Here is a 57,671-nt window from a genome sequence, read left to right as displayed (position 1 = left end):
TCATCTAAATTTATATCACTAATTCCTTTATCTGTTTTAGAAACAATTACTTCAAATATATCTTTTACTTTATAAATTTGCGGATGATGTTTACCGTGTACTCTTGCTACAATTGGAACATACATGCCCAATTTAGCTAAATATAGATCTAAATCATTTCTAAATTCGTTATTTATTTTCATATTTTATATCCTCTTTTCTTTATTGTACCTTCATTATATATGTTTAAGAATAATTAAAAATTGATTTAAATCAATAAAATCAATATCATAATGGACTATTTATATAGATTATAGAAATATATCAATAATTTATTCTTCCTTTATTGCGTTTATAATAAACTTACGGCTTCTAAAAGCCATCATTATATATATGATATAATAGTCTATATAATTTTAATAAGGCAGGTAAATATATGAAATGTATAAGTTGTGGATTTGAATATACTTACGAAGATAATGGAAAAATAGTATGTAGTGCATGTCAATTTGAGTGGGATCCAAATGAAATTGAAAAAGATTCAACCGAACTTGTTCTAGATAGTAATAATAACGAATTAAAAGATGGTGATGATGTTTTTGTTATTAATGATTTAAAGGTTAAAGGTTCTAGTCAAGTTATTAAGCAAGGCACGAAGGTATCAAACATTCGATTGGTACTTAATGCAAGTGATGGTCATAATATCGATTGTAAAATTAAAGATTTTGGCCAGATGAAATTAAAATCTGAATTTGTTAAAAAAGCTAATCAATAAAAAAAATCGTAAGAAGAATAAAACTTCTACTTACGATTTTTTTATAGTCTTATTTAGAAAAATGTGCATTAATTTCAGCTAAATAATTAATTCTTGATTCTTCAATGTGAACAGTAGGGCAATGTAACCATGTAACATTTGTCACACCAATTGTTTTTAAAATACCATTAGCTAAAACATTTTGAATTGGATCACCTAAATATGAAAAGATTGTTTTATCAATGTTTGCTGTTGTAAGTATAGTTGCTTTATTCACACCTAATACACCAACTAATTTTCTATCTTTTTCTTTATATGTGTGTCCTTTTAAGAATACTTTTTCATAAAATCCTTTTAAGATTGCAGGTTCACCATACCACCAAATAGGGAATATAAACACCAGTTCATCTGCTCCTTTTAATCTTGCAGCATAATGTCCTGCTAATTTATCAGCGTATTCTCCTTTAGCAAATTCCTTTAAATCTTCTTGACGCATTACCGGATTAAATCCATCTTTGTTTAAATCGATAATATCAACCTCATGACCTTTTTCTTCTAGCAACTTAGTAGTTGTTTCTAAAACATGATGGTTAAAACTTTTTTCCCATGGGTGGGCATAAATAATAAGTGTTCTCATTATTTTTCTCCTTTTATTTTCATTTTTTTATAAAAGACACATAAAAATATACGTACTAATAATAAACTGGATAAACTACCTGATTTTAAGCGTATGAAATGTATCCTTATATAATAAGTTTACTTCAATATACTCATATTTGAAAGTAACCTGCACTCATAGTTATGATTATGTAAATTATGCAATAATGCAATTATTAAGTATTTTTTTTTACATAGTTTTATAATTAAATTGTAATAATTTTTATATAAAGGGGGAGAGTCTTTTGAAAAAATTATACGTTGGTTTAGGAGTTTTTATTGTACTAGTTATTTTTGTATCAGTTTTATGGATTAGCGCTTATAACGGGCTAATTAGAAAAGAAAATGATTTAATAGAAAAACGTGGTACTGTGCTTGCTGTACTTTCATCTCGCTACGAAAAAATGGGTATGATGATTGATGCAATTGAGGGTGCAAATCAAACTGTACAAGGTTATTTAGATACAATCATTTCTGCTCGTATTGCTTTTGCTAATGCATTAGCAGAAAATGATCAAAACACCATTGATGAAACCATAGAAACAATTGATCAAACTTTTATTACTTTAATGAGTTATATGGAAGATAATCCATCTTCATATAACACAGTTAATTTATATCAAAATGCAATCTCAGAATTTAATGCCTCAACAAATATGGTTTTAAATTCAATTGTAGTTTTTAACACTTCAGTCACATCTTATAATAACCATATTAAAACTTTTCCAAACAATATTTTTGTAGGTAACCAAACTAAAATGGTGCCTTATGAAGTAAGTCATTATAATACACCACTACCTACATTTAACTAATATGAAAAACATATACATACTTATACGTTATAGTTTGCTTTTATTATTAACTATAAGTTTAGTTATATTAAGTTCTTGTATAGAAAAATCAAACACCTTGGAACCATCTGAGCTTTTTTATGTTTATGATGAAGAAAACATTTTACTAAATGCAACAAGTTGGTCAATTTTTAACTATAGTTATGAACTGTATAGTGATTCTAATAATACCGATATTCCATCTAACATTCGTGGTGCTCAAGTTGTAATTATGACGCATATTGAGGATAGTTTTAATTTAAATTCCACTCAAATATTTAACGATTGGGAAATTGGTAAAAATAATATGGGCATTCTAATTATATTTATTTTTGAAAAAGTTGATGATAATTATATTTATAAGGATTTAATATTTGAAATTGGTCAGCAAATGATGGGATATTTATCAGCTTTTGAGGCATCAAATTTAGTTACTACTTACTTTGATGATGCTACAATCTCAAATAGTGATTATGATATGAAGATTATGTCACTTTATTATGGATTACTTTCTTATATATATTTAAATATTTACGATTATGATTCTTATGACTTTGAATCTTTTATGGATGAATATAGAGCTATTCAATTTGATTATATAGATCCGATACCAAGAAATAATGATTCATTTAAGTTAGATTCATTTTGGTTTTGGTTAATTATTATTTCTACTATTTTATTTGGCGGTTCTTTTACATATTTATTACCAATTTTCTTCCTTGGTTCTTCTAGCAGAATCAAAGGTGGAGGCGGTAAATCTTTAGGTTACTTTTTTAGAAGATAATGTTATTTTTATCACAATTGGCACTCACCACTTTACAGTGCTAATTTTATTTGATATACTATTATTGGATTAGGAGTCCTGATCTAATAATAAATAAGGAAGTGAGTTTTATGTTCAATCTATCTAGACAAAATAGAGGGTTCTTTGATGACTTCTTTGAAGATTTTAAATTATTAAATCCAGGTTTATCATCAAATTTGATGAAAACCGATATTAAAGAGACAGACAAGTCTTACGAATTGTCCGTTGAACTTCCTGGATTTGATAAAAATGATGTGAAGGTTAGTCTTGATAATGGATATCTAATCATTGAGGCAACCACAGATAAAACTACTGAAGATAATGCTAAGGATGGTAGATTCATCAAAAGAGAAAGACATTATGGATCTATGCAACGCAGTTACTATGTAGGTAATCTAACACTTGATGATATCAAGGGTGAGTTTAAAAATGGCATTCTTCATTTAGATATTCCAAAAGAAAATAAAAAAGAACCTGAAAAACGTTACTTAGAGATTAAGTAACAAGAATTTTTTGAGAACCAAGAATAATTTTTTGGTTCTCTTTTTTTGTTTATATGAGGTAATAAAACTATTTTCATGTATAATATATAAATAGATTTGATATTCAAAATAATTTTAGGAGATGATTTTAAAAATGATAATTAAACCTTCAGTTAGAAGCAATTTTTTTACAAACGCACATCCACTGGGTGTTCAAAAAATGATTAAAAACTATATTAAAGATGTTAAAAATTTAGAACCTTTTAAGGGACCAAAAAATGTATTAATCATCGGTGGTTCTTCTGGATATGGTCTTGCCTCAAGAATAAGTTTAGCATTCGGTGCAAATGCTCATACTATTAACGTTTCATTTGAAAGTCAACCAAAGGGATCAAAAACAGGTTCTGCAGGTTTTTGGAATAATTTATTTTTCCAAGATGAGGTTAAAAATTTAAATACTAAACATATAGATTTTAATGCTGATGCATTCTTACTAGAAACCAAGCAGACAATACTAGAAACAATTAAAAAGGAATTTGGTCAGATAGACTTACTCATTTATTCACTAGCTTCCGGTGTAAGAAAAAATATTGATACAGGTGATATGGTTCGTTCTTCCATTAAACCTTTAGGTAGTCCTGCAGTTGGTCGTACAATCGATATAAAATCGATGCAAGTTGAACCTTTAACTGTTGAACCTGCAACAGAATCTGAAACAAATGATACTGTTTTTGTTATGGGAGGTGGTGATTGGTATGATTGGGTAACCTTCCTTGAAAAAAATGGTGCATTAGCACAAAACTTTAAAACAATTTCTTATACTTATATTGGTGGTAAGAATACTGATGCAATTTACCGTTCTGGTACTTTAGGTAAGGCTAAAGAAGACTTAGAATTGAAGTCAGAGATTATGAATAAAATGCTTAAAGAAAAGTATCAAGGGGAATCTTTGATATCATCTAGTAAAGCAATTGTTTCAAAAGCATCTGTTTTTATTCCTCAAATGCCAATTTACGTTTCATATTTATTTGATGAAATGCTTAAAAATAAAACTCATGAAACAACTTTAGAACATAAACATCGCTTGTTTAAAGATATGGTTTACGGTAATCAAAGAATATTAGATGATTTAGGTCGTATTCGTCTTGATCATATGGAAATGAAAGAACCAATACAAAATGATATCCATGAACTTATGCATAAAGATATCACACCTGAATTCTTAAAACTAGAAGGTACAAAACTATTTATAAAGGAATTTTACAATATTAACGGTTTTTCAGTTGATGGAATTAATGAAGAATTAGATGTTGATTTAGAAAAACTTATTGAAAACTATAAAACAAACAATTATATTAACCTTGTAACCTCTTAATTTTTAAGAGGTTTTTTATTTATTTACATAATATTATAGTTTTGTAATATAATACGCATAGATACTTAGTATATATTTGGAGTTAAAAATGCCAAAAAACTATAAAAAAAGAATATTAATTACAACACTTATCTTATTCCTTATTATTGGTCTTTTACTATATTTATTTTTAAAATATGATCTTTATACATATATTAATGATGTTGAACTCATTAAGGCATATATATTACTTAATGAAAATTTAAGTAAGTTCATTTATATTGCAATTAATTTTCTACAAACAACAATCATACCCATTACAAATATACCTACCATCATGGCAGGAAGTTACATTTTCGGTCCATTTGAAGCATCAAATCTTGCAATCATTGGTGTTTTAATTGGTAGTTTATTAAGTTTTTATGTAGGACGCATTTTTGGTAAAAAACTATTTTATTTTTTAATTGGAAAAGAAAGATTAGAAAAACAACTAGAACAATTAAATGGTCGTGAAAATGTTGTATTTTTCTTAATGATGCTACTACCAGGCTTTCCTGATGATGTATTATGCATGATTTCTGGTATCACACCAATGCGTACAAGCTTTTTTATCATTACTCTTTTAATTACTCGCACTATCCCAATTTATTTAACTGCCTATGGTACAATATTAATTCCTTTAAATACAGTTTGGGGAATTATTATTTGGATAGCTATTTATCTATTAATCATTTTTATTGGTCAATATATTTTAAGACATTGGGATAGTTTCATTGATAAAATAAACAAAAAAAATGGTTCTAATAAAAATTAGAACCATTTTAATTATTCGAGTTCAAAAGCTCCTGTGAAGAGTTCAAAATATACCCCTTTAAGATCAATTAAATCTTCGTGATTTCCACGTTCTTTCACATAACCATTTTCTAACAGTATAATTGCTTTTGAATTTCTAATTGTTGATAATCTATGAGCAATTACAAATACTGTTCGACCATCCATTAGTTTATCCATTCCATCTTGGATTAATTTTTCTGTATATGTATCAATTGAAGAGGTTGCCTCATCAAGTATTAATACAGGTGGATTTGAAATTGCTGCACGAGCAATTGAGAGTAATTGTCTTTGTCCTTGACTTAAGTTACTACCATCATCAGTAATTAATGTATCATAACCATTAGGTAGTTTCATAATAAATTCGTGTGCATTTGCAAGTTTAGCTGCAGCAATAACCTCTTCATCTGTAGCATCAAGTTTTCCATATCGAATATTTTCTTTAACTGTAGTCTGAAATAAATGCGTATCTTGTAATACAATAGCTAGTGCACTTCGTAAAGCTGATTTTTTGATTGTTTTAATATCAACACCATCAAATGTTATGACACCCTCATCAATTTCATAAAAACGGTTAATAAGATTTGTAATTGTTGTTTTACCGGCTCCTGTTGATCCTACAAAAGCAATTTTTTGTCCTGGTTTTGCAAATACTGAAATATTTTTTAAAACTTTTTTGTTTTTTGTGTATCCAAAATCTACATTTTCTAACCTGACATCACCTTTTAAAAGTATGAGTCCATCCTTTGTTTTCCAAGCTTGTTTGTTCGTTTTTTCATTTGTTTCAATCAATTTTTTATTATCATCTTCTTTGACATAAACTAGTGTTGTAGTACCTAAATCTACTTCTTTTTCCATATCAAGGACTTCAAATACGCGTGATGCACCAGCTAATGCCATTTGTACAAAGTTAAATTGTTGACCAATTTGATTTAAAGGACCCATAAATTGTCTTGTGAAAATAAGATATAAAACTAAACTTGACACACCTAATTGATTGTTTAATACAAGAATTCCACCTAGAATTGCTATGATTGCAAATCCTAAGAAACCAAGATTAATTGAAATTGGAATTAACATACCACTTCGAGACATAGAAATTCTTGCAGAGTTTTTAACGTCATTATTAATTTTACTAAATCCTTCTACAACTTCTTTTTCATGTCTAAATACTTTAATAACTTTTTGTCCTTCAATCATCTCTTCAATATAACCATTTAATCTACCTACATTTTGTTGCTGTTCAATAAAATATCTTCTACTTTTTTTGATTATTTTTTTAGTAGTATATAGAAGTATCATTGTAAATATTAGTGTAAATATTGAAAGTATCCAAGATGTATAAACCATTGCAATAAAATATCCAATTAATAATAATCCTGCCGCTAACATTTGAGGTAGACTTTGTGCAATCATTTGTCTTGTTGCATCAATATCATTTGTATAGCGACTCATAATGTCACCATGCTTATTTGTATCAAAGTAACTTAATGGTAAATCTATCATATGATTAAATAAGGTTGTTCTTAAATTTACTAGACTATCCTGACTAATATTGACCATCATTCTTAATTGAATAAAAGTAAATGTAATATTCGTTACATAATAAAAAGCCATTAATAATAAAAGTTTTGTAACACCACTAAAGTCTGGACTACCACTTTCAAATAAAGATAATGATTCATCTAATACATTTTGTAGACTTGATAATCCCATTACATTGGCAAATGTAGCAATCATCATAAATATAACTACTAGTACTATTTTAAATTTATTTGGTATAAAAACCATTTTTAGTAATCTTTTTAATGTTTCCGATCTTTTCATTTTAGGTTTTATATTCATTATTGATCCACCGCCTTTGATTCCATTTGAGCCTTATAAATCGAACGATACATCTCATTTTTTTCAAGTAATTCATTATGTGTACCTATTGAATTTATACCTTTATCATCCATTAAAATAATCATATCTGCATGTTCAATGGATGATAATCTTTGACTAATAACTACTTTAGTCATATCTGGTGTTTCTTTATCTAAAGCATCATTTATTAGTGCATCTGTTTTAGTATCTACAGCTGATGTTGAATCATCTAAAATCAATATTTTAGGATTAGCAATAAGTGCACGAGCAATTGTTAATCTTTGGCGCTGTCCACCACTTAAGTTGATACCACCTTGTTCAATATAACTATCTAATCCTTTATCCATATGACTGACAAAATCATAAGCTTGAGCTTTTTTAAGTGCTGAAATGACCTCATCATCTGTAGCATCCTTTTTTCCCCATTTAATATTTTCTTTTACAGTACCACTAAATAATACATTCTTTTGTAGGACTAAAATAACTTCTTGTCTAAGTGTGTCTAAATCATATGACTTAATATTTTTATTGGATACATAAATTGAACCTTCTGTCACATCATATAATCTTGCAAGTAGCTGAACAAGCGTTGATTTACCTGTTCCTGTTGAACCAAATATTCCAATAAAAGATCCAGACTTAACTTCTAAATTTACATCTTGAAGTACATGTTTTTTATTATCCTTACCATATTTAAATGAAACATTTTCAAATTTAAATGATCCGTCTTCAATTTCATATATTGGATTTTCAGGATTATTTAAATATGGTTTTTCATTCAGTACTTCATTAATACGGTCAATTGATGCACGTGACATTGCAAACATTAAAAATATTTGGCTAATCATCATTAGACTGAATAAAACTTGATTAACATATGTAATTGTATTAGCAAACTGACCTTCAGTTAATCCGCCTACACTTATCATACGTGATCCAAAAAAGCCTATAAGTATAAAACTTAATCCAATTGAAAATTGCATTAATGGTCTATTAAATATAATAATTTTTTCAGCTCTTATTGATACATCTTTAACATTTAATGTGGCTTTTTCAAATCTTTTCGACTCATAATCTTCTCTAACAAATGATTTTACTGTTCGTATAGCTATTAAATCTTCTTGGATTGTTAAGTTTAGATTATCTAATCTATCAAACATTTGTACGAAATATTTATGTGCTCTGGTCAAAATAAAATAAAATCCTATAATTAATATTGGTATTACTAAAACAAATATTGCTGCTAAATTAGAAGCAAATAAGGCAATACTTAAAACTGAAAACACGATGAGTGCTGGTGATCTTAAAGCTACTCTTAGCGTCATATTTAATGTTTGTTGAATCATATTTACATCCATTGTCATGCGCGTAATTAAACTAGATGTTTTAAAATTATCTATATTTTCAAATGAATATGTTTGGATTTTTTCAAACTGTGCTTGTCGTAGGTTATGTCCAATCTCGGTTGATGCTTTTGCTGCTGTTTTCGTCACTAAAATACCGAAAAATAGTGCAATAATTGCAGAAATAATCATTAACCCTCCATAAGTAAATATAAGTTCTTTATTTGGTATAACTACTCCAAATTCATTTGTTGCATTGATACCCTCATCAATTAGTTTACTCATGAATACCGGGATTAATATTTCAAATAATACCTCAATGATAATTAATATAGGAATTAATATTAATTCTTTTTTAACAGTATTAAAATATTTAAATAGTCTTTTCATTATTTTCCTCCATATCTATCCATAAGTTGATTTTATGAAATACATTTTTAATTGTCTCAATTTCTTCTAAATTAAGTATTGAAGAAAGTTTAGATTCCATAATCTGGTTTGTTTTTATTGATTTTTTTGCAATTTCAATACCTTTTTGAGTTAAAATGACTTCTTTTTTTCTTTTATCTTCATTAGATTCGGTACGCTTGATTAACTCATCTCTTTCTAAGGTATCGATCATACCTGTGACTGTACCACCACGAATTTGAAATACTTCTTCTAGTTGTTTTTGGTATATCTGTTTTTCTTTTTCTTTATATAAATAAATTAGGACTCTTGCTTGCCCTGTACGTATGTCATTTACTTGATATGTTTTATCAAGTAATCTTTTTAATTTATTATTTAATATGAATAAGTCTTTAATAATCATATTTTGCATAAATTTCACTTCCTTTAATTAGTTAGGTACCTAACTATTATACGTATTTTTAAGCATTTGTAAACATTTGAAAAAAATATTTATATGTAAGCGTTTTATGTGTTAAAGTATACAAAATTATCACACAATTAAAAATGGATTAAGAGTTTTTTTAAAGAATGCTCTTAATCCATTAGTTCTATATTTGTTATATTTTCTAGTAAAATTTTTATACCATTATCTAAGATAATATTTTTATAAATAATATCAAGTTTTCTAATGAAGCCAAATATATTTTTAATATATCCATCTTCATAATATTTTATTTCTATTTCTTTATATTCTAAAACTGCATCTTTTAAAATCATATCCATTTGTTCTAATTTATCTTCTAATAAGATGGGCTTTTCAATCTTGTTTTTTTGATATTTATAGTTTGAAATTGCTTCATGAAAGCCATTTAAAGCATCAAATGGTGCCCATTTAATAATACCTCTATCATTATACATGATGACCACCTATTTGTTTGTTTCTTTGTTTTGCTGTGGCATGTTTTTGTTCTGATGCGAGTCTTATTACTGAGTTTTTACCAAATTTATCTTTGATTTTATCAATTGTTGAATGTAGTTTATATTCTCTTTGAATTTCATCATAGTCTTCAAATAAGTTGTATTGATAATTTTTATGATCTTCTAGTTTAGATAAGTGTATACCTACAGTCCTTATAGAATATGGTTCATAGTACATATCAAAAAGTTCAATGCATGTTTGATATATTCTTTTTTCCGAACTTGTTGCTTGTTCAAGTGTAACTTGTCTTGAAAATCCTCCACCTACTGTTTTAGTATATCCAATAGTTAAACTAATTGTTTTACATCTTTTCTTAGATAACCTTAAGCGCCTAGTTACATCATCAACCATTTCTAAGATAATTGTTAAAATTTCTTCAGCATGATAGTTTCTAAACAATACTTGTGATATACCAAAAGATTTTGGATTTTTTCGTAATTTATCTTTTTCTTGAATAAGACTCATATCAATGCCATGGGTGTGATACCATAACTCTTCGCCTAAAATCCCAAATTCTTTTTTTAGTTTCTCTTTAGGATATTTTGCAATATCACCAATTGTAAACAATCCTTTTTTATTTAAATGATGCATCATTCGGTGTCCAATCCCCCACATTTTATCAATTGGGGTTACTGGCCAAAGTTCATTTTCTATATCCTCATAGTTCCATTTAGCAATATTGTCTGGATTTTTTTTAGCCTTAATATCCATCGCTAGTTTGGCAACAAGCATATTGGGGCCAATACCACAAGTGGCTGTAAGGCCTAGTTTTTTAAGTATTTTAGTAAGTATTTCTTCAGCAAGTTCTTGATCAGTTTTATTATAGTATTTTAAGTAATTAGTAACATCTAAAAACGCCTCATCTATAGAATATACATATAGGTCATCTTCACTTACAAAGTCAAGGTACACACCAATTACTTGAGCAGAATACTCTAAATAGGTTTGCATCTGAGGTTTTGCAAAAATAATTTCGCTATTCTTTGGTAGCTCATGTATTCTTAACCTAGAAGGAATACCTTTATTTTTTAAATATGGTGATACAGCTAAGATAATTGAACCATTACCTCGAGACTTATCAGCCACAACTAAAGGTGTATTAAAAGGATCCAACCCTCTTAATACGCATTCTACAGATGCATAAAAACTCTTAAGATCAATACATAAAATATTTCTATGAAGTTGATATTTTTTTAATTCATCCATATGTTTTACTCCTTTGGTTTCTCTATTATATATAACCAAATTGATGAAAGCAAGTTGAAAACACAGTGCATTTTGTTACCATTTTTTACCACTTACCAAGTAATTGCTTGGTAGTGATGTTTACCTATTTTTAATCAATTTTATATTTTCATTTATCATAATTTCATAATAAAAAAGATTCTACACATTTAATAAATTTATGGTAGAATCTGACTTATTTAATGTTTTATATAATTAGAATTTATGAGTATATTGTAAAATTACCTTTGCCTTTTGTCTTTGATTGGTACATCATTTCATCCCCTAAATTTAAAAGTGTATGATAATCTTTAACATCATCTGTAATTTTAACAATACCTACTGAAATACTTATAGCTAACTCCTTTGTAATATCGTTTAAATTCTCAATATCATGGACTAATTGTTTTGCACGCATTTTAATGGATTCTTCACTGTGATCATAGCAATAAACAGCAAACTCATCACCACCTAAACGGTAGTATAGTACATTATATTCCCATTTACTAATAAAGAAGTTTGCAATATCAACCAAAAATTTATCGCCTGCCTGGTGACCATATTTGTCATTAATGGCTTTAAATCCATCAATATCTAAATACATAAAATATGAATTTCTTGTATTCTTCAAGTAATCCATATGCATTTTTAAAGTCTCGCGGCTAAATAATCTAGTTAGACTATCTTGATATGTTTTTTGATAGTGTATGATATTTGTAGGGGTTTCATTATACACTCTAACGACTTGTCCTAAAACAATTTGTTGTTCTTGAAACCTTTTTAATCTAACATAAAGCCAAAGTGGACTAGCCTCTTTTTTTATTGGTACATACAAATAAAGCTCATCATCAAAAGTATTAAACTTATTAACAATGTTTTCAATAAAATTGTTTTTACCTTCAACTTCTGCTAACAAATTATTCGGCTCAATAAAATCAAGTAATTTTCTTGCCTCTATAATATTGATCTGACTTATACCAAGTATTTTTAAATCACCATGAATCCGTTGACACATCAGTGGTTTTTGTTTCAAATCAAACATAAAATAAACTTGCCTGTTATCTGCAAATATCAAATCATTTAATACATCTAGTTTATACCTTGACTCTATTTCCTTAAGTAGCTCCTTATTTACCATATACTTACCCTCTATTTAAAAATAAAAAACCATTAGCATATAAATATTAAAAAAATCGATTGATTACTTTAACTTTATCATATTTATAATGGTTTTTCAATCTTTACTTAAATAGCATCTTTATAAAACGAAAGATAAACTAATTAATGCAACAAGTATAGTAGGTATAGCAATAATTAAGCCATACTTAATAAACCTTAAAAAGGATAATTCAATGCCTTCTTGTTTAAGTTGACGCATCCACATAAGCCCTGCTAAAGCACCAATAGGTGTTAAATATGCTCCTATATTGGAACCAATTATTGAACTATAAATCGCTTTGTTTAAATAATTAAAATCACTTATTGAAATATATTTTAAAATTTCAGAAAAAAGTACAGACATTGGTATATTATTAACTAAGTTTGAGGCAAAAAAACTTGATAATCCATAACCATATAAAGGATCTAAAAAATTTAAATAAACTGATATTTGCTCAGTAATATTTGACTTATTTAAACCCATTACCAAGATAAACATTGAAATAACAAAAGGCATTAGATTCCATGGTATCCTTTTAAATGTTAGAGACAGTACACTGTCTTTTAATTTTCTCACCTTTTGGTAAACAAATATAAATATAACTGCACTTAAAAAAAACATTAAACATATTAAATACATTTCAATATTTATATAAGATGAAATTGTGAGTAATATTGTACATAAGATTAGGTGAGTAAGTGTTGATATAACTAAAAACTTATGATGAAAGTAAACATCTTCTATATTTTGATGTTCAATTTTCTTTAATAAAGATTTTCTAAAAATTATGAATAATAACAAAAATGTAAACAATCCTGTAATAAGTGTTGGTATAAACATGACATTTAAATATTCGGTAAAACTAATATTAAATTGTGATGCCAAATAAATATTTGTGGGGTTACCAATCATTAGCATCAGGCTCCAAGTGTTTGCTGCAACAAATTCTGTAATTAATAGTGGCAAAGGATTAATTTTAGCATGTTTGGCAAAGTAACAAATAATCGGTGTAAATGTTAAAACTATAATATCATTAGAGGTAAAAATTGTAAGTATAGATACCGTAATGTATAAATACATAAATATCTTGATTTGACTATCTCCTGCTTTTTTTAAAACATAGTTTGAAATAACCTTAAAAAAACCTAATACATCTAAAATAATAGATAGTCCACTCATTGATAAAAATATAACTAAAAGCTTAATCGGATTCATACCCTCATTATTTGTAAGATCTACATAAATTTCTTTAGGTGTAATCAAACCAAATAATATAAGTAAAAAAGCACCAATTAATGCTATTATCCAAAATGATTCTACACGAATTTTTTTTATATTTACTACGGGTTTATATATTACAAATAGAATTAATGCAAATATTGTAAGCATTGAAATAATTAGAGTAAGCACCATAAATTGATATCCTTTATAATAAAAGTTGATAAAAAATCATCAACTTAAATTATACTATGAACGAGCCTTTTTAGATACATTATTTCAATCAAATAAAAACAACTATTTTCTGTTTCCTTTTGAATCAAAATGTTTTCTCAAAGCAATTTCTACTGGAATGATTGAAATAATAAGTATAAGCGTTTGAACAAGTAGAGTTGATACTAAAATGATTGCTATCACTTCTTGATTTTTATTATATATAAAAGGAATTGGTATAAGTGAAAAAGCAAGTACAACAAAAGATAATCTAAACCACAATATTCCCATAAATTTATTAGCAAATGTCCAAGTATCTTGATTTAATTTAGAATATTTTGTTCGATACCCTATATAGTCACTTATTTCTTTAGGTGGACTTTTATGAAAATACAGACCAAAAATAAACATCATTAACGGAATTAGATTAATTGTAATTACAAAAAATATAATCATCCACATAAGAATACCTCCCAACTATATTATAATCATTAATCTATATTTTTATTAAATTTTCTAATCAATATACTATATCTTATATTAAAGCTGTATCAGTTTGAAAAACATATTGTATTTTCTTGCATAAAATATATAAAATACGTGTTTTTCTTGATAAAGTTTATGAAATGTGATAATCTAGTTTCATAAACTAGATAGAGGCATGTAATGGATATAGAAATAAAAACTTGGATTGATAAAATCAATGAAATAAAACTTCCAAGATGGAATGATCTTCCTAATATAGAACTTTACTCTGAGCAAGTAATCACATATGTAAACAGCCATTTAAATACAATTTTTATTAATCATGATAACCAAAAAGACACATTAGTTACCGCATCCATGATTAATAATTATGTAAAACAAAAAATAATGTCCCCACCAGAGAATAAAAAATACCGTAAATCACATCTTGCATTTATTATTACAATAACTGTTTTAAAGCAAGTTGGAAACTTAAATGATGTAAAAAAAGGTATTATGAATTTAACAACCACTTTAGGAAAGATTGAAGCCTATGATACATTCATAGATTTTTTAGAAAGATCACTTAAATCTTCAATGAATGAATTGCTACAAACACCAGATCAAAGTTATTATATGATGCCTGTAACAATTGATTTATTACCACTTAAGACAGCAACATTAGCATTTACATCTGTAATGTTATCAAGATACTTATTTTCAAAAATAGAAATTTAAAATAAAAAGGAGCCCCCACTAATGAAAGAAAAAATCGCAATCTTAGCAGATTCAGGATCTGATTTAAATAATGTAGATCCTAATATGCCACTTTATGTACTACCACTTAGAATCATAATAGATGGTAAAGAATATATAGATAAAAAAGAAATATCCTTAAAAGAAGTTTTAAGTCATATTGATCATAAAAAAGTAACAACTTCTCTACCAAGTCCTAAAGATATTGAATCTACGTTTGATCAAATAAAAAATGATGGATTTACGCATGTTATTTGTATACCAATATCAAAAGGCTTAAGTGGAACAATGAATATTATTCGTCAAATTGCAGAAGATTATCAAGGCTTAACAATTGAACTTATAGATACTAAAAATATTAGTATGGCAAGTGGTTTTAGCTCACTTGAGGCACTAAAAATGATTGAAGATGGAACTGATTTTAAAAAAATCGTACAAAATATTAATGATCGTTTAACACTTAAAAAAGTATTTTTCACTGTTGATAAACTTGTATATTTAAAAAAAGGAGGTAGAATTGGTTTAGTTTCAGCAACAGTTGCAGACTTACTTAAAATCAAACCCGTAATCACTTGTAATGATGAAGGTATTTATTATACAATTAAAAAACAAAGAGGCTACCTTCAGGCTGTTATGCAACTTATAACTCAAACAAAGGAATTTGTTAAGGATAGTTTAAGTTATGATATTGCTCTTATGAATAGTGATTCTAAACTTGATTTAAAAGAACTTACAAAAAAGATTAAAGAAAACTTACCAAATATAAGAAACTTTAGTATCTTGCCAATTACACCAGCACTAGCAATTCATACCGGACCAGAAGCTTTAGGTATAGCTGTATCAGTTAATCAATTATAAAAATAAGGTAATTAGACATATGTTTTTACAAATTAGTCTAATTACCTTTTTAATTTTAACTTTTAATAGCTACTCTTAATTTTGCAGATCTTGCACGCGGGTTTTGATAAACCTCATCTTTTGAAGGGATAATTGGCCCATCAATCATTTTAAATACGCCTTCATTATAAAATTGTTTAAATGCCTTTTTAACTAATCTATCTTCACCTGAGTGAAATGTAATAATTGCTACCCTTCCATTTTCATTTAAATATAAAGGTAATTTTTCTAGTAATTCATATAATACTTCATATTCACTATTTACATCTATTCTTAAAGCCTGAAATGTTCTGGCGGTTGCTTTTTTTAATTGTTCTTCATAAATACCTTTGGGAAGATTTTTTAATGCATTTGATATAACTTGATAAAGTCCTTTGGTTGTATCAATAAAATTACCTTTTTGTTTTTCAATTGTAATCTCACTAGATATTTCTTTAGCATATATTTCATCTGAGTTTTCAATTAACATCCCTTCAATTTCTTTCTGACTTAGTTCAAGTAAACGAACGGATGCTGGAACGCCAATATTTGGATTCATTCTTAAATCTAAAGGACCATCTTCTCTGAATGAAAAACCTCTTTTGGGATCATCTATTTGCATGGATGAAACACCCAAATCGGCAAGTATAAAATCATATTTATGATTACCTATCTTGTCTAAGTCTTTAAAATTTATATTATGCAGGCTAAAATCTTTATCACTATAACCTAAAGCAGTTAATCGTTCATTTGTTTTAGGTAGTTCTAATGAATCTTGATCTATACCATAAATATGACCTGTATGATTAAGTTTATCTAACATCTCTTTAGTATGACCACCAAAACCTACAGTTAAATCTAAGCCAATCTCATTTGGCTTAATATTAAAAAAATCAATAATTTCATCAACCATAATACTTCTATGCATTCCTGCAGGTGTATTACCTTTTTTGATAACTTTTTCTACTGTTTCTTGGTATTTATCCGGATTCATTTCTTTGTATTTTTCGCTAAATCTTTTGGGGTATTTACCTTTATATCTTTTACGTCTAACATGTTTTTTTTCTTCCATGATGGTATCTCCTTTACATTTAAAGATAAATACGTGCCATTATATATTGACACGTATTTATGATTTAATTATTCAGTTTTATGTACAACTACTTGAGGTAAACCAAATTTAATATGATTATCATCAAGTAATTCTTTAATGCGTTTTCTTAGTGCTCTTTCAACACCGAAATGTTGTAAGTTAAGTGTTTTTGCAGTTACTCTAATATTTATACTTGAACCAGATAATTCTACAACACCTGTTACACTTGGTGTTTCTATTATTTCAGGCATTTGACTTTGTAATTTTGGTAATTCTTCATTTAATATATTAAAAACTTTTTGAAGATCTTCACTATATGCAATACCAAACTCAACAAGTGCTAACGATGGCAATTTTGAATGGTTAATTAAAGTAGTGACATCACCATTAGCAATAATTTTAACTTCACCTTTAAAATTCTTTAATTTAGTCGTTTTTAGTCCGATTTCAGTAACCTCTCCACGAAATCCACCTGCTTCTATCGTATCACCTACATCATAATGATGTTCAAAAACAATAAAGAATCCACTAATTAGGTCATTAATAAACTTTTGAGCTCCCAATCCAATAACCAGACCGGCAATACCTAAACCTGCTAATGCTGGTACAACGTTGACACCCCAAATAGCTAAAATAATTAATATTGATAGTATAGATAATAAATAGCGAATTGTACTTAAAGTTAATTTTGCAATTGTTCTTTTTCTTCTTTGGTTTGCACTTGACTTTAAGCCGACTCTATTTAATGATGTTTTAGCTACTTTTAAAATAAATAATAATATAAATATAACTACTAAACTTGAAATGATATGTCCGATGGAACTTTCAATAAAGGTGAGTGTATCTAAAGACATTTCTTTAAAATAGGTAGATAAATCAAAATTCCAAATAACTAAGATACCACCAAAAGCTACAATTAATACGGAAAATAAGACAAAATATACTATAAGTAATAAAAACTTATTCATATTTTCTTCATACTTTTTAACCAGTAATTTCTCAATTATCCAAAATACAATAACACCTACAATAACAAGTATTGTATAAACAATATTTAATTGAACCGACGCTGTAAGAGTTGGTAACATTTTTTTCACTCCTTGATGTATATTTTATGTAATTATAACATTATTACTTATTTTTATAAAGTGTTGTCTATAGGTCAACACTAAATAAATTTATCCTATAATGTAAATTTGTTAGTTTTTACATAATGAGGCTCTTTTAGGTTCTATTTAGACTATTTTGATTAATTTGTTTATAATATAAATACTAAAAAATATGTGCCAATTTCATTAAAGGAAGAGTTATTTAAAATGAAACTTTTTTCAAAATACTTAAAGTCTTTTATTAGAGCTACAGCAATCATACTAATCGGTATCAACTTATTTCGTTTATTTGATGTACTTGATTATTTCAACTTCTTACAGCCACCATTAATTGCCTTATTTAACGCTATTATACTGCTTTTTTATAGCTACCTAGATGAACTATTAGCCTTATTTAATATTAAAATGAGTTACTTATTTTATATGATGTTATCATTATCTATTGTCACTACTTTTATTGGTGGTTTAATCTTAGGACTCTATCAACTCATACCAGGTTACGATTCATTTGCACACTTTTTTAATGGTGGTTTATTAGTTTTTATAGGATTATTTGTTATTAGTATTTTTATATCAGGTGACAAACTAAATGATCTACCTTTTGTATTTTTAATATTTATAGCCTTTTGCTTTGGACAAACCATTGGTGTAGTTTGGGAAATATATGAATTTGCAGTTGATGGTTTAATTGGAACAAATATGCAAAGATTTCAGGAATTAAATACTCATATTGATTTCATTGGAAGATTTGCTTTAAAAGATACAATGAAAGACTTTATTTTAAATTTCTTAGGTGGTCTGATAACTTCAATTATTATTTATCTTGATTCAAAAAAGGATGCTTCATATCTAGAGTTAATATTTGCTCAAAAAATAAATGAATATGAAAAATCATATATATCCTAATAAAAAGAGACGAAAGTCTCTTTTTAATTACAGATTTTTTAATGCCTTAAATACCTTATTATAAATGCTAATCATACGAGATTCTGTAACATGATTTAACACTTCATCAATTAAAAACCATCTTACCCCACTGTTTTCATCAACTTTTGTAGTCAGCTCATCTTTTTCATCAGCTACTAATACAAAGGTTAAATTCATATGAATATGATCACCTATATATTGACCATTTTTAATGTGATTAGGTACATATATATTATCAAGTGCAATGGGTTCTTCAATTAAAGGATAAACATTTTTAACCCCTGTTTCTTCAATTGCCTCTCTTATAACTACTTCTAAAAAATTAGTATTGCCATCATTATGACCACCAACCCAGCCCCATGATTTATAAATTAAATGATTGACAAATAAAACTTTAGTTTTTTCTTTATTAATAACAATAGCTGAGTTTGTAAAATGTGCTATAAGGTTGCTTCTTAAAAATGCATCTTTATTTCTATTAGCAAATAAAATCATAGCATCCTTATCTTTTTGTTCTTGTTCATTTTTAGGTATATAGTTAATGATTGTTTGAATTTCCATTTTTTTCTTCTTTCTTGGATGATAGTTAGAAATTTACATCTAACCAGTATAGGTTTATAAATTTTATTTTTGGTTTTTTAAATCTATAATCATTTTTTGACAGTTTTGGCAGTAACTACTATTAACGCGTGGTCTTACACCATAAAAGCCACCATATCCAAGTGGGATGTGATCTGGTTTAACCCATATACCCAATGCTAATTTATCTTCTTTAGGCATCCATTTTAAACGGTATCTCTCACCATATATTTTACCTTCTATAAGATTGTTACCACAATAAGGACATTTATTATTTTCCATGTAATACTTCCTTGTTTTAAATTTATTAAAATTATGAACTTAAACTTTAAATTTTTCCAACTTTTCTAATATATTATTTGCATCAACTTTATACCATTCTGGATACTTTTTATCATTTAATGTTTCTTTAATTTTATCATTATATGCTGTATTTTTTTGTCTAAGTAAAATTGTTAGAGCATTTCTTAATAAGAGTGTTTTACCACGCCAGACATAAGCATGTTTACCATATTTTTTATTAAAATCTTTTTGAGTCAAATCGAATAAATCGTTGATAATTACATAGGCTGTTGGTTTAGCATGAAATGCTTCAATATTTGTAGAGTTAACTCCTTTATTATAAGGACATACTCTTTGGCATATATCGCATCCCATTAATAATGTATTTTTTTCAATTTCATAATCTGTTAAACTTCTTTTTTCTTGGTTATAACCACTTATACATTTTTTCCAATCAAAGCCATCATCAAGTGCTTTTACAGGGCATGCTTTAATACAAATCGTACAATCACCACAGGAATCATTATTTTTAACGATGAGTTCTGGATATTTGTTTTTTGTAACAACAAGACCTATAAAAAAGAAACTACCTAAATTTTTATTGATCATTAAATTGTTTTTACCCTTAAAGGCTAAACCTGTTAACTCCAAACATTTTCTCTCATCAACCGTATGATTATCTACCAGTGCCTTATATTCTATACCAAGATCTTTTAGTGATTCATGCATCAGTGTTTTTAATACATCATGGTAATCATAACCATACGTATACATTGAAGCGGTAAGTTTATCTTTTTCATGTTTTAAATAGGTATTAGGATATCCTAAACCAACAACAAAAATAGATTCATAACCAATAAGATTATAATCGAATTTAATGTCTAAATATCTATTTGTATCAATGACACCTACAAAATCAAATGCCTCTTTTAATCGTTCTAATACCATATGAATCATTCCTTTATATATTTAATCATACCACATAAGATTGTAATATATTTTTGATTATTTTAATAGTTTATTATATTAACTCCGTGCATTTTCATATTTAGATAAGTCTTTTTCATATATTTTTTTTAATATTACTTCTGCACATCATTTTAATAGTTGTTGACTTACCAGTACCATTAGCTCCAATATAAGAAACAATTTCTCCTTCATCTAAAGAAAAAAATATGTCATCAACTGCATGAGTTAATTTAATTATTGGCATAGATATACCTCGATTATGAATACTTTAATTATGTCATGTACCATTTGAATTAATGTATGAAACCGATTAAATATTATAATTTAATGTCATTTAATTTAAGATCCCAAAAGTTAGATAATGGCTGATATAGTATAATCGTTGTTAAAAATGTTGATAGTGCAAGTGCTAATTCATATAAAATGTCTTGATATAAGTAAAGTAATATATCGATTTCATAAATAATTGTCATCGGTATAATAAATATCCAACTGTATATAAATGCATGTAAAATACCAATAAGAGATAATCCTAAGGGTGATTTAATGTTTTTAAAGATAGTATTCATCGTTAATGGAATTAAAATTAGTCCTAAAAATATGTAAGGTGTATAAGTTAGATTTAGACTGGATGTTGATATACCATCAACTAAAACATATATTAGAATCACCAAAAACATACTCTTAAAACTAATTTTACTTGTATAAAAAATTATAAGAAAAAATACCAATTGTATAAATGGTATTGGTCCTAATATAATTTTTTGAACAATTAATATAGCACTAAGTATTGATAATAATGCGATTTTACGAATAGATAATGTATGTTTTTTCACGAATACTTCCTTTTATTTTAATGTCAAATTCAATTATACACAATAATCTATATAAATTATAGTATGGTAAAGTACGACCTATCAATTTTGATGTTGTATACCACACTATTTTTTAAAGGTTGATTTCAAATGAGATCAGTTAATAGTCCTTTTTTAAGTCTATTTATCAACTTTTTTCTTACCTTACAAACGATATGAAGCTATTTCATGAGCTTTAAAACGGTTTTATAGGCTATTTTGACCTGATAAAAGTATTGAAGTACGAGTTTAATGATTCTATAGCCATATGTTTTTTATACTTGTTTCAAAGATTTCTGAAATAATTATCTTGATATCATTATATTTACCAAACAGAAACATTGATGAGATAGATTTATCCAATGAATTAAATAATAAACCTATATTAGCTGGAACATTTAATTTTATTTAAACACTCCTTGATATAGACTTTAAGTGGTAAGTTATTATAATCTAACTCATATAGCCTTTCTTAAAACCCTCAATTAAAATTAATTATAAATTTAAAATTTCATCCAAGATACATAGATACGGAATTTTTTAATAAAATTTAGATTTCCTCCTCATTAATACTTCAAACATATATCATCAATACTTGAAAAGCATAAAAAAATGCCACACCGAAGTGTAGCATTATTAAATTCCACGATGTCTTGCTCGAAACGAAATGCTACCATAAAAAAATGGTATGTAAATGAAATGCACCCTACTAAAAGTGGTGTGTAATCAAAATGCACTCTATCGAATGAACGGCTTTGTATAGCCTTTTTCAATGTATAATATCACTGATAATTTCTTTCTTACTTATTTTATTGTTCGGATTATTCTCCATCATCTATTTCCAATCTTAATATCAACTTCATCAAATTCTAATAACTTATTAACTTCAATGATGAAATTCCAAGGTCTAATATCATCTGTTCCAACAATTGGATTATTTGATTTAAAATTGATTATTAGTTGATTACCAATAAACTTATAATCTTGATAGACGAATTCGAAACTTCCAGATCCAGCATTATAATTGAATAAGATTAATTTATTATTAAGAAAATATGATTCATCATATTTTAATAAATGCTTATAATACAATGTGTGGTAATGTCTATCACCATAATAATCATTGTTTTCATCAATAAGACCAATATAATTTTCTAAATCTTCTAATGAATCAATAACAAATAATCTTTCTTTTAATTCATCTAAATAGCCAAAGTTATAAGTAAATGCTTCTAAATACAACTTTGATTCCTCAACATAATTAACATTAACTAAAACATCTTTTATTGCTGAATAGCCATTTTTTATTTCTATTACAAAATCCCAAAACCTCATAGCTTCATTTGAACCATGTTTAGCATTTAAATCAACAATTAAATTACCATCTTTTATTTTAATGTTTCCTACTCTAACCTCATTATCTGATGATATTTGTACAATTCTAATTAATAGCAGCGAATTATTAGAAAGAAAATAACTACTTTCTTTAATACCATTTAAATAAGTTAAATATTCTTGGTCTACGATATCTAAATTGAGTGTTTCAAGATAATTATTTAACTGGCCTTTGTTAGTAATATATAGTTTCTGAATCCCCTCTTCTAAATATGTATTAAACGGTCTAAGATTATAAAATATATCTTCTTCATTTCTATAGATTAATTTAATAACATTAACATGAACTCTTACTAGTTCACCTTCTATCATTTCATTGAAATAGATATTTAAAAACCGGTGATTTAAATCTAAATAGCTTATATAAATATATTCACCTTCATCGCTATACGTAGGTGTTGAATTGTTGTCATTTTGATTGTCATCAAATGATAAATAAAGATCATCAATTTGTTTATCAATATATAGCCCCTCAAAATCAATTAATATTTCACTATGAGATTTCATAAATTCTTGCGCTTTTTCAAATACTGATAGACCACTACCATTTTTTAAGACTAAAACATCGAAGTTTTCTTTTCTATCATCAGATGACGCAGACAAGGTAACTAATACGTCAACTACATCTTGAGTTACTATTGCCTGATTTTCTTCTACTTTAATTACATCTTCATTGTTAGAGGTCCAAACAAAGTCACCTTTTGGTAGCGTAAATGACTGTGTTACTTTATTTGGCATATAATTACGATCTAAATCCTTAAAGTTATTATCATTGGTGCATGAAACAATTATAAAAATACTTAAAAAAGTCACAATTAATAAACATATCTTTTTCATTTTAAATATACCTCCTTATTTTTCTATTAAATAAGATGCAAACAAATTGATTTTATTCGAAATTTTATTTCATTAAAAAATCATAGTACTGACTTAAATTCAAATCGAATTGAAATATGTCATCTTTAATCGTGATTTCAACAAGTACATCAGTAATTATAGTTTCAGTTGCATGTACTTTATCACCAACAAAATCAAGCGACTCACTAAATATAGTATCATTAATGCTTTCATTTTCTTCATCAAGATAAAAAGAGGTTATTTTTGTTTCTAATGTAGCGTTTTTTTCTGATTCATACATAAACACAAGATAGTGATTCAATTTATTACCATCTTCTTTTAAACCATAATAAATAGATATAATAAGTCCACTTTCATTATCAAATATTGTCTTTATTGGCGTTTTTAAATAGTTTTTAGTGTTTGATTCTAAATGTGAAATTGCAATATTGTCGTTTTCTGGTATTATATGTTCATTTGGATCATTAACATTAGAATTAATAAAAAGTATGACAGCAACAATTAATATTGCAAAAGAACTAACTAAAGAAACTAGGGAAGGGATAAATAGTTTTGATCTTTTATTAACAGAAACAACATTTTTTTCAAACGATATTTTATCTTTCAAAATATTTAACTGTTTGTGATGATATTCGGTTTTAATTTTATTTTCAATATTTTTCATAATCAATTTTACCTCTTATTAGTTTCATTGCTCTGTGATATTTACCTAAAATTGCTGATGTTGTTTCATTTTTAATTTCTGCAATTTCCTTAAATTTAAGTCCTTGAACTAAATGCATGATAATGATTTCATAAACTTCATTATCAACAAGTTTTCTTATGTCACTTAATAGTAAACTTGCGATTTCGTTATAGTCAATGATTTCTTCTTTATAAATATTTTTGCTGTATTCTTCAAGTTTTTCCTTATTTCTTATTTCTTTCCTTAAGTACATATTGGCAATATTTTTCCCAATTGTAAGAATCCAATATTTAAAGTTACCACCATTATATTGATCAATACTTTCCATAATTTTAATGAAAGTATCTTGGACAAGTTCTTCTGTTACATGAAAATCAAATACTTTATGATAGATGATACTAAAAATAAGTTTGTGATATTTATAATATAGTTTTTCAAATGCTTTTTCATTTCTTTGTATTAGTAATTCAATATCTTTTTGCTTCATTTAAAGACCTCTTCCATATAATAAGATGAAAAAATAACAAAATTATTCGCTTAAATTCATTTTATTGTATTTTTAATAATGTCATTCACTGATAAATTATAAATTTGTGATAAACCATACAAAATTTCTATCCTTGGTAATCTGTTTCCGAGTTCATAATTTCTAAGTGTACTTTCATTAATTCTAAGCTGATCAGCTACTCCGCCAACAGTAAACCTTTATCTGTTCTAAGTTTTTTTAAGACTGCTCCCAACTTTTTAGCTTTTATGTTTTTCAAATATACATCTTCATCAGGGAAGCATATCAAAATCCATTTATCATAGATGATCTCAATTATTTTATATAAATAATTCTTGCCCAATCTAGGCCGTCCTTATCATTTTGATGATATAAGTGGGCATTAGGTAATAACGTATCATGTGCACGCACCAAATCTCTAGCATCTTCAATATAATATCTGCACCATTTATCAAAGCTAGAGCGACTTTTTCTAAACATGAATCTCATTTCGTTATTTTTTCATAAACAGCAAGTGGATCACCGTATTTAATTTTTGGTTTTATATAATCATGAAACCATCTTACTGTTGAGTATTGATATTTGATTACTTTAACAATATCTTCAAACACAAAATCATCATATTGATGAGCTGCCTCATCAAGAAGTTCAACAAACTTAAGTCCATTAATATCGATGATTTCATTATAATTTCCAATGCACTCAAGCGCTTGAACAATTTTTATCAATTTGTCAGAAAAATGGAAATCTACGTATTTAAGGATAACGTTAAGTTCATTTAATTGTTTTGATTGTTTTCTTATTTTTTTGTGTATATTATAGTTTGTTTTGATTCAAAATCGCTTAATTCTAAATATTTATACATTTTATCACCAACAACCATTCCACCATGATAATCGGTAGAGTATGAAATTACTGATTCATGATTACCAAACATATCTGGAATAGCATAAATACCTTTTGATATTCTAATCATTTTTCCGTCATTTACTAACAATTCAATATTTTTTAAGTACGTTTTATAAGGCATTACTTTAAACAGTCTAATATGTTCGTATGCAGCATCAAACAAGAACGCCTCATGTTCTTCTACATATTTTAAAAGCATTTTTTATACAATGTATCACATCCTCGTTTTTCTTTAGTTTATCACTTTATTTATAAATATGCCACGTATTTTGTCGACTTTGTCGACATTATTTATATCTAAATTTTAATTAAAAATACCTGTTTTTGTTCAATTTTAGCCGTTATTAGCATAAAAAAAAGACAATTTATCAAAACATTTCAATTGAAACGTGACAAATTGTCGTAATTATCAAAATGTCTTGCTGTAAATGAAATGCTACATACTTTCAACTTGGTGTGTTGATTTTGCAACATACTTTATATTTGATGTGTTGATTTTGCAACAAACTCATTAGTTCATGTGTTAATAATGCTGCATTCTTTTATAGATTTGTGTTGATTTTGTTGCATAATCTCTCATTTTTACATTGTTATTAAAGAATCCCTCAATTTGAACAAATAATGAACTCAGCTAAATGTAAATATTATGGATAATTTATTATGACTAATCCATCCAGTATTTAGGCAGTAGTTTTTATGTTTGAGGACTTAGATCTGCTAACATAACCTGACATGACTCACAATAAAAAACTTTGTTGATAACTGCATGTTTAAAAGGATTAAATGTATTAACTTTTATTTCGGTCCCATCTTCAAATATAATCTTTGGAGTTCTAAATTCAAAACGGTATACTAATTTCCCAGTTTTTAAAATTCCGTTACAATAGGGGCAGTTTTTAATTTTCATAAAATTCCTCCATTTTATGAATGATTGCAATTTCTTTACTACAGCATACATCAATCATATCATAAATACCACGAAATGATTTATGATAATATTCATCATGATTGCCTTTAGTTAATTCAAGAGTAACAAGTAAAAATTTATATTTGATGTCACTTACTAAATGTTTTGATTTTATTAGATTAGCCTTAATATACTCTTCTGCTTTAAAAAATTCGTTATTTTTAATAAGGTTTGATATTTCTAAAAAATTATCATTATCTTTTTTATTAAGTTTATAGGAATAAACTATAACAATGATTATAAATACGTAAAAGATTAATGATAAAGTAATTTTAATTGGTGATGAAATCAAATCTGGAATTATAAATGTTATTATAACTATAGTTAGTATTGCTATTGATAGTAAGAGGATTATAGCTTTATCTAATTTTTTCATTTCTATTAACACCTCTTTGTTATTAAATATCATTATAAGCAATGATTTTCTTGATTTGTTAAACTTAGACAACTTAATTATATCATTAACAATTTCATTTTAAAAATGTATAATAGATATTTAGTTAAAGGAAGTGAACATTAAAATGAATACTAATGCTATTAAGTTGAAAATAATAGATGATTTTAAGAATGGTTTTACCACTAAAGATTTAATAGATAAATATGGTTATTCAAAAACTACTATTAACGATTGGTTAAGACCTACAAGATTAGAAATTGAATACGATGATTTAAAAAGCCTTAGAAAAAAATATTCATTTCTTTGTAAAGAGCATGAAAAAATGAAAATTGAACTTGAGATTTATAAGAGTTTAGAATGCCTCCCAAGTTCTCCAAGACATGTTAAGTTAAATGCAATTGAAAAATATTACAACATATATCCAGTTAAGACGATGTGTAGAATTCTAGATGTAAGTGTAGGGACATTTTACAATCATTTAAATCGTCGTGTGGAAGAAAAGTTCAACATTAAAAATGATAACTTTTTAAGGCCTTTAGTTATGGAAGTATATAATAAAAGTAGACAAAGATTTGGTTCAATAAAAATAGCTCAAGTACTTAGAAATGAAGGTTATACAATTTCAAATAAAAAATCTAAACATTTAATGGATGAACTAAATATTAAACCCATTCTTGGCAAGAAAAAGAAAAAAGATATAAGTCAAATTGAAAGTAAGAATTTATATTTAAAAAACCTAATTGGTAAAAACTTTACTCGAAATAATCCAAATGAAGCGTGGACAACTGACGTTACTGAAGTTAGTGTTTTAGGTAATCCATTTTTTATTTGTGTAATTTTAGATTTTTTCTCTAGAAAAGTCATTGGATATAGAGTGCATTGTAAAAATAATACTAAACTAGTAATCAATACTTTAAAAGATGCTTATGAGAATAGAAACCAACCAGAAAATGTAATTGTACATAGTGATAGAGGTTCTAATTATACCTCTTTTAAATACAGATCATTGTTAAAATCATTAAAATTAATTCCTTCTTATTCAAAAACAGCACGGCCTACAGAAAATGCTGTAGTTGAATCTTTCTTCTCTCACTTTAAAAGTGAGGAAATATATTTGAATGACTATAAAACGCTTGAAGAATTAATGATTTCTGTTGATGAACATGTGGATTTTTATAATGACTTTAGACCACACCATCACTTGAACGGTCAAACACCGAATGGTTTTGAAAGGCAATATATGATAAAAACTGGATTGACTACGCAGTCAAGCGAACAATCCAGTTTATTTTCTGAAATAAAAAAGACTTTCTCCTCCGGTCAATTTAACCAAAAGGGTTCGAAAGTCTTACTATAGTCATGATGGCGTCCGAAGAGGGATTCGAACCCCCGACCGATAGCTTAGAAGGCTATTGCTCTATCCAGCTGAGCTATTCGGACACTTCAAGTCAGCAATAAATATTATAACTTATTCATTGCTGAATGTAAAGCCTTTTATGACTCAAATTGTGAATTATATAATTGTGCGTAAAATCCACCTTTATTTATAAGGGTGTTGTGGTCACCTTGTTCGATAATATTACCGTCTTTTACAACAAATATAACATCTGCATTTTTAATTGTTGACAATCTATGGGCAATAACAAATGCAGTTCTACCCTTCATCAAACGGTCCATCGCTTTTTGAATTAATATTTCAGTACGGGTATCAACTGATGATGTTGCCTCATCTAGAATTAGCATTGGTTTGTCTGCTAACATTGCTCTTGAAATTGTAATTAATTGTCTTTGGCCTTGGCTAATATTTTGTCCATCTTCAGATAGTATAAAATTATAATTATCAGATAATGAATGAATAAAGTGATCAGTTTGTGCAGCTTTGGCTGCCTGTTCTACATCCTCTAAAGTCTTATCTTCTGAACCATACTTAATGTTATCTAAAACTGAACCTTCAAAGATCCAAGAATCTTGTAAGACCATACCAAAGTAACTTCTTACTTCTTCACGTTTCATATCTTTAATATCTACACCATCAATTAGTATCGAACCTTGGTCCAGTTCATAAAATCTCATAAGTAAATTAACAAGGGTTGTTTTACCTGCCCCAGTAGGTCCAACAATAGCAACCATCTGTCCAGGTTTAATAACCGCTGATAGGCCTTGAATTACTGGTGTATCTTTAATATAACTAAAATGGACATTTCTAAATTCCACTTGTCCTTTAATTGTTTTAAGTTTATTTGGTATTGATGACTCATCACTTTCAGATTCTGCATCCATAATGAAAAATATTCTTTCAGCTGATGCAGCTGTTTGTTGAAGAACTGATGCTGTTTGACCAATAGATAAGATTGGTTGAGCAACCTGTCTTGCATACATAATGAAGGTCATAATAAATCCTACTTCAAAAAGTGGATCTGTCATGAGTAAGTACCCACCAATCATAGCAACAGCAATAAATGCCATATTGGTAAATAAAAATTGAATTGGCACCATAATTGAAGATACAAACTGTGCCTTCCATGATGTTTCATAAATTCTATTATTAATTTCATCAAATTCATCTTTTGATTGTTTTTGATGATTAAATACTTTAACGACTTGATGACCATGGTAAACTTCTTCAATATGTCCACTCATATCGCCTGTATTTTTTGCTGCTTGCTTAAAGTATCTTTGTGATAGTTTAACGAATTTAGAGGCAACATAAAAGGATAATACAACAGATACTGTCGTAATCAGTGCTAAGTCCCAACGCATAATAAACATAATAATAAGTATCGAAGCTACGAGTGTAAATGATCTAAAAATTTCTGAAATACTTTGAGTAAGGGTTTGGTTAATTGTATCTACATCATTAGTCACACGTGATAATATGTCACCTGTTTTATGTTTATCAAAAAAGTTTAATGGTAAGGTATTAATTTTGTCTGCTAAATCTGATCTCATTTTAAAGGTCAGACGCTGAGTAACTCCTATAAGTAGATATCCTTGACTGAGCCCTAATAAAAACGAAAGGGATGCTGTCATAATTAATCCAATCAATACTTCATTAAAATTTAGTTTTAAACCAAATAAATCAATAATCCCAAGTGGATCCTTACCACTCCAAATTAGTTCAATACTTGTTAATAACTTACCCGATAAAATTGGTGTAAATACAGTAATTAATGCTGTGATAATCGAAAATATTGCAGCCATAATAACAATATATTTATCTTTTTTCAAATAATTAAGTAATCTTTTAAGTGTACCCCAAAAGTCATTTGCTTTTCTATTTTCAAAATTTGCATGTCTTCTGTTCATCTAAGAAGTTCCTCCTGACTTAATTGAGATTCAGCAATTTCACGGTAAACAGTTGATGATTTCATTAACTCATCATGCGTACCAATTCCTGCAATAATGCCTTTATCAAGAACAACTATCTTATCAGCATTTTTTATACTATTAATTCTTTGTGCAACAATTAAAATTGTAGCTTCTATATTTTCCTTTAAAGCATTTCTTAGGTTTAAATCTGTTTTATAGTCTAATGCAGAAAATGAATCGTCAAATATATATATTTTCGGATTCTTAGCAATAGCTCTTGCAATAGATAATCTTTGTCGTTGACCACCTGAAACATTTGTACCACCTTGGGTAATTGGTGATTTGTATTTATCATCAAGGTTTTCAATAAAACTTTCTGCTTGTGCAATTTGAGCAGCCTTTTTTACAGCACTCTCATTAGTAATGTCTTGACCAAACGCAATATTTGATTCAATTGTACCTTTAAAAAGATTACCCTTTTGTGGAACATAACCAATATGCTTTAAATAGTCATTTTGATTATATAAAGTAATATCTACATCATCCATAAGTATACGACCTGATGTTGGGTCATAAAATCTTGGAATTAAGTTAATGAGTGTTGATTTACCACTTCCTGTTGAACCAATAAATGCTGTGACCTCACCCGGATTTGCAACAAATGATATATGACTTAAAACAGGTTCATCTGCATCAGGATACTTAAACGTTACGTTATCAAATTCAATGCGACCTTTAACCTCTTTAATGGGTAACGGATTTGCTGGATCGTTTATAGATACATCAGAATCAATAACTTGCATAATTCTTCTTGCAGAAATTGCTGCTCTAGGAATCATTGTAAGTATCATAGTTATAAACATAAAGTTCATTAAAGCTTGAGATGCATATTGAACAATTGCAGAAATATCTCCTGGTTCAAATACTGAATTTAAGGAGATTAATCCTTGATCTACTGCAACAAAATATAACATTGCTGTTGTAAGTTGCATAATTAAGCCTAATACTGGCCAAATCGAGTTAAATATACGATTAACTAAAATATTTCTATCCATTGCTTCTTTGGCAACATCTTTAGATTTTTTAGCTTGCATTTTTTGGGTATTAAATGCACGTACAACACGTAATCCACTTAAATTTTCACGTGTAACTAAATTCATTTTATCAATAAGTTTTTGAATTGTTTTAAATTTAGGAATTGCTATAAATAAAAGGACTGTTAAAAAGATAATAATAACTGCAATTGAAATAAATAAAAACACAGTTAAATTAGGGCTTTTCACATATGCCATAATAAGTCCACCAATTGCCATAATTGGTGCCATAATGACACTTCTTAGAAGTTGGGCAATCATTGTTTGAAGTGATTGAATATCATTTGTTGTACGTGTAATTAAAGAAGACGTTGTAAACTTATCCATCTCCTTCATAGAAAACTTTTGTACCTTTTCGTATAAAGCATTTCTTAAGTCTCTACCATAAGCGCTAGATACTCTTGACTCTAAAAATCCTGAGGTTAGTATTGCACCTATACCAAGGATTGTTGTACCAAACATTAAAAGGCCATTCATAATAATACTATTATATTTATCCTGCATACTTAACTGACTGCTAATCATGTCATTAATGAGTTCACCTAGAAAAAAAGGTAGAGCAAGGTTTGTAACTGCTCTAAATGCTACTAATATAAATATTAAGATGACCCACCAAAAATATGGCTTTAAAAATCTAAATGATTTAATCATAAGTTATCAAATTCTCTTTCTTGTTGTAAAATTTATTATACCAAAAAAAAGGCTTAATATTATTAAGCCATGCATTATTTTTTTAATACTTCATTAAAATATGTGTAGATTGTATGAAATTCATCATATTTTTTACCATGAACTTTATTTAATAGGGATAAGAAATGGTCTTTTTTGTGTTTAAAATACTGGGTTGCTTCAACTTTATTTTTAAGTATTGGTCCAACATATAAATCACTATCTGATAAATTCATTTGACCCTTTTTAACCTTTAAAAATACATAATAAAAGCCGTCATAAATGATATATTCATCAATAATTTCATAATTATTTGAAACAAGCCATGATCTAAGAATTTCTACTTTTTCATTTGCACCCAATATATATGTTCTATCTAATTTTGCATGTTTTAGAATATCTATGATGAGTCTTGAACCCATACCAGTAATGACAGCTAAATCATAGTCTGCATCTATTTTTTTAAATCCATCAGATAAATAAAACCTAACAGGATAACCTGTTAGATTTTTTTTAGCATGATTTAAAGGACCCTTATTAATATCTGCAGCAATACCATTTTTAATGTAACCTAAATCAATTGCTTTTTTAATAACTAGTCCATGATCTGCACCAATATCTAAAACTGTATCATAACCTTTTAAAAGGGATGTAATAAAGTCTATTCGGTTCATTTTCTTGAAATATAGAACTCTTTTAATTTATTTTGACGTTGTGGACTTCTTAGTTTTCTTAAAGCTTTAGCTTCAATTTGACGAATTCTTTCACGCGTTACACCAAATTCTTTACCGACTTCTTCAAGTGTATGTGTTTTACCATCAAGTAGACCATAACGCAGTCTTAGAACTTTTTCTTCTCTATCTGTTAATGTTTCTAAGACTTCATCTAATGTTTTTTTAACCATTTCTTGCATCATATAATCATGTGGATTTAGTGCATTTGGATCACTAATAAAATCGCCTAATGAAGAATCTTCTTCTTCACCAACTGGTGCTTCTAGTGAAATTGGTTCTTTAGCAATTCTTTGAATGTTTTGAACTTTTTCAGGTGTAATATCCATCTTTTCAGCAATTTCTTCAATGGTTGCATCACGACCTAATTCTTGTACAAGTTGGCGTTGAATACGAATCATCTTATTAATTGTTTCAACCATATGTACTGGAATACGAATTGTTCTTGCTTGGTCTGCTACTGCACGTGTAATTGCTTGGCGAATCCACCATGTTGCATATGTTGAAAATTTAAATCCTTTTTCGTAATCAAACTTGTCAACAGCACGCATTAAGCCCATATTTCCTTCTTGAATTAAATCTAAGAATAATAAGCCTCTTTGAGTATATTTTTTAGCAATACTTACAACTAAACGGTAGTTGGCTTCTACTAATTTTTCCTTAGCATAATGGCCTTTTCTGATTGTTTCTTCTAATGATTCAACATCTTTATCATCCAGTTCAACTTCACCATTTCTAACTGCTTCTAGCTGTTCTAATGCCACACGTCCTTCATATACCATAATTGCGTATTTACGTTCTTGATCAATATTTAATAAAGGAATTTGACCAATTTCTTTTAGATACATACGTACAGGGTCATCTACTTTAATACTAGAAGGGATTGCTTCGATGTTTAATAATTCTTCTTCTTGAACTTCTTCGACTTCTAAACTAGATAATGATAATTCATCTGGTTCATCTTCAACGTCTTTATCAACGTCAATATCTTCTTCATCAAACAAATCATCTACAGAATCTTCTTGATCATCATCGTCTAATAACACATCTATTTCAAGTGCTGCTAGTTCTTTTTCTAGTTCAAAGTAATCATCAGAATCTAGTTCTACAAATTCTGCTAAATCTGATTGTACAAGTGTTTTCTTCTTGCCTGCTTTTTTTGTTAATTTAGTAATTATCGGTTTTAAACTCATATGTTTTTTACCTGCTTTCTTAATTGTTCGATTTGTTTTAGATGATATGCTTCTTTGGATTCATCTTCTAACACTTCGATTGCTTTGATATGACTATTAATTTCTAATTGAATTTGATAGTCCGTGATATGTTTAAATATATTTTGAAACTGATTATCATCTTCTATTAATAAATTATTTTTATAATCAGTTGTTTCAATGTATGATTTAATTAACTCAGTTTGTTTGGAGTAACCTTGCATAAAAAGGTTAATATCTAGTGCAGTGTTTGGATTGATTTCATAATAATATAGTAAATCTTTATATAACTTTCGTTTTTCAGGATTATTAATATGTGTTAATGAAATATTATCCTTGATTTTATGATAGTATTTATTTTCTTTAAGTAAGTTAATTAATATTGTATCTATTGCTCTTTCTGCTCTATTAATCATTTGTCTAGGTATTTGTTTTTCTTTTATCGGTAATTTTGAATAGTTATTACCAATTAAAAGTTGTATACCTAATTCGTCAAATGATTTTCTTTCATAAAGATCAATAATTGTAGGATCTGCATTTTTAAGTAAATATTGCATATCTTTTTTAAATGCAGTAATTGCATCTGCTTTTGTAAAGTCTCTACCTTTTTGATATTCCATATAGCCAAATTGGTAAGCATCTAATAATTTATCAAACAGTTTATGATATTTTTCTTTACCATGTTTAAGTATATAATCATCTGGATCCATCTTATTTGGTAAATTTAGAATTGAAACATTTACTTTCTCATTTTTAAGCAGTGGTATAACTTTTAAGGTTGCATCAATACCTGCACTATCACCATCATATGCGATAACTACATGGTTTGTAATGCGTTTGAGTAGTTTTACCTGATCACTTGTAAGTGCTGTTCCCATTGTTGCAACACTTGCATTAAATCCGGCTTTATATGATGCAATTACATCAAAGAATCCTTCATGTAAAATGACATGTTTTTGTTTGATTGAACTGGTGATGGAATCACTATAATGATAGAGTTGTTCACCTTTTTTAAAGATTGGTGTTTCAGTGGAGTTTATGTATTTTGCTTTTTCATTCTTATTTAATGCTCTAGCTGAAAAACCTATAATTGCACCTTTTTGATCTTTAATCGGAAAGGTTATACGATTTCTAAATACATCATAGTATATACCTTCTTCGTTTTGTTTAACTAATCCTAAAGTCATCATATCAGTTACACTATACTTTTTGGATCTTAACATTTTATATAAACTATCAACTTGATCCGGTGCATAACCTATTTCAAAATGATTTAAGATGTCATCATCTATTTTTCTTTGATTTAAATAATCAAGCGCTATTTTACCAGAATCTGTATTTTTAAGAGCAAACTGGTAAAAACTTGATGCATCTTTCATAAGGTTATATAAATTTTCTAGTGGATCTTTAATAACTGGTTCATTAGAAAATGTAATGCCTATTCTCTTACCTAATATAACAGCTGCTTCATGTGTGCTAATGTTTTTAATTTGAGATAAAAAGTTTATGGGTGAACCACCTTTGTGGCAACCAAAACAATATGCTAGTTGTTTATCAGGGGTTACTGAAAATGATGGGGATTTTTCATCATGAAAAGGACATAATCCCATGTAGTTTTTACCACGTTTGGTTAAATCTACATATTCAGAGACCAGTGAAACTATATCTGTTTCTTGATTGATTTTTGCATATAGATTCTGATCCATCATTTTCTCCTTTTATTTTTTTAAAATTTAATTGATTTTCTAATAAAGTCTTCTAAGCTATCAATTGCTATACGAGTTTGTTCCATCGAATCACGGTGTCTAATTGTAACTGTTTGATCAATCATTGTTTGATGGTCTACTGTAATACAAAACGGTGTTCCAATTGCATCTTGTCTACGATAACGTTTACCGATATTTTGGGTTTCATCATAAACAACATCAAAATGTTCTGCAAGCAGCGCTTGAATTTCTTTAGCTTTTTGACTATGCTCTTTACGTACAAGTGGTAAAATAGCTGCTTTATATGGTGCAAGTGCTGGATGTATTTTTAGAAGTTGGCGTGTATCACCTGATTCTAATTTTTCTTCTTCAAGGCCATTTAGTAAAAAGATTAATAATAAACGTTCAACCCCGACAGATGGTTCAATAACGTAAGGAATATATCTTTCATTGGTTTCAGGGTCCAAGTAAGTTAGATCTTCTTTACTTAGGTTTTGATGTTGAGTCAGGTCAAAATCTGTTCTGCTTGCAATACCCCATAGTTCATCAAATCCCCATGGATATTTAAATTCAATATCTGTTGTTGCATTTGAATAGTGACTCAGTGCTTCTTTTGCATGTGGTTCTGCACGTAATAATTCAGGATTAATCCCTAAATCTTTTAAGAACTTCATCATGTAGTTTATCCAGTAATCAAACCATTCAAGTTCTGTTCCTGGTTTACAGAAGAATTCTAGTTCCATTTGTTCAAATTCTCTGGTTCTAAAAATGAAATTACCTGGAGTGATTTCATTTCTAAAACTTTTTCCAATTTGACCAACACCAAATGGCACTTTAAGTCTAGTAGAGCGTTGAATATTTTTAAAGTTAATAAATATACCTTGTGCTGTTTCTGGTCTTAAGTAAACTTCGTTTGCTGTTTCTTCAACAACACCTTGAAAAGTTTTAAACATCATATTAAATTTTCTAATTGGTAGCCAATCAGATGTTTTAGATACTGGATCTTTAATTTGATGCTTCATAATGTAATCATACATTTCATCTTCTGTCCAACCATCAGGTTTTTGAGTTGGGTCATGTGCTAGGATAAGTTTATCCGCACGATATCTTTGATTGGATGTTTTATTTTCAATTAAAGGATCGGAAAAACCAGATAAATGGCCACTAGCTTGCCAAACCATTGGATTTAATAAAATTGATGAGTCAAGTGCTACAACATTTGGTGCCTGTTTAACAAACTTTTTTAACCAAGCTTCTTTAATGTTTTTCTTTAAATTTGAACCTAAAGGACCATAGTCCCATGTATTTGCTAAACCACCATAGATTTCTGAACCTTGAAATATAAATCCAGTTTGTTTTGCATATTGTACTAAATATTCTAATGTTACCATTTAAGTAATCTCCTTTATTTGCGTGATATTTTAATATCTGTATGATGTTCATAATAATCATACATAAATTTTTTAAGTTTTTCATAGGTATAATCATCTAAGCTTGGTAGTTGTTCATAGGGAAGAAAAGTTGATTTAATGAGTTCAGTTGTTAACTCTACATCGATATTTGATATTAAAGGAGTATTTTCATATACTAAACTTCCAATATTGATGTTAAATCCTTTAACAATTCTACCATCGGGTTTTAAATTCATTGGATATCCTAGATGTTTTAATAATTTAAAACCAAATGATAAAACACTTTCTTTACTAAATTTAAGTAGTGCATCTTTAATGATTAAATATATTTTTTCATGCATATCATTGTCTGATACAAAACTTAATAAGTCGAATAAGATACTTGCCTGTTCTAACTTTTTATAATCATTTTTTAATGATAAAAAATTATTAATGACCTTAGCATTTATTAAGGTATACATTACTTTATTAGGTTTTTCATCAAATGTAATCAAATTTAAGTATTGTGCAACATTACGTAAATTTGAAGTAACTTTTTGACTACCTTTAGCAATTAAAGTAATTCTTCCTTTAGGTGTATATACAAAAACTAAACGATCATTTTCTAAATAACTTTGTTGTTTGTATACAATACCTTCCATAATTACTTACCATAACCATAACGAGCGATGGTACTTGGGTCATTTCTCCAGTCTTTTTTGACTTTAACCCATAGTGATAAATGTACCTTTAATTCAAATATTTTATTGATTTCTTTACGTGCTTCAGTACCTATTCTTTTAAGTTTTTCACCATTTTTACCAATTAAGATACCTTTTTGACTATCACGTTCAACAATAATTAAAGCGTCTACATCAAGTGTTTTTAGTTCACTGTTAATTTTCATAGACTCAATCATTACAGCAACACTATGAGGGACTTCTTGCTCTGTATAGTATAAAATACGTTCCCTTATAATTTCTGACATTCGTGATTCATCAGTTTGATCTGTTTTATAATCACTTGGATAATAATGTGGTCCTTCAATTAAATAATTTGATAAGGCATTTTTTAGTTGTACCAAATGTGTTTGTTCTCTTGCAGAAATTGGTATAATTTCATTAAACTCGTGTTTGTTTAAATAACTAACAATAATTTGGTCAATATCTGATTTTTTTTCTAATTCATCAATTTTATTAATGACTAATATAACAGGTAACCCACTATCTTTAATACGGTTTAATATCAGCTCATCCGTTTTTTTGAAGCTTTGATCAACAACCCACATAATTAAATCGGCATCTAAAAGTGCATCAGATGCTGACTTATCCATTGATTTTCCTAAACCATGGTATGGTTTATGCATCCCTGGTGTATCAATAAAAACAAACTGATTTTCGTTTTCACTTAAAATACCTGTAATACGAAAACGAGTAGTTTGAACCTTAGGAGATGTGATTGCTATCTTCTCACCGATTAAAGCATTTAATAATGTTGATTTTCCAACATTTGGTTTACCAACGATTGCTATAAATCCTGATTTTGTCATTTGTTTGTACGATCTGTATTTAAATCAAAACCAAATGGTAAAAGTTCTGAAACTGATGTTTCATGCACATCGCCTTTTAGATTTGTTAAATATATTGGGGTTTCATGAGGGATAAGTTCACTTAATACTTGTCTACAAGCACCACATGGTGAAATTGGACCATATGAGTCACCAATAATTGTAATCTCTTTAATATCTTTGACATTATAACCTTGAGAAATTAAAGAAAATAACCCGTTACGTTCTGCACATGATGTTAGTCCATAACTACTATTTTCAATATTTGCACCATGAATATGGGTGCCATCTTTTAAAGTTATGACTGCACCAACTTTAAAATTAGAATACGGTACATAAGCTTTTTCTCTAGCTTTTTTTGCTTCTTCAATAAACATATAAACCCTGCTTTCTATAAATGGTTTTAATCATTTATCTTGTTAAATTAACTTTTTTTAATATTTCTTCTTGTAATTCAAACATTTGTTTTTCATTTTCAGGCGTGTCATGATCATAACCTATTAAATGAAGATAGCCATGGACCGCTAAAAATCCGATTTCTCTTTCAATTGAGTGATGATAATTATTAGCTTGTGTATAGGCTTGTTCTATGCTGATAAAAATATCACCAATGGAATCATCTAATTCATCATCATTAGGAAAAGATAGTACATCCGTTTTATCATTGATGTTTCTATAGGTTTGATTAATCTTTAAAATTTCATTATTATCAACAAATATAACTTGCATTGATTTTGTTTGTTTAATGTCTTTAAATACTGTATCTAATATGTTTTCAAATTTTTGAGTATCTTCTTTTGTTTGATTAAAATAATTAACTTCCATGTTTTTCATATCTTTCTAGTATTTTTTGAACAAGTGGATGTCTGATGACATCTACTTTATCAAAGTGTATAATTTTTGAATCATCAATATCTTTTAATATTTCAAGTGCCTGTTTAAGTCCTGATTTTTGCCTATAACCTAAATCAACTTGTGAGGGGTCTCCTGTAACTACCATAAAACTAGAAAATCCAAGACGGGTTAGAAACATTTTCATTTGTGTTTCTGTAGTGTTTTGTGCCTCATCTAGTATAACAAAAGCATTTTCAAGTGTACGACCTCGCATATATGCAAGTGGTGCAACTTCTATAATGCCACGTTCTAATAAACCGTTTGTTGTGCTTATACCTAAAAAATCATATAAAGCATCATATAAAGGGATTAAATACGGATCTACTTTTTCTTTTAAATCTCCGGGTAAAAAACCTAATGATTCACCTGCTTCAACTGCAGGACGTGTTAAGATTAATTTTTTAACCTTGCCTGCTTTTAATGCAGCAACTGCATGGGCTACTGCAAGGTAAGTTTTACCAGTACCAGCAGGTCCAACTCCAAAAACTAGTGGATATTTTAATAATGCATCTGAATATTCTTTTTGGTTAAATGTTTTAGGTACAATCGCTTTACCTGAGTCAGATATAAGTATCTTTTTTTGTGATTTATATAAATCTATAATATTGTCTAAAGCATCTGCTTCAGCCATTTTGATAATATATAAAACATCTCTTTCAGTAAGTATGATTTTATGTTCCGCTAACATGATAAGTGTTTTAAAAATACGTTCTAAAAGTGATCTTTTACTGTCATCTGTATCAACAACGATATGAGTATCAAAAATAGAAACGTCAAAGCCAAAATGTGACTTAAAAACTACTAAGTTTCTATCTTCTATACCAACGAGACGTTGGAGTGTTTCTGCATGTGAAATATTTAAGTTTAATTTCATTCACAATCCTCCCATTTTACGTACATATATTTTACCTTAAAACGTCAAAAAATGCACTTGTTTCAATGTTATTTATACGCTTTTTATCATTTTTTGCCTAATTAGTTTTATATTCAATGTCATTTAATCCATTCTTTATAAAATGACACATTAATTATGTATTTTTTATCAAAAAAAACACCTTCAAATATTGGAGGTGTTTTGAAAATTAATTTTATAAATTATCTTTTTTTCTTTTTGCTTTTAGCTGCTTTAGCTTTCATGCGACGATCAACGCCTGGTTTAATGTAGTATTCACGTTTACGTGCTTCTACAAGGGTACCGTCTTTACTCACGGTGCGCTTAAAACGACGTAGCGTATCTTCTATCGTTTCACCTTTGCGTACTTCTGTTTTAGACATAATCTGCCCTCCTCCCACACGTTTGATTATTCAAACCTTTTTTATTATAATGCATTTTTATACATATGTCAAAAGAATTTTAATATTTTATAGATGAAAATGCATTTAATAGCGGTATATGAGCAAATTCTGTAGGAAGTATGGTTTTTCCAAGTGTAATTGGTAATGCCCCTAGGTTTATAAACTTATTTCTTTCAATGTTATCTATACCACCTTCAGGACCGATAATAGCTAGTATGTTGTCATTAGGATATTTAATAGTTATTTGATTTAAAGTGTTTACTTCTTCTAACTCATCAAGTAATAATACTTTATATAAACTTAAATCAAGTTCTTCTAATTTAGAGATATATGAAATTTTAGGTAGTGTTGAACGTTTAGATAATTCTGCTGCTTCTTTACTAATTTTTTCAAGCCTTAGGATTTTATGTTCTGTATTTGAAAGTTTTGCAATGCTTCGTTTCATTGGCATAAATATTATTTGTTTTGCTTGAAAAAGAGTTGCAGACTTTACAATAAAATCTATCTTATCACCTTTAGGTAGCCCTTGTAAAATTGTTACATTAAGTGGTGGGTTATCTTTGATTGCTTTAGTAACTTCGTAGCTAATCTCTTGATTTACGATTTTAAGTCGAGATAAAAAACACCCATTTTTTCCGCAAATTTCAACTTCAGTATCCGTTTTAAAACGCATCACATTTAATATGTGATGTTTATCGCTTTCAAAAAATTCTTCATGATCATTTAAAAAATAACGTTGCATAATGACTCCTTTAAAATAAAACAGGTACTCTTATATCTTAAGAGTACCTAAACTTTATTATTAGTTAAAGAAACGATCGATGTTATTACTCCAAATAATCATAGCAAAGAATAAAATACCTAATACAATCATTGCACGATTGAAGAATACATCTGGTCCTTGTACTTTTTTGTTTTTAAATAAATCTGAATTGTTACCTGTAAATGCACTCATAACATCATCTTTAGAATTTTGTAGTGCAGAGATAGCAATCATAAAGATACTTGCGAAAAATATAACCCAGTCTGGAAATAGCATATTCATTACTCCTTTAAAATAAACCGTTATTATTATAACTAAAATGCCTATTGAAAGTCAATAAAACCTTTAAAATAATTATATCATGAAGTTGTTATATTTCAAACACTATTTAAAAACTTGTTCAATATCATCTAACATTTGTAGTGTAGATGTAATTCCCCCAGGTAAAATATACCAACTAAATGGTTCTAATACATATATATCACTATTTTTTCCTGCAACCGTATTTTTAACTAATTGATTATTTATAAATAAATTTATGGAGCCGCTAGATTCTACTGCTTGGGCTCTATCTAATATAAATATAGTTTGTGGATTTACCTGAGAAATATATTCAAAACTCACAATATTACCATGAGATTCTAAAGTTTTTAGATTAGGGTCACTTGGTGTAAATCCAAATTCATCATATATAACCCCATATCTAGAACCTGCACCAAAAATAGATATATCTGCATTGTTAAGTAAAACAAATAATGCGTTTTTTGAATGATTTAAACTTTTAATGGTTTCTTTTCTAGTGTTAAATTCTAATAAATAATTATCTAATGTTTCTTTGATTTGAGGAAAAATATTACCTAAATTTGTAAATACTTGATTTTGTGTTTCAAAACTAAAAATTGTATTTGAAACATCAAGTATATCAGCATTTGGATATTTTTGACTTAACGTATCATAAAGATTTGAACTTCTTCCACCTATAATAATTAACTCTGGAAGTATTAAGTCTAGTGCATCATAATTCGGTTCAAATAAAGTACCAACATTTGGATACATATTAGAATCAAACATATTTAATGTCTCTGGTAGATTACTTTTAGGTATTCCAAAACGCATTAAATTCAATTTATCCATACCAATATTCATAAATATATCCGCAATATCTAATGAAAATGATACAACCACTTTAGGGTTAACTCTAATATTTTCTTCAATATTTTCTTTTATATATACCGGATTACCTTCATTATCTAGTCCATTTTGACTAGATATTGTGTGTGTAATTTTAGTTTCAAAACGTGCATAAAGTTTTAAATGACGATTTACTTTATCTATATTAAAATTCCACTTTGTGTGATGTTGGGTTGATGTAAACCATCCTACAAATTCATAATTTAGATAAACAGGATCAGCTGGTTTATCAATTAATTCGTTTTCATATATTTCAGTTTCAGTAATTAGTTCTTGGTTAGGTCCAAAAAACTCTACTGTATAAAATCCATTGTTTGATGCCTCTTGACTACATCCTACTATAAATAGAATGTTTATAAATACTATAGTTAGTATTGTTATTTTTCTCATCTACAAATATTTCCTTTTTTTAATTTCATTTATCTTCTTTTAAACGGTGATATAAACATACTCTTTTACCATCAACTTCTCTAATACAAAAGTCAGAGTCATATATTTCATTTAATACATGTTCTTGCATCACATCATTTGATGGACCTTCAAAGTTAACCATTCCATCTTTAATTGCAACAATATAGTCACAAAAACTAGCTGCAATATTAATATCATGCATTACAACAACGATTGTTTTTCCAAGTTCTTTTACAAACTTTTGAAGTAACATCATCATTTCAACACCATGCTTCATATCTAAATTATTTAATGGTTCATCTAACATGATATATTTAGTATCTTGAACGAGTATCATAGCAAGTAACACTCTTTGAAGTTGACCACCTGATAGTGTATCAATATATTGATTTCTTATAGGCTCTATATTTAAATAATTGATCATTTCTTCAATTTTTAATTTATCTTCTTTTTTTAGTCTACCTTTTGAATGTGGATATCTTCCAAAACTAATAAGTTCATAAGAGGTAAGTTTTAAATTAAATTGATTAGACTGTTTAAGTACTGCAATTGTTTTAGATAAATTAATATTTGAATCCATTATATTTTGGTTATCAATCATAATTGTTCCAGATTTAGAGCTAATTACTCTTGAAATTACATTAAATAACGTGGTTTTACCAGCACCATTAGGTCCTATAATACCTGTTATTTGTTTATCTGGGATAGTTAATGTAACGTTTTTAAGGATTGTTTTATCCCCATAACTTTGATTGATATTTTCTAAAACTATCATATTTTATGCTCCTTTATTATTAAGTAAATCATATAAAAACCACCAAATAAACTCATAATTGTTGTAACTAAGGTTTCAAAACCTAATAGTTCAACTACCGCTTGTCCCATAATTAAAACTGTTATTGATACTAATATAGATATGAAATAAATTATTTTATGGTGATATTTTTCATATGTTTCTTTTGCTATATTAACAGCTATTAACCCTAAAAATGCAAGTGGCCCAACTAGTGCTGTAACGATAGATACTCCAAATGAGATAAGTATTAAGTTTAAGTAGGTTTCTTTTGAATAATTAATCCCTAAATTAATTGCATATGATTCACCAAGTGCTAATACATCATAAACTCTTGATTTGAAATAAAATATCAAACTAATTATTAAGCTTATTGGTAGAGCAATAACAATTAATGTAGTATCCATGTTGACAACAGATACAGAAGTTAGACTTTCAACTGTTTGAAAAGATTGTGGATCCATTAATATCTTTAAGAAACTTGAATAATTTGATGTAAGTGTTGAAATGACCATGCCCACTAGTAAAAGTAATAATATATTATTTTTATTTTTATTTAAAACAAGTTTATACATTAAAAGGGTGACACCTGTCATAATAACCACAGATAATATAAAGTTTAAAGTAGGATCTTGAAGAATTTTAGAGATACTAAAAAAATAAACTAAAGTGGTTTGGATGACAATATATATACTATCAAAACCTAATAAATTTGGTGTAATTATTCGGTTTTTAGTAAGTGTTTGAAATGTAAGTGTGGTTGTTGCTGTAAGTGTTGCTGCGATTAGTAAGCCTATTATTTGAATTGTTCTTCTTTGAAAAATAGTTAATATTGTTTGCATAAATATTTGTCTTCTGTCTGGATCATTTAAACTAAATATAATTAAGTCGTATTGAGAAATCATCCATACAAACAAATATAGGATAATGGAAAGTATACTTAAAATGGACCATATAATTATTTTTTTACGCATCTTTTGTCTTCCTTAAAAGTAAATATAAAAATATAATTGAACCTAAGATACCCATAACAAATCCTACAGCAATTTCAAAGTTATACCCAGTTATAATATATAAAACACTACGAGCTAAAATATCACAAATTAGAACAAATAAACTTCCAAATATCATTAAATCAAATATACTTTTCTTTAAATTATCGCCATAATAAATTGAAACCAAATTAGGTATTATCAGTCCTAAAAAGGGCAGTGGTCCTACAACTATAAATGAACTAGCTGTAATGACTGATACAATGATAATTCCTATAGTAATTGTTTTTTTATAATTTAAACCTAGATTTTCAGAAAAATCTTTACCTAAAGAAATGATATTAAATTCACTAGCATATATAATTGAAAGAATTAGTGCCGGTACAACAAATAAAATCATTTCAAAAGTACCTAATGTTTTATTTGTAAAACTACCTACACCAATACTATTTAAAAATTGTAGTGCATTTGTTGTTTGAGCAAGCATAATAGCTATAGAACTAATCAGTGCACCAAACATCATACCAATTAAGGGGACATAAACCTCATTTTTAAATTGTATTTTGTTTAGAAACGATAAAAATAAGTAACTACTAATCATTGATGTAACAAATGAGAATATAAACTGAACCCATAAGTCTTGACCTGGAAAAAATAGGTGAGCAACTAATACTCCAAGTGTTGCAGCTTGGGTAGTTCCCATCACTCCTGGTGATGCAAACTTATTTTTAGCAATCGATTGCATAATTAATCCTGCAACACTTAAAGCTGATGACGTTAAAATGATTGTTAAGGTTCTTGGGATTCTAGAAATTAAAAGTATTTCAATAACTTCAGGTGTAAATGAAAATAACGTTATTAAATTAACGTCTTTTCTAGCATCTATGCTTAATGATAATATGATAAATATAAATAATAAAACTATTGTAATACTTCTTTTTTTTAATATCATATCTCGCCAACAACCTCATAGGTCTCACGGCTTACTTCAATTATTTCTTCTGGTTTGGAATGATTTGTTTTATTTTTGTGCATTGCAATATGTTCAGGTGAACCTTCCCAAACAAAAAAAGCACGTTTATCTTTCCAAAAAATTTCTTGTCTAAAAACATCATAATCTTTACCCTTACTATCAAGTAATAATAATGACTTAATATAGCCAGGTGACTTAGACATTAAATTTTTGTTTAAAAAGCGCTTTATTACTTCCTCTTGGTGGTTTTTAGTCACCTTCATGATACGTACTACTACATACATAATATTCAATTTCCTTTCGTTCTACAAATGATGATTTTCTATAGTATATAATATTATTTAAATATTAGCAATTTAAATTATTTATAAATATTATAAATTAAGTTAATTATGGGTTTTCACGAACTATTTGAAGTAATTGTAAAACTAGTGTATAATCTTTAACGGGTGAAATAAATGGAGATTATCGCATTAAAATTAGGACATGTTCGTTCAAATGCATATGTTGTATCCGAGGGTAAACAATGCTTTATTATCGACCCTGGATTTGAAGGAACTGAAATAATTGAATATATTAAATCTAGAAAGTTAGATCCGCAGTTCATCTATATTACACATGGACATATGGATCATACTGGTGGCGTGAAGCAATTAAAAGAAATTTATCATATTCCAATATATGCTCCACTTAAAGATAAGGTATGGTTAACAGATACAATTTATAATTATTATCCATATGATATTCCAGTTGATCAATATGTAGTAGATGGCGATAAAATCGATTTTGGTAAGCATGTATTTGAAGTCATAGAAACCCCAGGGCATTCTGAAGGTTCTACATCACTATACGCTGCACCATATCTATTTTCAGGAGATACTTTATTTTTTGAAACAATTGGTAGAACAGATATACCTTTTGCAAATGAGGAAGTTTTAATAGATTCTATTAAGAATAGGCTCTTTACATTACCAGATAAAACTTTTGTTTATCCTGGTCATGGTAAACAAACATCAATTGGCCATGAAAAGTTAAATAATCCTTTCTTAAAAGAAAGAAGCACTGACCTAGAATAAGTCAGTGCTTTTTTTAATTAGAAAATTTTCTTTTTAAGTATTCAATATAATAATTAGGATTAAATACTTCTTTAGTTGCATCAAATATAATCTCTTTTGGAGACTTCGTTTGACCATATTGGTGAATGTGTTGTTTTAACCACTGGTTAATTTTTTCTATATTATTATCAGAAATTGCATTTTCAATATTAAAGTCTTTGTTCATAGCATAATATATTTGTGCAGCATAAGCACTACCTAATGCATATGTTGGGAAGTATCCAAAAGACCCTACTGCCCAGTGAATATCTTGTAGCACACCTTCTGTATCATTTTTTGGTCTAATACCTATATATTCTTGAGATAATCTCTTCCACTTTTTAGCAAGATCTTTAGGTTTTAATTTACCACTTATAAGTAGTTTTTCTATTTCATAACGCACCATGATATGTAATGGATAGGTAAGTTCATCCGCTTCTGTTCTTACAACAGATCTTTCTGCACGGTTAATGTATTGATAAAATTCTAAAAGTGACACACCTTTTAGTTCTTTAGAAAAAATTTCTTTTAAGTGATCATAGTGTGCTTCCCAGAAACTATATGATCTTGCAATCATATTTTCATACATTCTAGATTGAGATTCATGAATTCCCATTGATGCGCCAGTTGCTAGATATGTTCCATTTAAATCTGGATTAATATTTTGTTCATAAATTGCATGACCCATTTCATGAATTGTAGAAAATATTGCAGATTCAATAGAATTTTCTAAATATCTAGTAGTAATACGTACATCATAGGTTGAAAAATTAGATGTAAATGGATGTGCACTTGTTCTTAGTGCTCCCCTTGCTAAGTCAAACTTAAATACATCCGTTAAATACATATTAAACATTTTTTGTTTATAGATAGGAAATGTATTTTTAGTTAATTTTCTAGATAAAGGTTTTTTGCCACTTGTTGCAGTTAATACAAATGGTAAAAGTTCTTGTCTTAATTTTTCAAAGAATTCATCATATTCTTTTGTTGTAAATCCTTCTTCATACATATCAAGTAAAACATCATAACCTTTTAAGGTAGGTGTTTGAAGGTATTTTACTATTTTTCTTTGGTAGGAGACTATTTTTTCTAAGGTTGGTAAGAAACTTTCAAAGTCATCATTTGATTTTGCTTTGCTCCAAATGGATGTTGATTTCGATAATAAAACCTGATAATCAATATACTCTTCTTTAGGCATCTTTTTAATTAGACGCATTTCTTTTTCAACTTTTTCAATTTCTCTTTTTAAAAGATCATCTAATTTATCTTTGTTTTCAAATAGTTCAGTAATTGCTTTTAAATACTTTTTATCGGTTTCGAGTGCATAAATTTCATTTGTTAAAACTTCGATTTGTTCAGCTCTATGATTTACTGCACCAGTTGGAAGTTCTGTTTCCATATCCCACTCTAGTACCCACATTGCATAATTATATGCATAAAGCCTTTTACGCATATTAATATATATATCTATTTGTTCTTGCATTATTTACTCCTAACCTTTATTTTATCTAATTTATTATAGCATTATTTTAACTATTTGTATGTTTTTTCATTCATAAACTATAAGTTTTAACATATGAAAGCGTACACATTTATAATATATTAAAAAAATACACCTTTTAAGTTAAGGGTGTATTTTATATAGGTTATTTAATATGACTTAAGATATCTGATTCATTTTCATAGACTACAAATTTTTTACAAGCTTTTTTTACTTGATCAATGAAATGCCAACTTGCATCTATTTCGTCCCATCTTGTAAATAGTGTGCGATGTCCTGTAACAATATCTAAAATTAATTTTTCATAAGCTTCAGGGATATTTCCTTCAACTGATTCAGCTGTTTTAAAACTTAGATGTACTTCTTCTAAATTTTCTTTTAATCCAGGTTTTTTAGAATTAATTGATAGTTCTACACCATCATCTGGCTGAATATTAATTCTTAATTTGTTTGGTACGGTATCTAATTGCCATTTTGACTGTTCATCTGTTGGGTAATATTCAATTTCAATATAAGATTCTTTTTTATCTAATTTTTTACCTGTTAATATTTCAAATGGCACACCTCTAAATCTTGGTGTATTAACAAATACTCTAAAATATACAAATGTTTCAGTTTTAGAATCTAAAGGAATGTTTTCTTCATCAAGATATCCTTTATATTGACCAAATATTGCACAATCTGTATCAAGCGTTAAACTTCTTAATACCTTTACTTTTTCATCCTTTATGTATTCAGAATGATATTTTTTAGGTGCATCCATTGCAACCAATGATAGTATTTGAAGTAGATGTGACTGTACCATATCTTTTAAGGCACCTGATGTGTCATAGTATCCTGCTCTTGTTAAAATACCTTCTTGTTCTTTAACATGGATTTTTACTTTTGAAATTGATTTTGAATCCCAAGTATCTTCAAATATACGGTTGGCAAATCTGACTGTCATAAGGTTTTGAATCATTTCTTTTCCTAGATAATGATCAATTCTAAATATTTGTTGTTCATCAAAATATGACCATAACATTTCATTAACTTTCATTGCAGATTCTAAGTCGTGGCCAAATGGTTTTTCAAATACTAAAACATGATTAGGGTTTTGGTGTTCAATTAATTTAGATTGAGATACGTTTTTAGCTACATTTTTTAAAATTTCAGGTCCAATAGCCATGTAATATATTTGCTTTGTTTGAGGATTTGTAAGGTTAGATATATATTTTTGAAAATTAATATAATCATCTAATTCTGTAATTTGTATTTTATAATATGTTAATATATTTCTTAATACATTAAGTTTAAGTGGCTTTTTGGTTAGTTTTTGAATATACGTTAGATATTCTTCCGTTGTAAAATCTCTTCTTCCTAACGCTATGATCTGAACATTGTTAGTAATATTTTTAGATTCATATAGTGCTGTAATTGCTGGAAGTAGTTTTCTAGCAGTTAAATCTCCTGTTGAACCAAATATTGTAATTATTAGATCCTTTTTCATTTTTTCTTTTTATATACTGCATGCCCACCAAATTCATTACGCATAGCAGCAACCACTTTCTCACTAAATTTTACATTATCTCTTGATTTATAACGTGTAAATAAACTTTGAGCAATAACCGGTATAGCAACCCCAAAATCAAGCGCTTCTTCTACCATCCATTTACCTTCACCACTATCATCAATACGACCTTCTATTTGTTCTAATTTAGCATCTTTACTAAATGCAGAACCAATATAACCTACAAGTGCTGATTCAATAATTGAACCACTATTCCATACTTTAGTAAGTAAGTGATAATCTACTTCAAAAGGTGATGATTCAATGAGTTCAAAGCCTTCACCAATAGCTTGCATCATGCCATATTCAATACCATTGTGAACCATTTTTACAAAATGTCCACTACCTGGTGAACCCATAAATCCATATCCATCTTCCATTGATATATCTTTATATACAGGTTCTAAATAATCAAATGCTTCTTTTGTTCCACCAATCATTAAGCATGCACCATGTCTAGCACCTTCTGTACCACCAGATGTACCGACATCGATAAATTCAATATCTAATTCTTTTAATCTTTCATATCTTGACATTGATAATTTATAATTTGAATTTCCACCATCAACAATAATATCTTTTTCATTTAAATATGGAATGATCTGATCAATTACTTGATCAACTAAATTATTAGGAATTAATAACCATACAATTAATCTTTGATTATCACGTCTTTTTAAGAAGGTATTTAGTTCATCATGTGTTTCTATGCCTGCTTTATTTAATTTTGCACGTGCTTCATCGTTTAAATCAAAACCGATTACTTCATGATTATTTTCTTTTAAATTCAGTGCTAAATTAGCACCCATTTTACCTAATCCTACTAAATGGATTCTCATTTGATTACACCTCTTACATTTATTTTCTATATGCCATTTTAACATATTTATATGTCTTTTTTTATTTTAAACCATTTTAAACTAGAAGAATGAGGGTTGCGATTAAAAAATAAATACCTAATGCAAAAAAATCGTTAATTGTTGTAATTAATGGACCACTTGCTGCTTTTTCATCAAAACCAAACCTTCTTAAGATAACTGGTATAAATACACCACAAAGTGATGATACAAACATCGCTAAAAACAGTGATAAACCAACAGTTAGTGCCACCAAATGCATATCTACATAATTATTTGGTAGTAAGTATAAGAAAACATAGACAATTAATATACCTAATATACCAGATAATAAGCCGTTAATTAATCCAATACCTATTTCTTTTAATATATGGTTCTTGTGGATATTTGCTTCTTTTTGAAATCTTAAAATAGTTACTGAAATACTTTGAGTACCAATATTTCCTGCCATAGCAAGTATCATTGGCTGAAATAATATAAGTGCTATATTCGATTCTAATGTACCTTGAAAAATAGATAGAAATGATACGATAACTAAATTTAATGCAGCACTTATTAATAACCAAGGTAAACGTACATATGATCTTTTAAGTGGTGAATCGGTTTGTTTTAAATCATGAACTTTATATAATTGTCCAATCGTTTCAATATGCATTTCATCCATTAAGATTAAAGCATCTTCTAAAGGTATAATACCAACAATTTGACCTTCTAAATCAAGTACTGGAATTGCTTCAATATCATAGTCTCTAATTTTTTTAATTGCTTCTGTAACAGGTTCATTATCATAAACAAATGGATAATTTTCATTAATTAAGTTACTTATTTTTTGATTTGCACGTGCAATAATTAATTCTTGAAGTGTTAATGCACCAACAAATACCTTTGATTCATTATAGAAAAAGATAACATCAATTTGATCTTTTTCTTTACTTTCTGTTATGACATACTTTGTAGCATCTTTTATATTCGTATTGATGTCTAAACTAATGAAGTGAGGAGATGATAAAGAGCCTGAAGATCCAACTTCATAACTAAGAAGTTTTGTGATTTCATTTTTAGTTTTTTCTTGAAGTAATAATATGATATTTAATTGATTTTTTCTATCATATAAGTCAATTAAAGTTTTAATATCATCTGTATCTAAAAACTTAAGTAATGATCTTTTTTGATCTGTATTCAGTGAATCAAAAAACTCAACTTGTACGTCTTCACTTAATAAGACAAACACATTTTTAAAACTTTTAACGCCTAATACCAAATATATTTTTTCCCTATAGATTTTATTTTCTTCAAATAAATCCGCTATATCTGATTCATGAAGTTTTAATAATTCTAGTTTCAGTTTATTAGGTGATAAATTAAAATCTATATTAAACATTTATACTTCCTCCTAATAAAAGTGTAGCTAGACCAAAATATATAACAATACTAATAATATCTATCAGTGTTGTAATGAAAGGACCTGATGCAACAGCTGGATCAAAATTTAATTTATGAAGTAAATTAGGTATGAAAAAGCCTAATATTGGTGCACTTATAACTGTGAGCCATAAAGATATTCCAACGACAAGTGCAACTAATAGAGGAGAATCTACTTGCATAAATTGGCTTAATCCAAGAGTTGCTATAAATGCTAAAATACCCATTACAAGTCCTGAAATCGTACCTGATATAATTTCTTTTATTCCATCTTTAATATCAACACCTTCTTTTGATGTTAATCCTACAAGTGTTACAGCTAAAGTCTGAGATGCAACATCTCCACCTGAATCTAACATTAAAGGTTGAAAAAATGCTAAGATAACGATACTTGTTAAAATTTCTTCATAATTTGAAGTAATAAAAGCAAGTGGTATACTTAAAAGCATTAAAATTAGTAACCAAGGCAGTCTTTTAAATGAACTAATAAATACATTTTGATCTAAATCGGTATCTGGTAATATATTTAATTTTTCAATATCTTCAACTGTTTCATCACGGTAAATATCTAAAATATCATCGGTTGTAATTGCACCTAATAGTTTATTTTTTTCACTAACAATTGGGATATCATATGCACCATAATGTTTTATATGCTTAATAATTGTATCAACATCATCATGCTCATTTAAAACTGGTTCTGTTTCATAAAGATCATTAACTGTTAAAGGTTCTTTTGCTCTTAAAAGGCTTTGTAGACTGATTTGACCTATATATGATTCTTCCTTATCTACAACAAATACTGTTTTAATACTTTTTAGTTCATTGGCTTTTTTAATAAGTTTTTTAGTTGCTTCTTTAACACTTTCAATTTGATTAACAAACAAAATATCATTGGTCATATATGATCCTGCTGTTTCTTCTTCATATTGCATTAAAGAAAGAATATCTTCATCTTTTAATGCATCCATCAACTCTTCTTTTTCTTCTTCTTCAAATTCATTAATAATATCTGCAGCATCATCTGGCTCTAAGTTTGAGATAACTTCTATTTGTTCATCCAATGTTTGAGTTTGAAGAATTTCAGCAGCATCCTCTGGATTTAAATATGAATATACATCTGCTAATAACTCAGGTGGTAATAAATTTTTAATTCGATTAATATCATCTTCTTCTAATAAAGAAAAACTTTGAGCAATATCAAAAGCATGCATATCTTTTAATATTTCAAGCAGTTCTTTATCGCTTAAGTTTTGATTTAATATTTCTTTGATTTTCATAGAATCCCTCCTTATAATAAAAAACATCAAGTAAAAAATTACTTGATGCTCCGGCCAAATATCTTTTTAGCAGAACTAAATGTTAATAATAAATCTTTGTCTAAAACGTTAACTTTAATAAACTCATTATGGTTATCTTTTTCAATTATCTTTAATTTGGAACCTAAATTTATTTGATATTTATTCAATAACTCTAATAGTTTAGGATCATCCGAGGCGCGTTCAACTAAAAATATTTGACCAACTTTAAAGTGAGTCATAGCCTCATCATTAATTGGTCTAACAACCCCATCAATATTAGGTATCGGATTACCATGACTACATCTTTCTGGTTGTCCTAAATATTGATACATTGCCTCTACCATCGCCTCACTCGAAGCATGTTCTAAATTTTCTGCTTCTTCGTGTACTTTGTGCCATGGGTAGTTTAATTTTTTAGTTAAAAACACTTCCCATATTCTATGTGCTCTAACAAGTTTATACGCAACAGATATACCTTTTTTTGTTAAAGATACACCTTTGTATGGTTTAAAGTTAACTAATTTTTGTTCATGTAGACGTTTGATCATATCGTTAACACTTTGGTCTGTAAAACCGAAAGCATCTTTTATTTCATTGTTTTTAATCAGTTGTTTACCTGATTCGACTTGTAACTCATAGATTAGTTTCAAATAGTCTTCTTCTGCTCTGTGCAACTTAGATCACCGTCCTTTACTTATATTATTGTAACATTTTTATGCTATTTTTGTCTAGTTAATGCCGTTATTATGATTTTAATGACTCATTTAATATTGTATGTTTAATATAGTTAGTTATTCTACTAAATTTAACAATAAAGTTACGCAAATACTTTATAAAAGTATCTATAACATGTTAAAATATAACCAATAATACTTGAGAGGAAATAAAAATGAATAAATCACAACAAAGTAGAATATTTGTTGCAAGTGCACTCTTCATCTTATTGATTGCTGCTTCGTTTATCTTTGGAGCAACAGTTTTCATAATAGGTGCAGTTGCCATAGTTACATCTTTTATTGTAGAAATACTCAGTAGTAAAGCTAGAAAGGAAACCTTTGACTTTACAAGTTTTTGGATTACACCGCTTGTAATTACTTTACTAACAACTCCAACAATCATTAGTGAAGTTTGGATGGTTTCAATAGCTACAGCATTTGGAGTATTTTTTGCAAAATCACTATGGGGAGGCCAAGATAAAAATGTATTTAATCCTGCAATGGTTGGATTAATTTTTATTGCTTTAGCATTCCCTGTTCAAGTGAATAATTTTTTAAACCCAGTATTAAATGTGATTGCCCCAGTAACCCCGGCAACACAATTTAAAACTAATCCAACAAGCGTATTGAATACTTATTCTTATTGGGCACTACTTATGGGAAATTATCCTGGAGCATTAGGTACAACATTTAAATTAGGGATTTTAATACTCGGAACATTATTAATGGTATTTAAAATATCTGACTGGAAAATTCCTACAACTTTTTTAGGTGCATATTTTGTTTTATCACTGATTAATGGATTTACTAAAACAGGAATTAATCCGTTTACTTATGCAGTTTATTCTTTATTAATGGGACACTTATTATTTGCTGCATTATTTGTTGCAACAGACCCTCAAACTGCACCATTATATACTAAGGGTAAAATTATTTATGGTCTTATGTTAGGTATTGTTACTTGGATGATTCAAAATGTTTGGGTATTTAATAAACTTGCTCCAAATACTGAAGGAATCATTTATTCTGTTACATTTATGAATGCGGTTGTTGGATTAATTGATGTTTGGACCATTCCTAAAGTTAAAGAAATTCCTGCACTAGAGGAGTTAAACATATGAAAAAATATTTATCAATGCTATCATTTGTACTTATCTTAGGGTTAGTTTCAACAGGAATTTTAATGGGTGCAGATGCAATAACTAAAGATCGTATTGCAATTAATGCTGAATATGCTTGGAAAACAGCAGCTTTATCACATCATGAAGCTGAATTTAATGATGCTAATTTTGCTCAAGTTTTTGATGAGACATTTGAGGTAAGACAAGCAACTGAATTAAATTCTGAAAAGGTAAGATATTTATATGTAAATAAAGAAACAGGAGTGATGAGCTATAGATTCTTTGGCCGAGGACTATGGGATATCATTGAAGGTGTCATCACCTTAGAACCTGACTTTCAAACAATTGTTCAAATTACAGTTACAAAGCAAGCAGAAACCCCAGGACTTGGCGGGATTGTTAAAGAAATAGATTATTTGAATAAATATAAAGGTAAAAAGTTTGATATTGAAAAAGGTATACAATTAAAAAACACTGAAAACTCAGATACAGATTATGCCGTTGATGCAATTACAGCAGCTACTGGTACATCCAATGCATTTGTTGGTATATTAAGTTCTGAATACAAATTATATGCTTCCTTATTTAGTGATATTGACCTTGATACAGTTTGGAAAAAATATATACTAAATCATAATCAAACAACATTTAGTGATGAAACATTTGAAACTGTATTTGAATCTTCATTTAATGTTCAAACATCTGGTGCGCTTACTCTTTATCAGCATAATACGACTAATAATGTAAGTTTCTTGTTTACAACTAGTGGTCATATGGGGCCAATTAATGCTGTCATGACACTAGATAGTAATTTTGAGGTCATTATCGGTATAAATATTATTAGTCAAACAGAGGGTAATGGTTCAATCATCCAAACAGATCCAGAACAACTAGAAAAATTCAAAGGATTAAAGTTTGATCCAGAATTTGAACCAAGTGCTTCTATATTGGATGGATTTAGCTCCGCTACTACTACATTAAGAGAATTTACTAAAGGATTAAATGAAGCAAGAACATTATATTATAGTACTTTCGAATTGGGTATTGATCCAAACATGGTTTGGAAACAACAATTATTAACTAATAATGGTGTCGTCTCTAATGAAGATAACTACCAATCATTATTAGAATCTACATTTGATATTGAGGTTAAAAACAGTTTAACTTTATATACAAATAAAACCAATCAAAATGTAAGTTTCTTATTTGAAACCACAGGATTTATAGGAACTATTAAAGGTGTTATTACACTGAATGCTGATTTTGAAACAATTGTTAAAATATCTGTTTATGAACAATCAGAAAACTGGGGCGCACGTATCATGACAGATACCACATTCTTTGATGGTTATGTTGGTAAGAAATTTGCACCAACAATTAGTTTTGTTGCTGAACCTACTACTGATTCA

63 protein-coding genes, 1 tRNA gene and 1 pseudogene (1 of these 65 running past the window's edge) are annotated in these 57,671 nt (G+C 28.0%); 13 read left to right on the top strand and 52 right to left on the bottom strand.

Going from position 1 to position 57,671, the window contains the following annotated elements; translation table 11 throughout:
- Window positions 1-182 carry the 5' portion of a hypothetical protein gene (locus tag G324_RS0104725; RefSeq protein ID WP_025725244.1) on the bottom strand. It extends 121 nt beyond the left edge of the window, so 182 of the gene's 303 nt are visible here — the first part of the coding sequence; the start codon lies at window positions 180-182; the stop codon falls past the left edge of the window.
- 233 nt (window positions 183-415) lie between these two features.
- Here G324_RS0104725 and G324_RS0104720 point away from each other — a divergent pair, with 233 nt between their 5' ends.
- Window positions 416-754, top strand: a complete 339-nt coding sequence (locus G324_RS0104720) for a zinc ribbon domain-containing protein YjdM (protein ID WP_025725243.1) — start codon at window positions 416-418, stop codon at window positions 752-754.
- 49 nt (window positions 755-803) lie between these two features.
- On the opposite strand, the gene G324_RS0104715 is transcribed toward G324_RS0104720, so the two are convergent.
- A complete protein-coding gene (locus tag G324_RS0104715; protein WP_025725242.1) occupies window positions 804-1,370 on the bottom strand; it encodes an NAD(P)H-dependent oxidoreductase in 567 nt (188 codons plus the stop codon).
- Window positions 1,371-1,635: 265 nt separating this feature from the next.
- Between G324_RS0104715 and G324_RS0104710 the strand changes: the two genes are divergently transcribed.
- From G324_RS0104710 to G324_RS07715, 5 genes are all read left to right on the top strand, one after another.
- Complete coding sequence (locus G324_RS0104710; protein ID WP_025725241.1) at window positions 1,636-2,202, top strand: LemA family protein; 567 nt, start codon at window positions 1,636-1,638, stop codon at window positions 2,200-2,202.
- A gap of 1 nt (window position 2,203) precedes the next feature.
- Window positions 2,204-3,004, top strand: coding sequence for a hypothetical protein (locus tag G324_RS0104705; protein ID WP_156921280.1), 801 nt, complete (start codon window positions 2,204-2,206; stop codon window positions 3,002-3,004).
- 110 nt (window positions 3,005-3,114) lie between these two features.
- Window positions 3,115-3,528, top strand: a complete 414-nt coding sequence (locus tag G324_RS0104700) for an Hsp20/alpha crystallin family protein (RefSeq protein WP_025725239.1) — start codon at window positions 3,115-3,117, stop codon at window positions 3,526-3,528.
- 133 nt (window positions 3,529-3,661) lie between these two features.
- The gene (locus G324_RS0104695; RefSeq protein WP_025725238.1) at window positions 3,662-4,882 is read left to right on the top strand and encodes a trans-2-enoyl-CoA reductase family protein; all 1,221 of its coding nucleotides are present in this window, start codon (window positions 3,662-3,664) and stop codon (window positions 4,880-4,882) included.
- 88 nt (window positions 4,883-4,970) lie between these two features.
- Entirely contained in the window at window positions 4,971-5,675 is a 705-nt protein-coding gene (locus tag G324_RS07715) for a TVP38/TMEM64 family protein (RefSeq protein WP_025725237.1), read from the top strand.
- Between the two features lie 11 nt (window positions 5,676-5,686).
- Here the strand turns inward: G324_RS07715 and G324_RS0104685 are convergent, their stop codons facing one another.
- The 8 genes from G324_RS0104685 to G324_RS0104650 form a co-directional block, all read right to left on the bottom strand.
- Window positions 5,687-7,537, bottom strand: a complete 1,851-nt coding sequence (locus tag G324_RS0104685) for an ABC transporter ATP-binding protein (RefSeq protein ID WP_025725236.1) — start codon at window positions 7,535-7,537, stop codon at window positions 5,687-5,689.
- Window positions 7,537-9,291: an ABC transporter ATP-binding protein gene (locus tag G324_RS0104680; RefSeq protein ID WP_084027140.1), complete on the bottom strand. Its 1,755-nt coding sequence runs from the start codon at window positions 9,289-9,291 to the stop codon at window positions 7,537-7,539. The genes G324_RS0104685 and G324_RS0104680 overlap by 1 nt, the downstream gene beginning before the upstream one ends.
- Window positions 9,275-9,721 carry a MarR family winged helix-turn-helix transcriptional regulator gene (locus G324_RS0104675; protein WP_025725234.1) on the bottom strand — a complete coding sequence of 149 codons (447 nt, stop codon included), beginning with the start codon at window positions 9,719-9,721 and terminating at the stop codon, window positions 9,275-9,277. Before G324_RS0104675 ends, G324_RS0104680 begins: the two co-directional genes overlap by 17 nt.
- Window positions 9,722-9,885: 164 nt before the next feature.
- Window positions 9,886-10,209 (bottom strand): YolD-like family protein, encoded by a 324-nt coding sequence (locus G324_RS0104670; protein WP_025725233.1) that lies wholly within the window; start codon window positions 10,207-10,209, stop codon window positions 9,886-9,888.
- Entirely contained in the window at window positions 10,202-11,476 is a 1,275-nt protein-coding gene (locus tag G324_RS0104665) for a Y-family DNA polymerase (RefSeq protein WP_025725232.1), read from the bottom strand. Before G324_RS0104665 ends, G324_RS0104670 begins: the two co-directional genes overlap by 8 nt.
- 241 nt (window positions 11,477-11,717) lie before the next feature.
- Complete coding sequence (locus G324_RS0104660; protein ID WP_025725231.1) at window positions 11,718-12,632, bottom strand: GGDEF domain-containing protein; 915 nt, start codon at window positions 12,630-12,632, stop codon at window positions 11,718-11,720.
- A gap of 120 nt (window positions 12,633-12,752) precedes the next feature.
- Window positions 12,753-14,066 carry an ArsB/NhaD family transporter gene (locus G324_RS0104655; RefSeq protein WP_025725230.1) on the bottom strand — a complete coding sequence of 438 codons (1,314 nt, stop codon included), beginning with the start codon at window positions 14,064-14,066 and terminating at the stop codon, window positions 12,753-12,755.
- Window positions 14,067-14,168: 102 nt separating this feature from the next.
- On the bottom strand, window positions 14,169-14,546 hold the full coding sequence (locus G324_RS0104650) for an SdpI family protein (RefSeq protein ID WP_025725229.1): 378 nt from the start codon (window positions 14,544-14,546) through the stop codon (window positions 14,169-14,171).
- Between the two features lie 204 nt (window positions 14,547-14,750).
- On the opposite strand from G324_RS0104650, the gene G324_RS0104645 reads away from it, so the two are divergent.
- Together G324_RS0104645 and G324_RS0104640 are read left to right on the top strand one after the other, a co-directional pair.
- Window positions 14,751-15,287, top strand: coding sequence for a DUF1836 domain-containing protein (locus tag G324_RS0104645; protein WP_025725228.1), 537 nt, complete (start codon window positions 14,751-14,753; stop codon window positions 15,285-15,287).
- Window positions 15,288-15,308: 21 nt separating this feature from the next.
- The gene (locus G324_RS0104640; RefSeq protein WP_025725227.1) at window positions 15,309-16,163 is read left to right on the top strand and encodes a DegV family protein; all 855 of its coding nucleotides are present in this window, start codon (window positions 15,309-15,311) and stop codon (window positions 16,161-16,163) included.
- A gap of 55 nt (window positions 16,164-16,218) precedes the next feature.
- Here G324_RS0104640 and rsmH read toward each other — a convergent pair whose 3' ends face one another.
- On the bottom strand, window positions 16,219-17,253 hold the full coding sequence (gene rsmH, locus G324_RS0104635; protein WP_025725226.1) for a 16S rRNA (cytosine(1402)-N(4))-methyltransferase RsmH: 1,035 nt from the start codon (window positions 17,251-17,253) through the stop codon (window positions 16,219-16,221).
- A gap of 68 nt (window positions 17,254-17,321) precedes the next feature.
- Window positions 17,322-18,362: a mechanosensitive ion channel family protein gene (locus G324_RS0104630; RefSeq protein WP_025725225.1), complete on the bottom strand. Its 1,041-nt coding sequence runs from the start codon at window positions 18,360-18,362 to the stop codon at window positions 17,322-17,324.
- A gap of 228 nt (window positions 18,363-18,590) precedes the next feature.
- Between G324_RS0104630 and G324_RS07710 the strand changes: the two genes are divergently transcribed.
- The gene (locus G324_RS07710) at window positions 18,591-19,289 is read left to right on the top strand and encodes a DUF2238 domain-containing protein (RefSeq protein WP_025725224.1); all 699 of its coding nucleotides are present in this window, start codon (window positions 18,591-18,593) and stop codon (window positions 19,287-19,289) included.
- Window positions 19,290-19,316: 27 nt separating this feature from the next.
- Here G324_RS07710 and G324_RS0104620 read toward each other — a convergent pair whose 3' ends face one another.
- The 14 genes and pseudogenes from G324_RS0104620 to G324_RS0104560 form a co-directional block, all read right to left on the bottom strand.
- Window positions 19,317-19,871 (bottom strand): NUDIX hydrolase, encoded by a 555-nt coding sequence (locus G324_RS0104620; RefSeq protein WP_025725223.1) that lies wholly within the window; start codon window positions 19,869-19,871, stop codon window positions 19,317-19,319.
- 63 nt (window positions 19,872-19,934) lie between these two features.
- The gene (locus G324_RS0104615; protein WP_025725222.1) at window positions 19,935-20,171 is read right to left on the bottom strand and encodes a PF20097 family protein; all 237 of its coding nucleotides are present in this window, start codon (window positions 20,169-20,171) and stop codon (window positions 19,935-19,937) included.
- A gap of 39 nt (window positions 20,172-20,210) precedes the next feature.
- Window positions 20,211-21,119: an epoxyqueuosine reductase gene (locus G324_RS0104610; RefSeq protein WP_025725221.1), complete on the bottom strand. Its 909-nt coding sequence runs from the start codon at window positions 21,117-21,119 to the stop codon at window positions 20,211-20,213.
- Window positions 21,120-21,234: 115 nt separating this feature from the next.
- Window positions 21,235-21,384, bottom strand: coding sequence for an ATP-binding cassette domain-containing protein (locus G324_RS07885; RefSeq protein WP_245587892.1), 150 nt, complete (start codon window positions 21,382-21,384; stop codon window positions 21,235-21,237).
- Between the two features lie 73 nt (window positions 21,385-21,457).
- Entirely contained in the window at window positions 21,458-21,976 is a 519-nt protein-coding gene (locus G324_RS0104600) for a hypothetical protein (RefSeq protein WP_025725220.1), read from the bottom strand.
- An 849-nt stretch (window positions 21,977-22,825) separates the two neighbouring features.
- Window positions 22,826-24,226 carry a hypothetical protein gene (locus G324_RS0104595; protein ID WP_162146909.1) on the bottom strand — a complete coding sequence of 467 codons (1,401 nt, stop codon included), beginning with the start codon at window positions 24,224-24,226 and terminating at the stop codon, window positions 22,826-22,828.
- 64 nt (window positions 24,227-24,290) lie between these two features.
- A complete protein-coding gene (locus tag G324_RS0104590) occupies window positions 24,291-24,911 on the bottom strand; it encodes a hypothetical protein (protein WP_025725218.1) in 621 nt (206 codons plus the stop codon).
- Window positions 24,898-25,419, bottom strand: a complete 522-nt coding sequence (locus tag G324_RS07705; RefSeq protein WP_162146908.1) for an RNA polymerase sigma factor — start codon at window positions 25,417-25,419, stop codon at window positions 24,898-24,900. Before G324_RS07705 ends, G324_RS0104590 begins: the two co-directional genes overlap by 14 nt.
- Before the next feature lie 56 nt (window positions 25,420-25,475).
- Window positions 25,476-25,607: pseudogene (locus tag G324_RS08185) on the bottom strand (hypothetical protein); the annotation flags it as partial.
- A 145-nt stretch (window positions 25,608-25,752) separates the two neighbouring features.
- Window positions 25,753-25,917, bottom strand: coding sequence for a hypothetical protein (locus G324_RS08035; RefSeq protein WP_162146907.1), 165 nt, complete (start codon window positions 25,915-25,917; stop codon window positions 25,753-25,755).
- A 5-nt stretch (window positions 25,918-25,922) separates the two neighbouring features.
- The gene (locus tag G324_RS08030; RefSeq protein WP_162146906.1) at window positions 25,923-26,165 is read right to left on the bottom strand and encodes a hypothetical protein; all 243 of its coding nucleotides are present in this window, start codon (window positions 26,163-26,165) and stop codon (window positions 25,923-25,925) included.
- Between the two features lie 71 nt (window positions 26,166-26,236).
- Window positions 26,237-26,509: a hypothetical protein gene (locus tag G324_RS0104570; protein ID WP_156921278.1), complete on the bottom strand. Its 273-nt coding sequence runs from the start codon at window positions 26,507-26,509 to the stop codon at window positions 26,237-26,239.
- A gap of 531 nt (window positions 26,510-27,040) precedes the next feature.
- Entirely contained in the window at window positions 27,041-27,253 is a 213-nt protein-coding gene (locus G324_RS0104565; protein WP_025725214.1) for a PF20097 family protein, read from the bottom strand.
- Window positions 27,243-27,689: a hypothetical protein gene (locus tag G324_RS0104560; protein ID WP_025725213.1), complete on the bottom strand. Its 447-nt coding sequence runs from the start codon at window positions 27,687-27,689 to the stop codon at window positions 27,243-27,245. The genes G324_RS0104565 and G324_RS0104560 overlap by 11 nt, the downstream gene beginning before the upstream one ends.
- Before the next feature lie 145 nt (window positions 27,690-27,834).
- On the opposite strand from G324_RS0104560, the gene G324_RS0104555 reads away from it, so the two are divergent.
- Entirely contained in the window at window positions 27,835-29,067 is a 1,233-nt protein-coding gene (locus tag G324_RS0104555; RefSeq protein ID WP_025725212.1) for an IS3 family transposase, read from the top strand.
- Between the two features lie 6 nt (window positions 29,068-29,073).
- On the opposite strand, the gene G324_RS0104550 is transcribed toward G324_RS0104555, so the two are convergent.
- The 20 genes from G324_RS0104550 to G324_RS0104455 form a co-directional block, all read right to left on the bottom strand.
- Window positions 29,074-29,150 (bottom strand) — tRNA-Arg (locus G324_RS0104550).
- 54 nt (window positions 29,151-29,204) lie between these two features.
- Window positions 29,205-31,016, bottom strand: coding sequence for an ABC transporter ATP-binding protein (locus G324_RS0104545; protein WP_025725211.1), 1,812 nt, complete (start codon window positions 31,014-31,016; stop codon window positions 29,205-29,207).
- Complete coding sequence (locus G324_RS07880) at window positions 31,013-32,764, bottom strand: ABC transporter ATP-binding protein (protein WP_162146905.1); 1,752 nt, start codon at window positions 32,762-32,764, stop codon at window positions 31,013-31,015. The genes G324_RS0104545 and G324_RS07880 overlap by 4 nt, the downstream gene beginning before the upstream one ends.
- Before the next feature lie 74 nt (window positions 32,765-32,838).
- The gene (locus G324_RS07300) at window positions 32,839-33,456 is read right to left on the bottom strand and encodes a tRNA (adenine(22)-N(1))-methyltransferase (protein ID WP_025725209.1); all 618 of its coding nucleotides are present in this window, start codon (window positions 33,454-33,456) and stop codon (window positions 32,839-32,841) included.
- Window positions 33,453-34,706 carry an RNA polymerase sigma factor RpoD gene (rpoD, locus tag G324_RS0104530; protein ID WP_162146904.1) on the bottom strand — a complete coding sequence of 418 codons (1,254 nt, stop codon included), beginning with the start codon at window positions 34,704-34,706 and terminating at the stop codon, window positions 33,453-33,455. Before rpoD ends, G324_RS07300 begins: the two co-directional genes overlap by 4 nt.
- Window positions 34,703-36,430 carry a DNA primase gene (gene dnaG / locus G324_RS07295; RefSeq protein ID WP_162146903.1) on the bottom strand — a complete coding sequence of 576 codons (1,728 nt, stop codon included), beginning with the start codon at window positions 36,428-36,430 and terminating at the stop codon, window positions 34,703-34,705. The genes rpoD and dnaG overlap by 4 nt, the downstream gene beginning before the upstream one ends.
- Before the next feature lie 20 nt (window positions 36,431-36,450).
- Window positions 36,451-37,821, bottom strand: a complete 1,371-nt coding sequence (locus G324_RS0104520; RefSeq protein ID WP_025725206.1) for a glycine--tRNA ligase — start codon at window positions 37,819-37,821, stop codon at window positions 36,451-36,453.
- A gap of 14 nt (window positions 37,822-37,835) precedes the next feature.
- Entirely contained in the window at window positions 37,836-38,483 is a 648-nt protein-coding gene (gene recO / locus G324_RS0104515; protein ID WP_025725205.1) for a DNA repair protein RecO, read from the bottom strand.
- 2 nt (window positions 38,484-38,485) lie between these two features.
- Entirely contained in the window at window positions 38,486-39,370 is an 885-nt protein-coding gene (gene era, locus G324_RS0104510; RefSeq protein WP_025725204.1) for a GTPase Era, read from the bottom strand.
- Entirely contained in the window at window positions 39,367-39,765 is a 399-nt protein-coding gene (gene cdd / locus G324_RS0104505) for a cytidine deaminase (RefSeq protein WP_162146902.1), read from the bottom strand. Before cdd ends, era begins: the two co-directional genes overlap by 4 nt.
- A 34-nt stretch (window positions 39,766-39,799) precedes the next feature.
- Window positions 39,800-40,213 (bottom strand): rRNA maturation RNase YbeY, encoded by a 414-nt coding sequence (gene ybeY / locus G324_RS0104500; protein ID WP_025725202.1) that lies wholly within the window; start codon window positions 40,211-40,213, stop codon window positions 39,800-39,802.
- Window positions 40,203-41,156 (bottom strand): PhoH family protein, encoded by a 954-nt coding sequence (locus G324_RS0104495; RefSeq protein WP_035357410.1) that lies wholly within the window; start codon window positions 41,154-41,156, stop codon window positions 40,203-40,205. The genes ybeY and G324_RS0104495 overlap by 11 nt, the downstream gene beginning before the upstream one ends.
- Before the next feature lie 221 nt (window positions 41,157-41,377).
- Window positions 41,378-41,557: a 30S ribosomal protein S21 gene (gene rpsU / locus G324_RS0104490; RefSeq protein ID WP_025725200.1), complete on the bottom strand. Its 180-nt coding sequence runs from the start codon at window positions 41,555-41,557 to the stop codon at window positions 41,378-41,380.
- A gap of 79 nt (window positions 41,558-41,636) precedes the next feature.
- Entirely contained in the window at window positions 41,637-42,320 is a 684-nt protein-coding gene (locus G324_RS0104485) for an RsmE family RNA methyltransferase (RefSeq protein ID WP_025725199.1), read from the bottom strand.
- Window positions 42,321-42,380: 60 nt separating this feature from the next.
- A complete protein-coding gene (secG, locus tag G324_RS0104480; protein ID WP_084027136.1) occupies window positions 42,381-42,623 on the bottom strand; it encodes a preprotein translocase subunit SecG in 243 nt (80 codons plus the stop codon).
- A gap of 102 nt (window positions 42,624-42,725) precedes the next feature.
- Window positions 42,726-43,922, bottom strand: a complete 1,197-nt coding sequence (locus G324_RS0104475) for an ABC transporter substrate-binding protein (protein WP_025725197.1) — start codon at window positions 43,920-43,922, stop codon at window positions 42,726-42,728.
- A gap of 25 nt (window positions 43,923-43,947) precedes the next feature.
- Entirely contained in the window at window positions 43,948-44,718 is a 771-nt protein-coding gene (locus tag G324_RS0104470; RefSeq protein WP_162146901.1) for an iron ABC transporter ATP-binding protein, read from the bottom strand.
- Complete coding sequence (locus tag G324_RS0104465; protein WP_162146900.1) at window positions 44,715-45,710, bottom strand: iron chelate uptake ABC transporter family permease subunit; 996 nt, start codon at window positions 45,708-45,710, stop codon at window positions 44,715-44,717. Before G324_RS0104465 ends, G324_RS0104470 begins: the two co-directional genes overlap by 4 nt.
- Window positions 45,703-46,680, bottom strand: a complete 978-nt coding sequence (locus G324_RS0104460; RefSeq protein WP_051457532.1) for an ABC transporter permease — start codon at window positions 46,678-46,680, stop codon at window positions 45,703-45,705. The genes G324_RS0104465 and G324_RS0104460 overlap by 8 nt, the downstream gene beginning before the upstream one ends.
- Window positions 46,677-46,985 (bottom strand): antibiotic biosynthesis monooxygenase family protein, encoded by a 309-nt coding sequence (locus G324_RS0104455; RefSeq protein ID WP_162146899.1) that lies wholly within the window; start codon window positions 46,983-46,985, stop codon window positions 46,677-46,679. Before G324_RS0104455 ends, G324_RS0104460 begins: the two co-directional genes overlap by 4 nt.
- 174 nt (window positions 46,986-47,159) lie before the next feature.
- Here G324_RS0104455 and G324_RS0104450 point away from each other — a divergent pair, with 174 nt between their 5' ends.
- The gene (locus tag G324_RS0104450) at window positions 47,160-47,777 is read left to right on the top strand and encodes an MBL fold metallo-hydrolase (protein ID WP_025725192.1); all 618 of its coding nucleotides are present in this window, start codon (window positions 47,160-47,162) and stop codon (window positions 47,775-47,777) included.
- A gap of 13 nt (window positions 47,778-47,790) precedes the next feature.
- On the opposite strand, the gene G324_RS07290 is transcribed toward G324_RS0104450, so the two are convergent.
- The 6 genes from G324_RS07290 to G324_RS0104420 form a co-directional block, all read right to left on the bottom strand.
- Window positions 47,791-49,278: a carboxypeptidase M32 gene (locus G324_RS07290; RefSeq protein ID WP_035357408.1), complete on the bottom strand. Its 1,488-nt coding sequence runs from the start codon at window positions 49,276-49,278 to the stop codon at window positions 47,791-47,793.
- Between the two features lie 163 nt (window positions 49,279-49,441).
- Window positions 49,442-50,785, bottom strand: coding sequence for a glucose-6-phosphate dehydrogenase (gene zwf / locus G324_RS0104440; protein WP_025725191.1), 1,344 nt, complete (start codon window positions 50,783-50,785; stop codon window positions 49,442-49,444).
- A complete protein-coding gene (gene gnd, locus G324_RS0104435) occupies window positions 50,782-51,684 on the bottom strand; it encodes a phosphogluconate dehydrogenase (NAD(+)-dependent, decarboxylating) (protein WP_162146898.1) in 903 nt (300 codons plus the stop codon). Before gnd ends, zwf begins: the two co-directional genes overlap by 4 nt.
- Window positions 51,685-51,760: 76 nt before the next feature.
- Window positions 51,761-53,083, bottom strand: coding sequence for a magnesium transporter (locus tag G324_RS0104430; RefSeq protein ID WP_025725189.1), 1,323 nt, complete (start codon window positions 53,081-53,083; stop codon window positions 51,761-51,763).
- Complete coding sequence (gene mgtE / locus G324_RS0104425) at window positions 53,076-54,404, bottom strand: magnesium transporter (protein WP_025725188.1); 1,329 nt, start codon at window positions 54,402-54,404, stop codon at window positions 53,076-53,078. The genes G324_RS0104430 and mgtE overlap by 8 nt, the downstream gene beginning before the upstream one ends.
- A gap of 38 nt (window positions 54,405-54,442) precedes the next feature.
- On the bottom strand, window positions 54,443-55,099 hold the full coding sequence (locus tag G324_RS0104420; RefSeq protein WP_025725187.1) for a metal-dependent transcriptional regulator: 657 nt from the start codon (window positions 55,097-55,099) through the stop codon (window positions 54,443-54,445).
- A 215-nt stretch (window positions 55,100-55,314) separates the two neighbouring features.
- Between G324_RS0104420 and G324_RS0104415 the strand changes: the two genes are divergently transcribed.
- Together G324_RS0104415 and G324_RS07700 are read left to right on the top strand one after the other, a co-directional pair.
- Window positions 55,315-56,262 (top strand): RnfABCDGE type electron transport complex subunit D, encoded by a 948-nt coding sequence (locus G324_RS0104415; protein ID WP_162146897.1) that lies wholly within the window; start codon window positions 55,315-55,317, stop codon window positions 56,260-56,262.
- Window positions 56,259-57,671 (top strand): FMN-binding protein (locus G324_RS07700; protein ID WP_051457531.1); only part of this gene is annotated, 1,413 nt, incomplete at its 3' end. The genes G324_RS0104415 and G324_RS07700, both read left to right, overlap by 4 nt.

Source organism: Acholeplasma granularum ATCC 19168, assembly GCF_000526235.1.
Classification (GTDB): domain Bacteria; phylum Bacillota_I; class Bacilli_A; order Acholeplasmatales; family Acholeplasmataceae; genus Acholeplasma; species Acholeplasma granularum.
The sequence above is the reverse complement of the archived record's forward strand: the minus strand, read 5'-3'. Positions and strand labels throughout refer to the sequence as shown.

Bases quoted from the DNA above. Each gene is read 5' to 3' on its own strand.
- secG (WP_084027136.1), bottom strand. From the start codon at position 42,623: ATGAATATGCTATTTCCAGACTGGGTTATATTTTTCGCAAGTATCTTT.
- gnd (WP_162146898.1), bottom strand. From the start codon at position 51,684: ATGAGAATCCATTTAGTAGGATTAGGTAAAATGGGTGCTAATTTAGCA.
- G324_RS0104685 (WP_025725236.1), bottom strand. From the start codon at position 7,537: ATGAATATAAAACCTAAAATGAAAAGATCGGAAACATTAAAAAGATTA.
- G324_RS0104545 (WP_025725211.1), bottom strand. From the start codon at position 31,016: ATGAACAGAAGACATGCAAATTTTGAAAATAGAAAAGCAAATGACTTT.
- G324_RS07710 (WP_025725224.1), top strand. From the start codon at position 18,591: ATGAAACTTTTTTCAAAATACTTAAAGTCTTTTATTAGAGCTACAGCA.
- G324_RS0104695 (WP_025725238.1), top strand. From the start codon at position 3,662: ATGATAATTAAACCTTCAGTTAGAAGCAATTTTTTTACAAACGCACAT.
- G324_RS0104720 (WP_025725243.1), top strand. From the start codon at position 416: ATGAAATGTATAAGTTGTGGATTTGAATATACTTACGAAGATAATGGA.
- G324_RS0104595 (WP_162146909.1), bottom strand. From the start codon at position 24,226: ATGAAAAAGATATGTTTATTAATTGTGACTTTTTTAAGTATTTTTATA.
- G324_RS0104470 (WP_162146901.1), bottom strand. From the start codon at position 44,718: ATGATAGTTTTAGAAAATATCAATCAAAGTTATGGGGATAAAACAATC.
- G324_RS0104455 (WP_162146899.1), bottom strand. From the start codon at position 46,985: ATGTATGTAGTAGTACGTATCATGAAGGTGACTAAAAACCACCAAGAG.
- rpoD (WP_162146904.1), bottom strand. From the start codon at position 34,706: ATGAGTTTAAAACCGATAATTACTAAATTAACAAAAAAAGCAGGCAAG.
- G324_RS07880 (WP_162146905.1), bottom strand. From the start codon at position 32,764: ATGATTAAATCATTTAGATTTTTAAAGCCATATTTTTGGTGGGTCATC.
- G324_RS0104465 (WP_162146900.1), bottom strand. From the start codon at position 45,710: ATGCGTAAAAAAATAATTATATGGTCCATTTTAAGTATACTTTCCATT.
- rsmH (WP_025725226.1), bottom strand. From the start codon at position 17,253: ATGGAAGAAAAAAAACATGTTAGACGTAAAAGATATAAAGGTAAATAC.
- G324_RS07715 (WP_025725237.1), top strand. From the start codon at position 4,971: ATGCCAAAAAACTATAAAAAAAGAATATTAATTACAACACTTATCTTA.
- G324_RS07300 (WP_025725209.1), bottom strand. From the start codon at position 33,456: ATGAACCGAATAGACTTTATTACATCCCTTTTAAAAGGTTATGATACA.
- G324_RS0104660 (WP_025725231.1), bottom strand. From the start codon at position 12,632: ATGGTAAATAAGGAGCTACTTAAGGAAATAGAGTCAAGGTATAAACTA.
- zwf (WP_025725191.1), bottom strand. From the start codon at position 50,785: ATGAAAAAGGATCTAATAATTACAATATTTGGTTCAACAGGAGATTTA.
- G324_RS0104460 (WP_051457532.1), bottom strand. From the start codon at position 46,680: ATGATATTAAAAAAAAGAAGTATTACAATAGTTTTATTATTTATATTT.
- mgtE (WP_025725188.1), bottom strand. From the start codon at position 54,404: ATGAAAATCAAAGAAATATTAAATCAAAACTTAAGCGATAAAGAACTG.
- G324_RS07290 (WP_035357408.1), bottom strand. From the start codon at position 49,278: ATGCAAGAACAAATAGATATATATATTAATATGCGTAAAAGGCTTTAT.
- G324_RS0104715 (WP_025725242.1), bottom strand. From the start codon at position 1,370: ATGAGAACACTTATTATTTATGCCCACCCATGGGAAAAAAGTTTTAAC.
- G324_RS0104675 (WP_025725234.1), bottom strand. From the start codon at position 9,721: ATGCAAAATATGATTATTAAAGACTTATTCATATTAAATAATAAATTA.
- G324_RS0104680 (WP_084027140.1), bottom strand. From the start codon at position 9,291: ATGAAAAGACTATTTAAATATTTTAATACTGTTAAAAAAGAATTAATA.
- G324_RS0104590 (WP_025725218.1), bottom strand. From the start codon at position 24,911: ATGAAAAATATTGAAAATAAAATTAAAACCGAATATCATCACAAACAG.
- G324_RS0104650 (WP_025725229.1), bottom strand. From the start codon at position 14,546: ATGTGGATGATTATATTTTTTGTAATTACAATTAATCTAATTCCGTTA.
- G324_RS0104475 (WP_025725197.1), bottom strand. From the start codon at position 43,922: ATGAGAAAAATAACAATACTAACTATAGTATTTATAAACATTCTATTT.
- G324_RS0104620 (WP_025725223.1), bottom strand. From the start codon at position 19,871: ATGGAAATTCAAACAATCATTAACTATATACCTAAAAATGAACAAGAA.
- G324_RS0104565 (WP_025725214.1), bottom strand. From the start codon at position 27,253: ATGAAAATTAAAAACTGCCCCTATTGTAACGGAATTTTAAAAACTGGG.
- G324_RS0104670 (WP_025725233.1), bottom strand. From the start codon at position 10,209: ATGTATAATGATAGAGGTATTATTAAATGGGCACCATTTGATGCTTTA.
- G324_RS07885 (WP_245587892.1), bottom strand. From the start codon at position 21,384: ATGCCAATAATTAAATTAACTCATGCAGTTGATGACATATTTTTTTCT.
- G324_RS0104615 (WP_025725222.1), bottom strand. From the start codon at position 20,171: ATGGAAAATAATAAATGTCCTTATTGTGGTAACAATCTTATAGAAGGT.
- rpsU (WP_025725200.1), bottom strand. From the start codon at position 41,557: ATGTCTAAAACAGAAGTACGCAAAGGTGAAACGATAGAAGATACGCTA.
- G324_RS0104485 (WP_025725199.1), bottom strand. From the start codon at position 42,320: ATGCAACGTTATTTTTTAAATGATCATGAAGAATTTTTTGAAAGCGAT.
- recO (WP_025725205.1), bottom strand. From the start codon at position 38,483: ATGGAAGGTATTGTATACAAACAACAAAGTTATTTAGAAAATGATCGT.
- G324_RS0104415 (WP_162146897.1), top strand. From the start codon at position 55,315: ATGAATAAATCACAACAAAGTAGAATATTTGTTGCAAGTGCACTCTTC.
- G324_RS0104560 (WP_025725213.1), bottom strand. From the start codon at position 27,689: ATGAAAAAATTAGATAAAGCTATAATCCTCTTACTATCAATAGCAATA.
- G324_RS0104430 (WP_025725189.1), bottom strand. From the start codon at position 53,083: ATGTTTAATATAGATTTTAATTTATCACCTAATAAACTGAAACTAGAA.
- dnaG (WP_162146903.1), bottom strand. From the start codon at position 36,430: ATGGATCAGAATCTATATGCAAAAATCAATCAAGAAACAGATATAGTT.
- G324_RS0104705 (WP_156921280.1), top strand. From the start codon at position 2,204: ATGAAAAACATATACATACTTATACGTTATAGTTTGCTTTTATTATTA.
- G324_RS0104555 (WP_025725212.1), top strand. From the start codon at position 27,835: ATGAATACTAATGCTATTAAGTTGAAAATAATAGATGATTTTAAGAAT.
- G324_RS0104520 (WP_025725206.1), bottom strand. From the start codon at position 37,821: ATGGTAACATTAGAATATTTAGTACAATATGCAAAACAAACTGGATTT.
- G324_RS0104630 (WP_025725225.1), bottom strand. From the start codon at position 18,362: ATGTTACCAACTCTTACAGCGTCGGTTCAATTAAATATTGTTTATACA.
- G324_RS0104450 (WP_025725192.1), top strand. From the start codon at position 47,160: ATGGAGATTATCGCATTAAAATTAGGACATGTTCGTTCAAATGCATAT.
- ybeY (WP_025725202.1), bottom strand. From the start codon at position 40,213: ATGGAAGTTAATTATTTTAATCAAACAAAAGAAGATACTCAAAAATTT.
- cdd (WP_162146902.1), bottom strand. From the start codon at position 39,765: ATGTTTATTGAAGAAGCAAAAAAAGCTAGAGAAAAAGCTTATGTACCG.
- G324_RS0104655 (WP_025725230.1), bottom strand. From the start codon at position 14,066: ATGGTGCTTACTCTAATTATTTCAATGCTTACAATATTTGCATTAATT.
- G324_RS0104665 (WP_025725232.1), bottom strand. From the start codon at position 11,476: ATGGATGAATTAAAAAAATATCAACTTCATAGAAATATTTTATGTATT.
- era (WP_025725204.1), bottom strand. From the start codon at position 39,370: ATGACAAAATCAGGATTTATAGCAATCGTTGGTAAACCAAATGTTGGA.
- G324_RS0104640 (WP_025725227.1), top strand. From the start codon at position 15,309: ATGAAAGAAAAAATCGCAATCTTAGCAGATTCAGGATCTGATTTAAAT.
- G324_RS08035 (WP_162146907.1), bottom strand. From the start codon at position 25,917: ATGTTTAGAAAAAGTCGCTCTAGCTTTGATAAATGGTGCAGATATTAT.
- G324_RS0104700 (WP_025725239.1), top strand. From the start codon at position 3,115: ATGTTCAATCTATCTAGACAAAATAGAGGGTTCTTTGATGACTTCTTT.
- G324_RS0104495 (WP_035357410.1), bottom strand. From the start codon at position 41,156: ATGAAATTAAACTTAAATATTTCACATGCAGAAACACTCCAACGTCTC.
- G324_RS07705 (WP_162146908.1), bottom strand. From the start codon at position 25,419: ATGAAGCAAAAAGATATTGAATTACTAATACAAAGAAATGAAAAAGCA.
- G324_RS0104645 (WP_025725228.1), top strand. From the start codon at position 14,751: ATGGATATAGAAATAAAAACTTGGATTGATAAAATCAATGAAATAAAA.
- G324_RS0104610 (WP_025725221.1), bottom strand. From the start codon at position 21,119: ATGGTATTAGAACGATTAAAAGAGGCATTTGATTTTGTAGGTGTCATT.